Annotated in this window: 59 protein-coding genes (2 of these 59 only partly in view); 22 read left to right on the top strand and 37 right to left on the bottom strand. The window is 63.9% G+C overall.

The annotated features are described in order from the left end of the window. The 5 genes from J2X35_RS13370 to J2X35_RS13350 form a co-directional block, all read right to left on the bottom strand. On the bottom strand, positions 1 to 109 hold the 5' portion of the coding sequence (locus J2X35_RS13370) for an exodeoxyribonuclease III (protein WP_056112846.1). 698 nt of this gene lie to the left of the window's left edge; 109 of the gene's 807 nt are visible here — the first part of the coding sequence; it begins with the start codon at positions 107 to 109; its stop codon lies off the left edge, out of view. Between the two features lie 168 nt (positions 110 to 277). Beyond that, positions 278 to 967 carry an outer membrane lipoprotein carrier protein LolA gene (locus J2X35_RS13365; RefSeq protein WP_310186020.1) on the bottom strand — a complete coding sequence of 230 codons (690 nt, stop codon included), beginning with the start codon at positions 965 to 967 and terminating at the stop codon, positions 278 to 280. A gap of 137 nt (positions 968 to 1,104) precedes the next feature. Next, complete coding sequence (locus tag J2X35_RS13360; RefSeq protein ID WP_310186165.1) at positions 1,105 to 3,768, bottom strand: DNA translocase FtsK; 2,664 nt, start codon at positions 3,766 to 3,768, stop codon at positions 1,105 to 1,107. Positions 3,769 to 3,930: 162 nt separating this feature from the next. After that, positions 3,931 to 4,782, bottom strand: a complete 852-nt coding sequence (gene purU / locus J2X35_RS13355; protein ID WP_056112857.1) for a formyltetrahydrofolate deformylase — start codon at positions 4,780 to 4,782, stop codon at positions 3,931 to 3,933. A gap of 110 nt (positions 4,783 to 4,892) precedes the next feature. Further along, a complete protein-coding gene (locus J2X35_RS13350; protein ID WP_310186018.1) occupies positions 4,893 to 5,417 on the bottom strand; it encodes an acyltransferase in 525 nt (174 codons plus the stop codon). Between the two features lie 137 nt (positions 5,418 to 5,554). Here J2X35_RS13350 and J2X35_RS13345 point away from each other — a divergent pair, with 137 nt between their 5' ends. Both J2X35_RS13345 and J2X35_RS13340 read left to right on the top strand, forming a co-directional pair. Next, on the top strand, positions 5,555 to 5,899 hold the full coding sequence (locus J2X35_RS13345) for a YciI family protein (protein ID WP_056112860.1): 345 nt from the start codon (positions 5,555 to 5,557) through the stop codon (positions 5,897 to 5,899). Further along, positions 5,899 to 6,516 (top strand): NIPSNAP family protein, encoded by a 618-nt coding sequence (locus J2X35_RS13340; protein WP_310186017.1) that lies wholly within the window; start codon positions 5,899 to 5,901, stop codon positions 6,514 to 6,516. The genes J2X35_RS13345 and J2X35_RS13340 overlap by 1 nt, the downstream gene beginning before the upstream one ends. A 10-nt stretch (positions 6,517 to 6,526) precedes the next feature. Here the strand turns inward: J2X35_RS13340 and J2X35_RS13335 are convergent, their stop codons facing one another. The 4 genes from J2X35_RS13335 to tesB all read right to left on the bottom strand — a co-directional run bounded on the left by J2X35_RS13335 (position 6,527) and on the right by tesB (position 9,718). Then, positions 6,527 to 6,721: a hypothetical protein gene (locus tag J2X35_RS13335; RefSeq protein WP_056206821.1), complete on the bottom strand. Its 195-nt coding sequence runs from the start codon at positions 6,719 to 6,721 to the stop codon at positions 6,527 to 6,529. A gap of 171 nt (positions 6,722 to 6,892) precedes the next feature. Next, a complete protein-coding gene (locus J2X35_RS13330) occupies positions 6,893 to 8,254 on the bottom strand; it encodes an ammonium transporter (protein WP_310186015.1) in 1,362 nt (453 codons plus the stop codon). Positions 8,255 to 8,284: 30 nt separating this feature from the next. Then, positions 8,285 to 8,623, bottom strand: coding sequence for a P-II family nitrogen regulator (locus J2X35_RS13325; RefSeq protein WP_056112863.1), 339 nt, complete (start codon positions 8,621 to 8,623; stop codon positions 8,285 to 8,287). A 222-nt stretch (positions 8,624 to 8,845) separates the two neighbouring features. Then, a complete protein-coding gene (gene tesB, locus J2X35_RS13320) occupies positions 8,846 to 9,718 on the bottom strand; it encodes an acyl-CoA thioesterase II (protein ID WP_056112866.1) in 873 nt (290 codons plus the stop codon). A 113-nt stretch (positions 9,719 to 9,831) separates the two neighbouring features. On the opposite strand from tesB, the gene J2X35_RS13315 reads away from it, so the two are divergent. After that, positions 9,832 to 11,082 (top strand): ubiquinone biosynthesis hydroxylase, encoded by a 1,251-nt coding sequence (locus J2X35_RS13315; protein WP_310186014.1) that lies wholly within the window; start codon positions 9,832 to 9,834, stop codon positions 11,080 to 11,082. Between the two features lie 26 nt (positions 11,083 to 11,108). On the opposite strand, the gene J2X35_RS13310 is transcribed toward J2X35_RS13315, so the two are convergent. Continuing rightward, a complete protein-coding gene (locus J2X35_RS13310) occupies positions 11,109 to 11,462 on the bottom strand; it encodes a YciI family protein (protein WP_310186012.1) in 354 nt (117 codons plus the stop codon). A gap of 374 nt (positions 11,463 to 11,836) precedes the next feature. On the opposite strand from J2X35_RS13310, the gene J2X35_RS13305 reads away from it, so the two are divergent. Beyond that, positions 11,837 to 12,262: an OsmC family protein gene (locus J2X35_RS13305; protein WP_310186011.1), complete on the top strand. Its 426-nt coding sequence runs from the start codon at positions 11,837 to 11,839 to the stop codon at positions 12,260 to 12,262. A 91-nt stretch (positions 12,263 to 12,353) separates the two neighbouring features. On the opposite strand, the gene J2X35_RS13300 is transcribed toward J2X35_RS13305, so the two are convergent. Beyond that, positions 12,354 to 12,959: a DUF1236 domain-containing protein gene (locus J2X35_RS13300; RefSeq protein ID WP_310186009.1), complete on the bottom strand. Its 606-nt coding sequence runs from the start codon at positions 12,957 to 12,959 to the stop codon at positions 12,354 to 12,356. A gap of 96 nt (positions 12,960 to 13,055) precedes the next feature. After that, on the bottom strand, positions 13,056 to 14,132 hold the full coding sequence (locus J2X35_RS13295) for a putative zinc-binding metallopeptidase (RefSeq protein ID WP_310186007.1): 1,077 nt from the start codon (positions 14,130 to 14,132) through the stop codon (positions 13,056 to 13,058). A 261-nt stretch (positions 14,133 to 14,393) separates the two neighbouring features. On the opposite strand from J2X35_RS13295, the gene J2X35_RS13290 reads away from it, so the two are divergent. Beyond that, positions 14,394 to 15,191, top strand: a complete 798-nt coding sequence (locus J2X35_RS13290; protein WP_056112887.1) for a lytic transglycosylase domain-containing protein — start codon at positions 14,394 to 14,396, stop codon at positions 15,189 to 15,191. Positions 15,192 to 15,239: 48 nt separating this feature from the next. Here the strand turns inward: J2X35_RS13290 and J2X35_RS13285 are convergent, their stop codons facing one another. Both J2X35_RS13285 and J2X35_RS13280 read right to left on the bottom strand, forming a co-directional pair. After that, positions 15,240 to 15,722 (bottom strand): hypothetical protein, encoded by a 483-nt coding sequence (locus J2X35_RS13285; protein ID WP_310186005.1) that lies wholly within the window; start codon positions 15,720 to 15,722, stop codon positions 15,240 to 15,242. Positions 15,723 to 15,771: 49 nt separating this feature from the next. Next, positions 15,772 to 16,995: an argininosuccinate synthase gene (locus J2X35_RS13280; protein ID WP_310186004.1), complete on the bottom strand. Its 1,224-nt coding sequence runs from the start codon at positions 16,993 to 16,995 to the stop codon at positions 15,772 to 15,774. 172 nt (positions 16,996 to 17,167) lie between these two features. On the opposite strand from J2X35_RS13280, the gene J2X35_RS13275 reads away from it, so the two are divergent. After that, complete coding sequence (locus J2X35_RS13275) at positions 17,168 to 17,809, top strand: LysE family translocator (RefSeq protein WP_056116180.1); 642 nt, start codon at positions 17,168 to 17,170, stop codon at positions 17,807 to 17,809. On the opposite strand, the gene J2X35_RS13270 is transcribed toward J2X35_RS13275, so the two are convergent. After that, a complete protein-coding gene (locus J2X35_RS13270) occupies positions 17,781 to 18,269 on the bottom strand; it encodes a hypothetical protein (protein WP_310186002.1) in 489 nt (162 codons plus the stop codon). The two genes, J2X35_RS13275 and J2X35_RS13270, sit on opposite strands and share 29 nt — an antisense overlap. 79 nt (positions 18,270 to 18,348) lie before the next feature. Next, a complete protein-coding gene (rlmN, locus tag J2X35_RS13265) occupies positions 18,349 to 19,581 on the bottom strand; it encodes a 23S rRNA (adenine(2503)-C(2))-methyltransferase RlmN (protein WP_310186162.1) in 1,233 nt (410 codons plus the stop codon). Between the two features lie 198 nt (positions 19,582 to 19,779). Between rlmN and J2X35_RS13260 the strand changes: the two genes are divergently transcribed. Then, positions 19,780 to 21,120 carry a chloride channel protein gene (locus J2X35_RS13260; RefSeq protein ID WP_310186001.1) on the top strand — a complete coding sequence of 447 codons (1,341 nt, stop codon included), beginning with the start codon at positions 19,780 to 19,782 and terminating at the stop codon, positions 21,118 to 21,120. 48 nt (positions 21,121 to 21,168) lie between these two features. Here the strand turns inward: J2X35_RS13260 and J2X35_RS13255 are convergent, their stop codons facing one another. From J2X35_RS13255 to J2X35_RS13245, 3 genes are all read right to left on the bottom strand, one after another. Further along, positions 21,169 to 21,672: an invasion associated locus B family protein gene (locus tag J2X35_RS13255; RefSeq protein ID WP_310186000.1), complete on the bottom strand. Its 504-nt coding sequence runs from the start codon at positions 21,670 to 21,672 to the stop codon at positions 21,169 to 21,171. 268 nt (positions 21,673 to 21,940) lie between these two features. After that, entirely contained in the window at positions 21,941 to 22,318 is a 378-nt protein-coding gene (locus J2X35_RS13250; RefSeq protein WP_056112897.1) for a YkvA family protein, read from the bottom strand. An 85-nt stretch (positions 22,319 to 22,403) separates the two neighbouring features. Next, positions 22,404 to 22,700: a 4a-hydroxytetrahydrobiopterin dehydratase gene (locus J2X35_RS13245; protein WP_310185997.1), complete on the bottom strand. Its 297-nt coding sequence runs from the start codon at positions 22,698 to 22,700 to the stop codon at positions 22,404 to 22,406. 50 nt (positions 22,701 to 22,750) lie between these two features. On the opposite strand from J2X35_RS13245, the gene J2X35_RS13240 reads away from it, so the two are divergent. Then, complete coding sequence (locus tag J2X35_RS13240) at positions 22,751 to 23,287, top strand: low molecular weight protein-tyrosine-phosphatase (RefSeq protein WP_310185996.1); 537 nt, start codon at positions 22,751 to 22,753, stop codon at positions 23,285 to 23,287. Here J2X35_RS13240 and thpR read toward each other — a convergent pair. Next, positions 23,191 to 23,787, bottom strand: coding sequence for an RNA 2',3'-cyclic phosphodiesterase (gene thpR / locus J2X35_RS13235; RefSeq protein ID WP_310185994.1), 597 nt, complete (start codon positions 23,785 to 23,787; stop codon positions 23,191 to 23,193). The two genes, J2X35_RS13240 and thpR, sit on opposite strands and share 97 nt — an antisense overlap. Before the next feature lie 122 nt (positions 23,788 to 23,909). After that, the gene (locus tag J2X35_RS13230) at positions 23,910 to 24,563 is read right to left on the bottom strand and encodes an arylesterase (protein WP_310185992.1); all 654 of its coding nucleotides are present in this window, start codon (positions 24,561 to 24,563) and stop codon (positions 23,910 to 23,912) included. Positions 24,564 to 24,628: 65 nt separating this feature from the next. Between J2X35_RS13230 and J2X35_RS13225 the strand changes: the two genes are divergently transcribed. From J2X35_RS13225 to J2X35_RS13210, 4 genes are all read left to right on the top strand, one after another. Continuing rightward, complete coding sequence (locus J2X35_RS13225) at positions 24,629 to 25,327, top strand: ABC transporter ATP-binding protein (protein WP_056112914.1); 699 nt, start codon at positions 24,629 to 24,631, stop codon at positions 25,325 to 25,327. Between the two features lie 16 nt (positions 25,328 to 25,343). Next, positions 25,344 to 27,884, top strand: a complete 2,541-nt coding sequence (locus J2X35_RS13220; RefSeq protein WP_310185991.1) for an ABC transporter permease — start codon at positions 25,344 to 25,346, stop codon at positions 27,882 to 27,884. A gap of 236 nt (positions 27,885 to 28,120) precedes the next feature. Then, positions 28,121 to 28,900, top strand: a complete 780-nt coding sequence (locus J2X35_RS13215; protein ID WP_056112920.1) for a Bax inhibitor-1/YccA family protein — start codon at positions 28,121 to 28,123, stop codon at positions 28,898 to 28,900. Positions 28,901 to 29,043: 143 nt separating this feature from the next. After that, positions 29,044 to 29,616, top strand: a complete 573-nt coding sequence (locus J2X35_RS13210) for an N-acetyltransferase family protein (RefSeq protein WP_310185989.1) — start codon at positions 29,044 to 29,046, stop codon at positions 29,614 to 29,616. 104 nt (positions 29,617 to 29,720) lie between these two features. Here J2X35_RS13210 and J2X35_RS13205 read toward each other — a convergent pair whose 3' ends face one another. Together J2X35_RS13205 and J2X35_RS13200 are read right to left on the bottom strand one after the other, a co-directional pair. Beyond that, positions 29,721 to 30,104, bottom strand: coding sequence for a DUF2794 domain-containing protein (locus J2X35_RS13205; protein ID WP_056112925.1), 384 nt, complete (start codon positions 30,102 to 30,104; stop codon positions 29,721 to 29,723). Between the two features lie 391 nt (positions 30,105 to 30,495). Beyond that, entirely contained in the window at positions 30,496 to 31,299 is an 804-nt protein-coding gene (locus J2X35_RS13200; protein ID WP_056112929.1) for a thioredoxin family protein, read from the bottom strand. 172 nt (positions 31,300 to 31,471) lie between these two features. On the opposite strand from J2X35_RS13200, the gene J2X35_RS13195 reads away from it, so the two are divergent. Further along, positions 31,472 to 32,143: a ceramidase domain-containing protein gene (locus J2X35_RS13195; RefSeq protein ID WP_310185987.1), complete on the top strand. Its 672-nt coding sequence runs from the start codon at positions 31,472 to 31,474 to the stop codon at positions 32,141 to 32,143. Between the two features lie 167 nt (positions 32,144 to 32,310). Here the strand turns inward: J2X35_RS13195 and acnA are convergent, their stop codons facing one another. Next, the gene (acnA, locus tag J2X35_RS13190; RefSeq protein ID WP_310185986.1) at positions 32,311 to 35,001 is read right to left on the bottom strand and encodes an aconitate hydratase AcnA; all 2,691 of its coding nucleotides are present in this window, start codon (positions 34,999 to 35,001) and stop codon (positions 32,311 to 32,313) included. A 278-nt stretch (positions 35,002 to 35,279) separates the two neighbouring features. Here acnA and ccmA point away from each other — a divergent pair, with 278 nt between their 5' ends. From ccmA to J2X35_RS13165, 5 genes are all read left to right on the top strand, one after another. Continuing rightward, the gene (ccmA, locus tag J2X35_RS13185) at positions 35,280 to 35,936 is read left to right on the top strand and encodes a heme ABC exporter ATP-binding protein CcmA (RefSeq protein WP_310185985.1); all 657 of its coding nucleotides are present in this window, start codon (positions 35,280 to 35,282) and stop codon (positions 35,934 to 35,936) included. Then, positions 35,936 to 36,601, top strand: a complete 666-nt coding sequence (gene ccmB / locus J2X35_RS13180) for a heme exporter protein CcmB (protein WP_310185983.1) — start codon at positions 35,936 to 35,938, stop codon at positions 36,599 to 36,601. Before ccmA ends, ccmB begins: the two co-directional genes overlap by 1 nt. A gap of 103 nt (positions 36,602 to 36,704) precedes the next feature. Next, positions 36,705 to 36,884, top strand: coding sequence for a heme exporter protein CcmD (ccmD, locus tag J2X35_RS13175; RefSeq protein WP_310185982.1), 180 nt, complete (start codon positions 36,705 to 36,707; stop codon positions 36,882 to 36,884). A 38-nt stretch (positions 36,885 to 36,922) separates the two neighbouring features. After that, positions 36,923 to 37,492 carry a DsbE family thiol:disulfide interchange protein gene (locus tag J2X35_RS13170; RefSeq protein WP_056116189.1) on the top strand — a complete coding sequence of 190 codons (570 nt, stop codon included), beginning with the start codon at positions 36,923 to 36,925 and terminating at the stop codon, positions 37,490 to 37,492. Further along, positions 37,489 to 38,547 (top strand): DUF2332 family protein, encoded by a 1,059-nt coding sequence (locus J2X35_RS13165; RefSeq protein ID WP_310185981.1) that lies wholly within the window; start codon positions 37,489 to 37,491, stop codon positions 38,545 to 38,547. The genes J2X35_RS13170 and J2X35_RS13165 overlap by 4 nt, the downstream gene beginning before the upstream one ends. A gap of 6 nt (positions 38,548 to 38,553) precedes the next feature. Here the strand turns inward: J2X35_RS13165 and J2X35_RS13160 are convergent, their stop codons facing one another. The 7 genes from J2X35_RS13160 to J2X35_RS13130 all read right to left on the bottom strand — a co-directional run bounded on the left by J2X35_RS13160 (position 38,554) and on the right by J2X35_RS13130 (position 44,417). Next, complete coding sequence (locus J2X35_RS13160) at positions 38,554 to 38,718, bottom strand: DUF1127 domain-containing protein (RefSeq protein WP_156459851.1); 165 nt, start codon at positions 38,716 to 38,718, stop codon at positions 38,554 to 38,556. A 131-nt stretch (positions 38,719 to 38,849) separates the two neighbouring features. Then, on the bottom strand, positions 38,850 to 39,380 hold the full coding sequence (locus tag J2X35_RS13155) for an NADPH-dependent FMN reductase (RefSeq protein WP_310185979.1): 531 nt from the start codon (positions 39,378 to 39,380) through the stop codon (positions 38,850 to 38,852). A 67-nt stretch (positions 39,381 to 39,447) separates the two neighbouring features. Further along, complete coding sequence (locus tag J2X35_RS13150; protein WP_056112953.1) at positions 39,448 to 40,104, bottom strand: septation protein A; 657 nt, start codon at positions 40,102 to 40,104, stop codon at positions 39,448 to 39,450. A 58-nt stretch (positions 40,105 to 40,162) separates the two neighbouring features. Further along, a complete protein-coding gene (ftsY, locus tag J2X35_RS13145) occupies positions 40,163 to 41,971 on the bottom strand; it encodes a signal recognition particle-docking protein FtsY (RefSeq protein ID WP_310185976.1) in 1,809 nt (602 codons plus the stop codon). 13 nt (positions 41,972 to 41,984) lie between these two features. Continuing rightward, positions 41,985 to 43,283 (bottom strand): tRNA (N(6)-L-threonylcarbamoyladenosine(37)-C(2))-methylthiotransferase MtaB, encoded by a 1,299-nt coding sequence (mtaB, locus tag J2X35_RS13140; RefSeq protein WP_310185974.1) that lies wholly within the window; start codon positions 43,281 to 43,283, stop codon positions 41,985 to 41,987. After that, positions 43,283 to 44,164 (bottom strand): diaminopimelate epimerase, encoded by an 882-nt coding sequence (gene dapF, locus J2X35_RS13135; protein WP_310185973.1) that lies wholly within the window; start codon positions 44,162 to 44,164, stop codon positions 43,283 to 43,285. Before dapF ends, mtaB begins: the two co-directional genes overlap by 1 nt. A gap of 91 nt (positions 44,165 to 44,255) precedes the next feature. Further along, positions 44,256 to 44,417 carry a DUF1328 family protein gene (locus J2X35_RS13130; protein ID WP_082542571.1) on the bottom strand — a complete coding sequence of 54 codons (162 nt, stop codon included), beginning with the start codon at positions 44,415 to 44,417 and terminating at the stop codon, positions 44,256 to 44,258. Positions 44,418 to 44,691: 274 nt separating this feature from the next. On the opposite strand from J2X35_RS13130, the gene J2X35_RS13125 reads away from it, so the two are divergent. Together J2X35_RS13125 and zapE are read left to right on the top strand one after the other, a co-directional pair. Continuing rightward, positions 44,692 to 45,225 (top strand): protease inhibitor Inh/omp19 family protein, encoded by a 534-nt coding sequence (locus J2X35_RS13125; protein WP_056112968.1) that lies wholly within the window; start codon positions 44,692 to 44,694, stop codon positions 45,223 to 45,225. A 30-nt stretch (positions 45,226 to 45,255) separates the two neighbouring features. Next, entirely contained in the window at positions 45,256 to 46,473 is a 1,218-nt protein-coding gene (gene zapE, locus J2X35_RS13120; protein ID WP_310185971.1) for a cell division protein ZapE, read from the top strand. 88 nt (positions 46,474 to 46,561) lie between these two features. Here zapE and rpsP read toward each other — a convergent pair whose 3' ends face one another. The 5 genes from rpsP to J2X35_RS13095 all read right to left on the bottom strand — a co-directional run bounded on the left by rpsP (position 46,562) and on the right by J2X35_RS13095 (position 51,943). Next, positions 46,562 to 46,978, bottom strand: a complete 417-nt coding sequence (gene rpsP, locus J2X35_RS13115) for a 30S ribosomal protein S16 (RefSeq protein ID WP_310185970.1) — start codon at positions 46,976 to 46,978, stop codon at positions 46,562 to 46,564. 46 nt (positions 46,979 to 47,024) lie between these two features. Next, positions 47,025 to 47,381, bottom strand: coding sequence for a chorismate mutase (locus J2X35_RS13110; RefSeq protein WP_310185968.1), 357 nt, complete (start codon positions 47,379 to 47,381; stop codon positions 47,025 to 47,027). Between the two features lie 5 nt (positions 47,382 to 47,386). Continuing rightward, on the bottom strand, positions 47,387 to 48,982 hold the full coding sequence (gene ffh, locus J2X35_RS13105) for a signal recognition particle protein (protein WP_310185967.1): 1,596 nt from the start codon (positions 48,980 to 48,982) through the stop codon (positions 47,387 to 47,389). An 868-nt stretch (positions 48,983 to 49,850) separates the two neighbouring features. Continuing rightward, complete coding sequence (locus tag J2X35_RS13100; RefSeq protein ID WP_310185965.1) at positions 49,851 to 50,918, bottom strand: TraB/GumN family protein; 1,068 nt, start codon at positions 50,916 to 50,918, stop codon at positions 49,851 to 49,853. A gap of 86 nt (positions 50,919 to 51,004) precedes the next feature. Then, a complete protein-coding gene (locus tag J2X35_RS13095) occupies positions 51,005 to 51,943 on the bottom strand; it encodes a tyrosine recombinase XerC (RefSeq protein ID WP_310185963.1) in 939 nt (312 codons plus the stop codon). Between the two features lie 117 nt (positions 51,944 to 52,060). On the opposite strand from J2X35_RS13095, the gene rimM reads away from it, so the two are divergent. Together rimM and trmD are read left to right on the top strand one after the other, a co-directional pair. Continuing rightward, positions 52,061 to 52,672 (top strand): ribosome maturation factor RimM, encoded by a 612-nt coding sequence (rimM, locus tag J2X35_RS13090; protein ID WP_310185961.1) that lies wholly within the window; start codon positions 52,061 to 52,063, stop codon positions 52,670 to 52,672. Then, entirely contained in the window at positions 52,669 to 53,361 is a 693-nt protein-coding gene (gene trmD / locus J2X35_RS13085) for a tRNA (guanosine(37)-N1)-methyltransferase TrmD (protein ID WP_056112987.1), read from the top strand. Before rimM ends, trmD begins: the two co-directional genes overlap by 4 nt. On the opposite strand, the gene J2X35_RS13080 is transcribed toward trmD, so the two are convergent. Then, positions 53,351 to 53,906: the 3' portion of a sulfite exporter TauE/SafE family protein gene (locus tag J2X35_RS13080; protein ID WP_056112991.1), read on the bottom strand. 197 nt of this gene lie beyond the right edge of the window; only the last 556 of its 753 coding nucleotides appear in the window; its start codon lies off the right edge, out of view; it ends in the stop codon at positions 53,351 to 53,353. The genes trmD and J2X35_RS13080 overlap by 11 nt on opposite strands.

The raw sequence follows: 53,906 nt of genomic DNA, 5'->3' as shown, positions 1-53,906 counted from the left end.
TTTCCTGCAGGCACAAAATATCCGGCGCCTTCTCCCGCAGCAGCCTTTCGACGATCGGCATGCGCAGGCGGACGGAGTTTATGTTCCAGGTGGCGACGGTGAGGGGCATGGGTGTCGGTCGGTCCTGGTCCGGTTGGGCGATACAATCGCCGGCCGGAAGATATCTGACGATGGAAGCGGCTGATTGCGTAACTGAACCTTGCCAGCCGCGGAGGCTTTAAACAAGTAAGGCCGCGCATGAAGCGCGGCCTCAAATGATTTCCGCAGCTCTGGCGGTTTAGCGCTGGCTGGGCTTGAAGGTCTGGCGTCGGGTTTTTTCGTAGTCGATCTTGAACGTGTCGGCGGCGAAATTGACGCCCTGCTTGACGTTGAAGATCATCACCGTGGTGTCCTTGCCCTGAGCGTCGGTGATGGTCCACTGGCGCAGTTCGTAGGACGACGGATCGAACATCAGGGTGATCTTGGAACTGCCGAACACGCTCTTGTCGGCGAGCTGGATCGTCGTCAGGTCGTTCTCCTGCTTGATACCCGTCACTCGTCCGCCGGACAGATCGATGTTGTTGTCGAGCAGCAGTTTCAGTGGCGTCTTGGAAAGCGGATAAAGGTCGGTCGTCTTCAGCCGCTGGTTCAGCACCGCGACCGACTGGCCGTCCGAAACGACGCGGAAATTGGAGGCGCCCTCGTAGTTGAAGCGGATTTTGCCCGGCCGTTCGAGGAAGAACTTGCCGCCCGTCTGTTCGCCCTTCGGGCCGAACTGAACGAATTCGCCGCTCATCGACTTCACCGCCGAGAAATGGTCGGCGATCTTCTGTGCCGCCTCAGGAACAGCTGCCTGCGCGCTCGCCATCAGGCGGAAGCCGGGCACGAGATTGAGCGCCGCGGCGCCGGCGAAGGCCAAGCCGAAACCAAGCATCTGGCGACGGGTCGGCGCAAAGCCTGCGGTCGATTTTGCGGAAATGTCTTTCATGCCTGTCACTTTCGTTCGATGGTCGGTCCCGACAACCTGTCCCACCAGTGGGGCTTAAATTTGACGCATCCTAAACACTTGAGGACGCCACGAAGTTCCTCGCTCCCCCTCGAAGCAGCAGACCCGATAGGCCAGGCCTAGAATTTGTCATCCTCGGTCGGCACCAGGATTTCGCGCTTGCCGGCATGGTTGGCGGCGCCGACGATGCCTTCCTTCTCCATCTTCTCGATGATGGAGGCGGCGCGGTTGTAGCCGATGCCGAGGCGGCGCTGGATGTAGCTGGTCGACGCCTTGCCGTCGCGCAGCACCACGGCCACCGCCTGATCGTAGGGATCGTCGGAATCCTCGAAATTGCTGTTGCCCGAACCGCCGCCGCCCCGTCCGGAAGGCTCGTCGCCATCCTCGTCGTCGTCTTCTGTAATGGCGTCGAGATATTCCGGCACGCCCTGCAGCTTCAGATGCGCGACAATCTTTTCCACCTCGTCATCGGCCACGAAGGGACCATGCACGCGCTGGATGCGGCCGCCGCCGGCCATGTAGAGCATGTCGCCCATGCCAAGCAGCTGTTCGGCGCCCTGTTCGCCCAGAATTGTGCGACTGTCGATCTTCGACGTGACCTGGAAGGAAATGCGGGTCGGGAAATTGGCCTTGATCGTGCCGGTGATGACATCGACCGACGGCCGCTGCGTTGCCATGATGACGTGGATGCCGGCCGCGCGCGCCATCTGCGCCAAGCGCTGAACCGCGCCTTCGATGTCCTTGCCGGCGACCATCATCAGGTCGGCCATCTCGTCGATGATGACGACGATGTAGGGCATAGGCTCGAGATCGAGATTTTCGGTCTCGTAGATCGCCTCGCCGGTCTGGCGGTCGAAACCTGTCTGCACCGTGCGCGAGATCTTCTCGCCCTTCTTCTCGGCTTGGCTGACGCGGGCGTTGAAGCCGTCGATATTGCGCACGCCGACCTTGGACATCTTGCGGTAGCGGTCTTCCATCTCCCGCACCGTCCATTTGAGCGCCACGACAGCCTTCTTCGGATCGGTGACGACGGGCGTCAGCAGATGCGGGATGCCGTCATAGACCGACAGTTCCAGCATTTTCGGGTCGATCATGATCAGCCGGCATTCCTCCGGCTTCAGCCGGTAGAGCAGCGACAGGATCATGGTGTTGATAGCGACCGATTTGCCGGAGCCGGTGGTGCCGGCGACGAGAACGTGCGGCATCTTGGCGATATCGACGATCACCGCCTCGCCATTGATCGTCTTGCCGAGCGCCAGCGCCAGCTTGGCCTTGGTCTGCTCGAAATCGCGGCTGGCGAGGATCTCGCGCAGATAGACCGTTTCGCGCCGCGCATTCGGCAACTCGATGCCGATGGCGTTGCGGCCGGGAACGACTGCGACGCGACAGGCGATGGCGCTCATCGAACGGGCGATGTCGTCGGCCAGACCGATGACGCGCGAGGACTTGATGCCCGGAGCCGGCTCCAATTCGTAGAGAGTGACGACCGGGCCGGGACGGACGGCAATGATCTCGCCCTTGACGCCGAAATCTTCCAGCACGCCTTCCAGAAGACGCGCGTTCTGCTCCAGCGCGTCCTTGGACAGGCTGGCGTCGCGCACGACATTCTTAGGTTCGGCCAGAAAATGCAGCGACGGCATTTCGAACTTGTTCGAGGCGATGAGCGATGTCTGTGCTTCCCGCTGGACGCGCGCGCCGGGCGCCGGGCGTGGCGCGGGAGCCTCGACGCGGGTTGCGGCGTCGGAGCGGAAGTTGCGGACTTGCGCCGTAGAACCGGCATAAGCCTGTCCATCGGTGGCTGGCTCAAAGTCGATTTCGTCTTCGTCCTCTTCTTCCGGATAGAATTCGGCGTCCTCCGCATGGACGGCCGTCCCCCGGTCGTTGACCAGCGAGGCAAAGAATTCCGGTTCGACACGGGCACGTCCGTTCGAGCTGAAGCGCGCCTCGGCCAGTTCGGCCGATTCGACCCGTTCGGCCGCCCGGCGCCAGCCGCTGGAGCGAGGCTCCATCGGCGGTTCGAAGTCCTCATGCGCCTGCCGGCGCGCCGCGCGCCTGCGCAGATAGGCGCGGAACGACAGCCACCAGTGGGTGATCGCCCCAAGCGCCAGAATGCCTTCGCCGTCGTCGTCCTCCTCGGCCTCGAACAGAACCGAATCATTGTCGACAGGTTCCGGCCTCGCTTCCGGCTCCATCGGAGCGAAGCCGTTGCGGCGCGAGATCAGCGCCGAGCCATAGACGAACAGCCAGAGCGCCGGAGCGGCGAAGATCACCGCCAGCACAGTGGCCAGCAGGCCGGTCGGGTAGCCGCCGGCAAATGCGCCGGGAACGTTGAGGACCATGTCGCCGAAAACGCCGCCCAGCCCAGTGGGCAGCGGCCAAGTCTTGGGCGGAACGACGCAGCCGGCGATGGCCGCCGCGAGCATCGCATAGCCGAACCATGCCAGCCCCCGTTTCGGCAGCTTATCGACGCCGCGAGCCGTGAACAGCAAAATGCCCCAGATAACCGCGGGCACCAGCGCCGCTACGGCCGAAAGTCCGAAGAACTGCATGGCGATGTCGGAGAAGACCGCGCCAGCGTAGCCCATGGCATTGGTCACGACATTGTCGGTGGCGTGGCTGAAGCTAGGATCGGCAACGTTCCAGGTAGCGAGGCTGGCAACTGCGAAAATCACGCCCAGAAGCATGCCGACGCCGGCGAGACGCCCCGCCTGGCGGCGCGCGAATGCCTGCAGGCCATGGCCGGTATCGGCCAGGGCTAGCGGTGCGGTACCCCCTGAACGCATAATCTTCCCCATTGACTGTGCCTGAGCGGATGGCGCGCATCGCTGCGGCCAGCCGGCGGATTCGGTCACCAGACTAGCCACCCGAAGGTTAAGGCTGCATTAACCATGGAGAATTTGGCCGTCATCGGCGCCGGTTTTGAACCGCCGGCTACCCGTATTCGTTCAGGTAAAGACGATGGTCTTGTTGCCGCTCAGCATGACGCGGTTTTCCAGATGCAGCTTGACGGCACGGGCAAGCACTCGCGATTCGATATCGCGGCCGGCGGCGACATAGTCTTCGGCGCTCATGGCGTGATTCACCCGCTCCGTTTCCTGCTCGATGATCGGGCCCTCGTCGAGATCCGGCGTCACGTAATGCGCGGTCGCGCCGATCAGTTTGACGCCGCGATTATAGGCTTGGTGGTAGGGCTTGGCGCCCTTGAAGCTCGGCAGAAAAGAGTGATGGATGTTGATGATCCGCCCGTAGAGCCGGCGGGAAAAATCGTCCGACAGCACCTGCATGTAGCGGGCGAGGATAACGAGTTCAGGATTCGTATCGTGAACGAGTTGCCATAGACGCGCCTCCTGTTCGATCTTGTTTTCCTTCGTCACCGCCCAGTGATGGTAGGGAACGCCAGCGTCCTCGGCCTCCTTCCGGCTGTCCGGGTGATTGGAAACGATCGCCACGACGTTGGCGTGAAGCCAGCCGACGCGGATTTGATAAAGCAGGTGGAGCATGGCGTGGTCGAACCTGGACACCATGATGATGATCCTGGGGCTTACCGCGGTATCGGTGACATGGGCGTCGATGTCGAAGCGCTGAATGACCGGGCGGAGCGTGAGTTCGATTTCCCTTTGTGGCTTTCCGCGGGAATCGAGCGCGATCCTCATGAAGAACCGGTTGGTCTGCTGATCCCAGAACTGGCTGCTCTCGACGATATTGATGCCGATCCCGGCGAGCGCCGTGGCAACGGCCGCGACGATGCCTGGCTGATCGTCGCAGGACAGGTTCAGAATATGGGAAGGACTGATCATGAGGAAAGCCGCCGGGAAAAGAGTGGGGGTATGTAGCGGCGATCGTCGACGGGGCGCAACCGTCTTCGAAGGTTCTTTTGACGCATGATCCCAGACAGTGGGCGGTTGCCCTAACCGCGTCTCTTGATCATGCGCGCCGGCACGCCGGCATAGACTCCATGGGGCTCGGTCCTGTCCCTGACGACTGCGCCGGCGGCGATGACGCAACCCTTCGCTATATGCGCGCCGTCAAGGACGGTGACATGAGCGCCGATCCAGACATCGTCTTCGATGGTGACCCCGACCTGATCCAGCCCCTGTTTGGCGATAGGACGCGACAGATCGCCAAAACGGTGATTGGACGGCACGATGACGACATGCGCGGCAATGCGAACCCAGTTGCCGATGGTAAGGCCGCCATGGCCGTAGAGGACAGAATAGGGATTGATGGTGCAATCGTCGCCGATGACGATGGGGCCGCCTTCGGCCAGCAGCATGGCGCGGCGACCGACAGTGGTGCGGCTGCCGATGCGGATCGAGCCGCCCTTTCTGGCGCTCAGCAGCGCCTGGCTCTCGACTTTCGACCCCGCACCGAACGAAATGTCGCCTCCGAGAATGGAATAATACAGCGCCCTGAGCCTGGTTCTGGAAATCACTGTCTCATCTCGAACATCAGGACCCGAAATCCGGACATAAAGGTCTCCACGGTCATTACAGCTAGAACCGAATAGCACCTTATCAACTCCCCTCAACGCCGAGTAGCTTGACCGCAAACCCTGGACGGGAGGTTCCGATGGCTTTTTACGTGGTCACCATGTCCCACCCTGATGGGCCGGAATGGAATCGGCATGTGCTGGAGCATGTCGAATACCTGCTCGACCTGATTGATGATGGAAGGTTGAAAGCCTCCGGCCCGCTCAAGGGAACGAAACTGCGGTCGGGCTTCCTGATCTTCAAAGCCGATAGTCGCGCCGAGGTCGAAGAGATGGTCGCGGGCGATCCGTTTTCGCGCGAGGGACTGATCGAGGAACTTTCCATCGAGGAATGGGACCCCTACTTCGGCGCTTTCTCCGCCGAATCCAGCCGGAAGCTGCTGCCCGATCTGGCAGTGCTCGGCAAACGCCTCGGCTTCGACTGATGATGCTGTACGAACTCGCCACTCTGTCCGGTCCGCTGCTGCGGCTCGATGAGCTTTCCGGCGCGGCACGAAGCTGGGTCGACGACGCCGATGCGGCGGGCCGGTTAATGGGAATGTGGCGATCCGACATCGGCACACTCGGACAGGTGTTTGTGCTGCGGGGGTTCGAAATCGAAGAAGATCAGCGCCGGGAACGCCAGCGCGCCTTGTTCAGCACCAATCCGTTCAACGCCAACGCGGTCTGCACCGCGCTCAGCATGGAGACCTATGCGCCGTTTCCATTCCTGCCGCCGGTGCGGCCGCGCAGTTACGGCGGCCTGTTCGAGTTCAGGACCTATCATTTGAAGCCTGGCGGCCTGCCCGCCACGCTGGCCGGATGGAAAGACGTGATCGAGCCGGCGAAGCGCTACACCGACCATCTGGTGGTCAACATGTATGCCTTGGATGGCCCTCCCAGGATCACGCACATATGGGGCTTTTCGAGCCTCGACGAACGTCGAACGCTGCGGGCCGAGCACTATGCCGCCAGGCTATGGCCACCAAAGGGCGGGCCCGAGCAGATCGCCAGCGCAAGCTCGACCATCGCCATTGCAGAGCGCGATTCCCCGCTCGGGTGATTTCACCCGGCTAGGATGCCTGACGGAAGACGCGCAGCGCCCGCCATTGGGCGTTGAGCAGCGCGGTCAGGGACTTCGCCTCACGCGCGCTCAGGCCATCCAGCGTGATTTGCGAGAAAATCGCCGGTGCGTCGAGCTGCTTGTCCCAGACCATCCAGCCGCCTGCCAGATCGGGCAACACTTCAAATCGCTCACGCGCAACCAAATCAAGCCTCCGTTCTCCCGGCGGCGATGGCTAGCTTCGCATGGTTAAGGATTGGTGAACCGGAACCGCCAAAAAAGAGGCCCGGAAAGCCCGGGCCTCAATGCGCGGCCTCTCCTTGGAGAGCCACGACGGGAAACGAAAGACCGGCGGCTTGCTCCGCCGGTCCAATGCTCAGGAGTGGTAGGCCACTTCGCCATGCGAGGTCAGGTCGAGGCCCTCGCGTTCGGCTTCCACAGTCGGACGCAGACCCACGATCAGGTCCACCACCTTGTAGAGGATGGCCGACACTACGCCGCACCACACGATGGTGATGATGACGGCATAGAGCTGAATCATGAACTGCGAGCCGATGGAGAAGTCTGCCGCACCGGTGCCGCCGAGCGACGGCGAGGTGAAGATGCCGGTGCCGAGAGCGCCGATGATGCCGCCCACGCCATGCACGCCGAACACGTCGAGCGAATCGTCGTAGCCCATTCTGATTTTCACCACCGAGACGAAGAAGTAGCAGACCGCGCTGGCGATGGCGCCGAGCGCGATGGCGCCGACCGGACCGACGGTGCCGCAAGCGGGCGTGATCGCGACCAGACCGGCGACGAGGCCGGAAGCCGCGCCCAGCATTGAGGCCTTGCCGCGGGCAAAGGTTTCGATGATGGACCAGGCGATGATGGCGCCGGCGGTTGCGGTGAAGGTGTTGATCATCGCCAGAGCCGCGCCACCATTGGCTTCGAGGTTGGAGCCGGCATTGAAGCCGAACCAGCCTACCCACAGGATCGAGGCGCCGACCATGGTCAGCGTCATCGAGTGCGGCGCCATGTTGTCCTTGCCATAGCCCGTGCGCTTGCCGACGAAGATCGCACCGACCAGCGCCGCGATGCCGGCATTGATGTGGACAACCGTGCCGCCGGCGAAATCAAGCGCGCCGAGGTTGAAGATGTAGCCAGCCGAATCCCAAACCATGTGGGCAATGGGGAAATAGACCAGCGTCACCCAGAGTACGGTGAAAAGCACCACCGCCGAGAACTTGATGCGTTCAGCGAAGGCGCCGACGATCAGCGCCGGCGTGATGACGGCGAAGGTCATCTGGAAGCAGATGAAGACATATTCCGGCAGCACGACGCCATCGGTGAATGTCGCCGCCGTCGTCGTCGGGCTGACGCCGGCGAGGAAGACCTTGCCCAAGCCGCCCCAGAAGGGGCTGGTGCCGCCGCCGAAGGCGAAGGAATAGCCCCACAGGACCCACACGACCATGACGACGGCTGTGATCATGGTGCACTGCATGAGCACCGAAAGCATGTTCTTGGCGCGCACGAGGCCGCCATAGAAAAGGGCAAGGCCCGGCAGCGTCATGAACAGGACGAGCACGGTCGAAACCATCATCCAGGCGACGTCGCCCTTGTCAGTCACCGGTGCCGGGGCGGCTGCGGCCGGTGCGGCGTCCTGCGCGAAGGCCGCAACCGTGCCCAGTGCTGCAACGGCCAGCGAGCCCAGCAAGGCGGTGCGCCCCACCTTCTTCAGCGTTGTTGGAAGTGTCATTGATCTCTCCATTGGAATCTCTTGAGCCGCTTAGAGCGCGTCGCTGTCTGTTTCGCCGGTGCGGATGCGCACCGCCTGGTCGATGCCGTAGACGAAGATCTTGCCGTCGCCGATCTGGCCGGTCTTGGCCGCCACGCTGATGGCTTCGACGGCCTTGTCGACCATGTCGATGGCGACGGCGACCTCGATCTTGATCTTCGGCAGGAAAGAGACTGCGTACTCAGCCCCGCGATAGATTTCCGTGTGCCCCTTCTGACGCCCGTAGCCTTTGACTTCGGTGACGGTCAGGCCCTGTATGCCGACGGCGGTAAGTGCTTCACGCACCTCGTCGAGCTTGAACGGCTTGATGATTGCCATCACGATTTTCATAAGGTTTCACCCTTTGCTTGTTGCGGGTTCCCCCGCGTTACACGTCACTTCGCGGTTCTCACCGTGAACCGGAGAGTGCCCAAGGTGATTCAAGCTCCGTGCCAGTTGCGAGCGCCGTCGTTAACTCGTTGTAAATAAAAGGGTTCGTTCAGACACGGCGATGCAGCCCGCAAGGATGCAGGCGACCTTCTGATCAAAAAATGGGCAATTTTGTATAAATGCCTATTTGGCGGGCGGGTGTCTCAAACGGATCAGGCCTTCCTGGGCGACGGAAGCGATCAGGGTCCCGTCTCGCGCAAACAGCGAGCCGCGGGTGAAGCCACGCGAACCCTGCGTCGATGGGCTGTCCTGCGTGTAGAGAATCCAGTCGTCCATCGGATGCATGCGGTGAAACCACATGGCGTGGTCCAGGCTGGCGGCCTGGATATCGCGGTCGAATATGCCGCGCCCATGCGCGAAGGTGGAGGTGTCGAGGAGCGTCATGTCGGACAGGTAGGCCAGGACCGCCGCCTGGATGCCGCGATCCGCGGGCACCGGCCCGGTCGTCCGTATCCAGATATTCTGCTTTGGCTCCAGTTTCTGCCGGCTTGTATAGTGCTCCAGGATGACCGGCTTCATCTCGATCGGCCGGTCGCGTTCCCAGTAGCGCTTGATGCCTTCCGGAACTGCGTCGCCCATTTTGGCCATCAGTTCGCGCTGGGACATCAGGGTGTCGGGGTCAGGCACATCGCGCGGCATAGGCACCTGGTGCTCCAGCCCCTCCTCATCCTGCTGGAAGGACGCCTCCAGCGAAAAGATCGCCTGGCCGTGCTGGATCGCCACCACGCGCCGCGTGGTGAAGGACGAGCCGTCGCGGATGCGGTCGACCTCGTAGATGATCGGCACCTGTGTATCGCCCGGCAACATGAAATAGCCGTGCAGCGAATGGATATGCCGGTCCGGATCGACGGTGCGCTGCGCCGCCACCAGCGCCTGCGCGATCGTCTGGCCGCCGAACACGCGCTGCCAGTCGAGCTTGGGGCTGCGACCACGATACAGGTTGTGTTCCAGCTTCTCGAGGTCGAGAATGCTGAGAAGCTCGCTCATCGCCGCCATATGTCGCGCCCTCCCGCAGTTTTGCCGGTATGGGTTTCGGACAGGAGCGCAGAGCAGTCAAGCCATATGGGCCGTCAGGCAGGAAGGGCATATCGTTGAAAGGAGCGGCAACCATGCAGCGCGGCACGAATAAGGAAAGCCTCGACATTCTGATTGCCGGCGCCGGCTATGTCGGCCTGGCGGCGGCAGTGGCGCTGAAGCAGGCGCGCGCCAGCCTGCGTGTCGCAGTCGTTGACGCCGCGCCGGCCGGCGCATGGCAGCGCGACGGCCGCGCTTCGGCCATTGCCGCGGCGGCGAGCCGCATGCTCGACCGGCTCGGGGTCTGGAAAGAGATCGCACCGAATGCCCAGCCCATCACCGAGATGATCGTCACCGATTCCCGCACCGCCGACCCGGTGCGTCCGGTGTTCCTGACCTTCGACGGCGACGTCGCCCCCGGCGAGCCCTTCGCCCACATGGTCGCCAATCGCGACCTCAACGGCATCCTCCGAAAGCAGGCCAGCCAGCTCGGCATCGACATCATCGAGGGCGTCGCGGTGCGGGCCTTCGACACCGACGGTGGCGGCGTGACGGTGCATCTGGCCGATGGCGCGGCGCTGAAGGCGCGCCTGCTCGTCGCCGCGGACGGCGTCAACTCGAAACTGCGCGACATGGCCGGGATAAAGACGGTGAAATGGGACTATGGCCAGTCCGGCATCGTCTGCACCGTGGCGCATGAACGGCCGCACGAGGGACGCGCCGAGGAGCATTTCCTGCCCGCAGGCCCATTCGCCACCCTGCCGCTCAAGCCGGACGACAAGGGCGTCAACCGCTCGTCAATCGTCTGGGTCGAGCGCACGGAAGACGCCGAGCGACTCGTCGCCGGCGACGAACTGGTCTTCGAAACCGAGCTGGAACGCCGCTTCGGGTTGCAGCTCGGCGAAATCCGCGCCATGGACAAGCCGCGCGCCTGGCCGCTCGGGCTCACGCTGGTCCGTTCCTTCGTCGCGCCCCGCCTGGCGCTTGCCGGCGACGCGGCCCACGGTATTCATCCGATCGCCGGGCAGGGCCTCAATCTCGGCTTCAAGGATGTTGCCGCCTTGGCTGAGGTCGTCATCGAGGCGGATCGGCTCGGCCAGGACATCGGCGCCCTCGACGTGCTGGAGCGTTACCAGCAATGGCGTCGCTTCGATACGCTGCAGATGGGCGTCACCACCGATGTGCTGAACCGTCTGTTCTCCAACGACATCGGCCCACTTCGCGCCGTCCGCGACATCGGCCTCGGCATGGTCGAACGGATGCCGCGCCTGAAGGATTTCTTCATCCGCCAGGCGTCCGGCCTGTCCGGGGCTACACCGAGATTGCTGAAGGGCGAGGCTATCTAGAGCGTTTCAGTCCAACCACGAACGCTCTAGGCGAACGGATCGAAGGCAGGCCGCACCTCGACCGTGCCGGTCTTCGCCAGCGGAATCTCCTTGGCGAGCTGCATGGCTTCGTCCGCGTCCTGCGCCTCGATCAGGATGAAGCCGATGAGCTGCTCCTTGCTTTCGGCGAAGGGGCCGTCGGTGATCATGGTTTTCTTCCCACGCATCCTGACGGTCCGCGCTGTGCGTGCTGGCCGCAGCGCATGGGCGAAGATCATGTGGCCAGCCTTTTCCAGCGTCCGGTCATAAGCTTCCGAATCGTGATCCAGCACCTTCATCTGCGCCGCCGTGAACGCGGCCAGCTCGGCTTCGTCATGATAGATCAGGCAGAGGAATTTCATTGGATGATCCTTCCATTGGTGCTGATATCGGCGCGTTGGACAGTGGAATGGGTCCGGTCAGCGGAATGGTCTAGCAGAACGACCATAGCGGCAATCAGCATCAAAGCCGCGATCACCTTTTTCAATCCGGCCGGCCCGCTGACGTATACGGGCTGCCTTTGCCGCGCATCCAGGTATTGCACATACCGGTCGAAGGACGCGCGCGCCGGCCGACAGCCGACATTTTTTGCAGCGAAAATTTAGCAGCACTTCGGATGGTCAGATCGCGCGACCCGGCCATGCCGATTTCCCGCCCCTGCCCATGGCGCGCCTGCTGCGCCGCGCTATATTCGCTCCACCGCAGCTTAACCCACCCAACCACGGAGAAACACCTCATGGATCGTACTGCAACCGCCGTCTGGAAAGGCAACCTGAAGGAAGGCACCGGCACACTTGACAGCCAGAGCGGTGCCCTGAAGGCCGCGCCCTATTCGTTCAAGATGCGATTCGAGGACGAGAGCGGAAAATCCGGCACCAACCCGGAGGAACTGATCGCCGCCGCCCATGCCGGCTGTTACGCCATGCAGCTTTCGCACTTCCTGGCAGAGAACGGCACACCGGCTGAAAAGCTCGAGGCCAAGGCTGCAGTCAAGCTCATCCCCGGCACCGGCATCACCGAAAGCAATCTGACGCTGGTGGGCACCGTCCCCGGCATCGACGCCGCGAAGTTCAAGGAACTGGCGGAAAAGGCAAAGGCCGAATGCCCGGTTTCCAAGGCGCTCGGCGCCATCAAGGTCTCCCTCGACGCACGGCTCGCCTGAGGATTACGAGCGCCACGAATGAAAAAGGCCGCCGGAGTGACCGGCGGCCTTGTCATTTGATGCCTAGGCCGAACCCAGCTTATTTGTGTGGCTACTGCCTCACCACATAGACGACGCGGCGGGTTTCCGGATCGATGAGAGCCGGCTGGCCGTTTACATAAACGTAGCGGTAATTGTAGTCCGGGATTTCCCGCAGCTCGACGCTTTCGGGCAGAACCGCGCCCGATACGACCTCGCCGTCCAGATAAACAGGCTCCGGCTGGTTCGACCTGATATAGGTACGCACTTCAGTCGAGGGCTGCTCGAAGCCGGTTACCGGTTCGCCGGGAAGAAGCTCGCCGCTCGAGGCGCCTGAAAAATTGCCGACATCGGCCGGCGGATCGACGACAGCGATGCCGGCATCAACCGGACGTTGCGTCAGAACGACCCTGTTGCCGCTGAAATCGGCCATCACATAGTCGGAATAGACCCAGCCCTGGCCGCCGGCTTCATCGATGGCGCACCATTTGGAGTTCGGCAGGCAGCCTTTCAGCATGGCCTGCTCGCCAGTGTTGAGAACGCCGACGACAGGAAATTGTGGCCCCGGGCCAGCGCGGACGTTAAGATCGGTTACAGCCGAGATCGAGGTGTCTGCAAAGGCTGCGCCGGACAGAGCGACAAATGCTCCCGTCACGACGGGCAACAAAAATTTTCTCATCGTACTCTCCGTTTTCGTGGCCCCCAATTAAGTGGCCTCCCGACGCCGAAAACGGGTTTCGGGCTGTTGCGTTCCGCTTTGCCGGCCCGGCAGCGGTCACGATTTATTCCAGGCCTGTCGCTGTTCGCACAGCAGATCATGCACGAAGGCGAGCTTTTCGGCCGCTGTTTCGGAGATGACGAAGGGATAGAGATCGGGCAGGCCCATACATCGGTTTATCGAATTCGAGGCGTCCGAGAGCACCAGCCAGCGGGCCAGCACCTTGCCGAACGGCTCGGCTCGCGGAGCAATGTCGATAGGCGCCGGCTGCAGGTCGCCACCGGTGTCGCCCTGCTTCAGCGCGTTGTCTTCCACCGTCGCCAGCCGGCCGAGCGAAAAATTCAGCGCATGCACCATCTCCAGCGTGTCGGTGATGTGCAGATGGTGCGCGAACGTCTCGGCCCAGTCCTCCCAGGGATGGCTGGCGGCATAGGCCGAAATATGCCCCTGCTGCCAGCCGGGCGGCGCTCCACTGACGTAATAGGTAGCGAGCGCCTGCTCGTAGTCCGGCCTCTCGTCGCCGAAAAGCGCGCGGAATGCGTCCAGCCTGTGCGGGTCGTCGCGGATCAGCCGGTCCCAGTAATAATGGCCAAGCTCGTGGCGGAAATGACCGAGCAGCGTGCGATAATTCTCGCCCATCTCAACACGACGACGTTCCCGCTCGGCTGAATCGGCTTCCGCGACGTTGAGCGTGATCAACCCGTTGTCGTGCCCGGTCAAGATATGCTCGCCCCCTGGTCCGGCGCCGATCGGGTCCGCCAGGAAATCGAAGGCGAGGCCGATCTCGTCGCCGGGGGCTTGCTTCGGCGCCATCGGCAGGCCGAAGCCCAACAGCGAATAGATCGCGCGTTTCTTCGCCGCCTCCACCCTGATCCAGCGCTCGCGGTTTCCGTCGATGGCAAGGTCGGGAATCGTCTTGTTAAGCCCACACGCGCGGCAAAAGGCCTGGCCGGGTTCCGCCACCCAGTTGCAGGTGCATTCCGTCCCGTTCAGGCACTGGAATACGCCCTCGGCCTCAGCTTTGACGAAATCAGCCTGCTGGGGATCGTAAAGCACGCGTCCGGAACAGTTCAGGCACTGGACGTTCTCGAAATAGAGGCGGTGGCGGCAATGCGGGCAATCGAAGAGTTTCATAATCAACCGTAGCGATCTTGAATATATCCGGGAAATGCGATGCCAACGCCCCTGTCAAAGGGCAGTTCCGTTCCGTATCGTGCAATTTTTGGCTGAACCAGGCCGTTTTCCCGGGCAGTGAGCTTCTTGGCCGCGTCTTTGCCATAATAAAACGGCATTCGGCGACGGGACGACGCAGGATCTGTCAGGTACGGTGACAAACCCCCGTTTCGCTGGCAAGTTCAATGTCCGGGACAGGAATCAGGCAACCAGGAGAGAAGCATGGCAGTTTTTGCCAAGGGAAAGATTTTCGCGGCGGCGGCCCTAGCGGCGCTCGGTCTGCTGACAGGCGCCGCGCAGGCGGCGTCTTGCGGCAAGACCGCTGCCGGGTTCGAGGAGTGGAAGGCGGACTTCGCCAACGAGGCAAAGGCCGCCGGCGTCAAGAGCGCGGGCCTTTCAGCACTAGCCGGCGCGACTTACGCGACGGGGACCATCAGGGTCGACCGCGCCGTCAAAAAGGCCTTCAGCGGCTCGGTGGACTCCTTCATGAAGCGCCGTGGCGCCGCTACGATCATTTCCAGGGGCCGCTCGCTGAAGAAGTCGAACGCTGCGCTGTTCAACAAGATCGAAAGCAACTACGGCGTTTCGCCCGGCGTCTTGCTGGCCATCTGGGGCATGGAAACCGGCTTTGGCGCCGCCATGGGCAAGCAGAACACCGTCTCCGCCATCGTCACGCTCGCCTATGATTGCCGCCGTCCGGAGTTCTTCACGCCCCATGCCATCGCGGCGCTCAAGCTTGTCGATCGTGGCGCGCTCAGCGCCAGTTCGGTCGGCGCCGCGCATGGCGAGATTGGCCACACCCAGTTCCTGCCCGGAAATGTCCTGAAATATGGCGTCGGGGGCGGAAACCTGCGCGACAAGAACACCGCTCTCATGTCCACCGCCAATTACCTGAAGGGCCATGGCTGGCGCGCAGGCGTCGGCGCCGAAGGCAATATGGGCGCGATCGCCGGCTGGAATTCCGCCAGCGTCTATCAGCAGGCCATCGCCCGCATCGCAACAGCGATCGACGGCGGCTGAACGACAATTCCATCTCAAAAAGAAAAAGCCCGGCCATGAGCCGGGCTTTTATTTCACCTCGATGGCGTAGGAGCAGCCCGCCAGCACCTTGCCCGGATGCGAATCGACGGTGGATATGTTGAGACCGATACGGGTCGCGTAGGTGATGCCGTCGACGATCTCGCTGTCATCGACCAACACCTTCTCGCCCAGGAATTTATCCCGGGTGGCGATCAGTGGCACGATGCCGAGCTCTGTCGCCAGTTCCGGCGCGGACACGCCGTCAAGGACCGCCATCAGTCCCGTTGAGGTGAAGGCAACCGTCTCCGTCGTGTGACCGAAGACATTTACCGGAGCGGACATCTCATACTGCTGGAGAAGAAAGTTCCCGGCATCGACCGGCCGCCAGCCGAGCTTGTCGGCCGCGTCCGGCTCACCGGAAAACCACAGGGCGAAGCCATTATAGGCCGGTGCGTTTGCGCGGCACTCGATCAGCGTAGCAAGATCGAGCGCGGTCGGATCGAAGTCCTGAGCGGCAGCGGGCGCAGCCATTGCGACCGCCAGGGCCGGCAGCACGCGCCATGCGCCGCCGTATGTCACATCAGCCTCTGCGGTTGCGCGCCGCCAGCGTGCGCAGCCGCAACGCATTCAGCCGGATGAAGCCTTCGGCGTCCTTCTGGTCGTAAGCGCCGCGGTCGTCCTCGAAGGTCACCAGCGCGTCCGAATAGAGCGTCTTCTTCGACTTGCGGCCGGTGACGATGACATTGCCCTTGTAGAGCTTGAGCCGCACCGTGCCTTCCACGTCCTCCTGGCTCTTGTCGATCATCGCCTGCAACATGATGCGCTCCGGCGAGAACCAGAAACCGTTGTAGATCAGCTCGGCATAGCGCGGCATGAACTCGTCCTTGAGATGCGCAGCACCCCGGTCGAGCGTGATCGATTCGATGGCGCGGTGCGCCGCCAGCAGGATGGTGCCGCCCGGCGTCTCATAGACGCCCCGGCTTTTCATGCCGACGAAGCGGTTCTCGACCAGGTCGAGCCGGCCGATGCCGTTATCACGGCCCAGATCGTTCAGCGCCGCCAGCAGCGTCGCCGGCGACAATGTCTTGCCGTCGAGCGCGATCGGATCGCCCTTCAGGAACTCGATCTCGATTTCGGTCACCTCGTCGGGCGCATCCATCGGCGAAACGCTGCGCTGGTGCACGAATTCCGGCGGCTCGCTCCACGGATCCTCCAGCACCTTGCCCTCCGAGGACGAGTGCAGGAGATTGGCGTCAACCGAGAATGGCGCCTCGCCCTGCTTGTCCTTCGGCACCGGGATCTGGTGGTCACGGGCGAAATTCAAAAGGTCCGTGCGCGACTTGAACGACCAGTCGCGCCACGGCGCGATGACCTTGATGTCGGGGTTCAGCGCATAGGCGGACAGCTCGAAACGAACCTGATCGTTGCCCTTGCCGGTGGCGCCATGGGCAATCGCGTCGGCTCCGGTCTCTTTGGCGATCTCGACGAGATGCTTGGAGATGAGCGGCCGGGCGATCGAGGTGCCGAGCAGATAGACGCCTTCATACTGCGCGTTGGCGCGGAACATCGGAAAAACGAAGTCGGAGACAAACTCCTCGCGCACATCCATGACGCGGATATCCTTGATCCCCATCAGCTCGGCTTTCTGCCGCGCCGGCTCCAGCTCGCCGCCCTGCCCGAGATCGGCGGTGAAGGTCACCACTTCGGCGCCGAGTTCTGTCTGCAGCCATTTGAGGATGATGGAGGTGTCGAGACCGCCCGAATAGGCCAGCACGACTTTCTTGACGTCTTTTATCTTGGACATATCAACGATCCCGGTTTCGCGGGCGAGGTATCACGCCGCTTCCGCAAAGCGCAAGACCGGGCGGCAAGAACCGCCACGCCGGGCCGGGCGCTGGCATCAGTGATCCGCTTTGCTGTGGCTAGCGCGGATTGGCGGCATTCGCTAAGGAAAGCGATCTTCGCGGGAAATGCCCATGCCCTTCATTCCGGACGCCAGCACCCTACTCCAGTTCGCCATCGCCACCTTCATCATCGCCATCACTCCGGGGCCGGACATGACATTGTTCGTCGGCAGGGCGCTGTCGGAGGGCCGCACCGCCGGTTTCGCCTGCATGGCCGGCGCCATGAGCGGCATTGTCGTCCACACCACGCTGGTCGCCGTCGGCCTGTCGGCGTTGATCGTCGCCTCGCCGCAGGCGTTCCTGGCGCTCAAGATTGGCGGCGCCGGCTATCTCGTCTGGCTGGCCTGGCAGGCGATCTGGAAGGGATCCGCCTTTTCGCCCGACACGACCAAGCGCGCGCCGCGTTCGCTGTTCAAGAACTGGGCGACCGGGCTCGGCATCAATCTGATGAACCCTAAGATCATCCTGTTCTTCATGACCTTCCTGCCGCAGTTCGTCTCCGCCCACGACCCGAACGCGCCCGGCAAGCTGTTCTTCCTCGGCCTGTCCTTTATCGTTTTGTCGCTGCCGGTCACCGCGCCGATGGTCATCGCGGCCGACAAGTTCGCCGGCCTGTTGCGCAAGAGCCCACGCATCACGCGGATCGTGGACTACGTGTTTGCCGGGGTTTTCTCGGCTTTCGCGGTCAAGATCCTGACGGCCCAGGCGCGCTAGGCGCCCCTGCCGGGCGTCGCCGCTTCCAGCTGCCGGCCCATTGCCCGGCGGCGAGCCAGTAGAAAATGCCGCCGATCATGCCCGCCCCGACAAGGGACAACATCATATTCGTATCGGTGATCGCGAAATCCGGATCGCCCTCGCGATAGAGATAGCCGATGAAGACCGCTGCGACGGCGCCGCCGGCAAGCGCGTAATAGAGCCAGTCGCGCCGGCTGAGTAGCTCAGCCAGCAGGATCGCCAGCGCCGATGGCATGAAGCCGAAATACGCGACGAACAGCGCCACGAAAGGAACCGAGAACACGAACGAGCCATTGGCTACCCACGGAGCATCCTGCGGCTGTACGCCGGCCCAGGCGAAGAAGATGACGTGGATGAAGGCGCTGGCCGCAAGCGAACCGACGGCATAGCCGAAAAAGATCACCGCGAAACGGACGAAATAGGCGACGAACCGGTTCATCGGACCGGTCGCCATGCGCGGCAATGACCTAACTCCGGGCCGGATCGGGCCGGCTTGGTTTTCAACCGGGCTGGAAAGGTCACGCTTCGCCGTGCCCGGCGATCATCATCGCCTCCAGCGCCAGCCGGTCCACCCGGCGCATACGCTCCGAGTCCGACTTGAGCTGGCCGCAGGCCGCCAATATATCGCGGCCGCGCGGCGTGCGGATCGGCGACGCGTAGCCGGCATTGTTGATGAAATCGGCGAATTTCTCGATCGTGTCCCAATCCGAGCACTGGTAGTTGGTGCCCGGCCAGGGGTTGAACGGGATCAGGTTGATCTTGGCCGGTACGCCCTTCAAGAGCTTGATCAGCCCCTTGGCGTCCTCGATCGAATCGTTGACGTCCTTCAGCATCACATACTCAAAGGTGATCCGTTTGGCGTTGGAAAGCCCAGGATAGGCGCGGCACGCTTCGATCAGATCCTTCAGCGGATACTTCTTGTTGATTGGCACCAGCAGGTCGCGCAGATCGTCGTTGGTGGCGTGCAGCGAGATCGCCAGCATGACGCCAATCTCTTCGCCGGTGCGATAGATTTCCGGCACCACGCCCGATGTCGATAGCGTGATCCGGCGCTTCGACAGCGCCAGCCCGTCGCCGTCCGAGGCGATAAGCAACGCCGTTTTCACCGCTTCGAAATTGTAGAGCGGCTCGCCCATGCCCATCATGACGATGTTGGAGATCTTGCGGCCTTCGGCGGGCACGATGGCGCCGGCCGGCGTGTCGCGGTCGGGGAAATCACCCAGCCGGTCGCGCGCCGTCAGAAGCTGGGCAAGGATTTCCTCTGCCGTCAGATTGCGCACCAGCTTCTGCGTGCCGGTGTGGCAGAATGAGCAGGTTAGCGTGCAGCCGACCTGGCTGGAGATACACAGCGTGCCGCGGCCTTCCTCGGGAATATAGACTGTTTCAATCTCGACGGGACGCCCTGCTCCGCGCGGCGGAAACCGGAACAGCCATTTGCGCGTGCCGTCGGTGGAGATCTGCTCTTCGACGATCTCGGGGCGCGCAATAGCGAAATGCTCAGCCAGCGCCGCCCTCAGATCCTTCGAGATGTTGAACATCTGGCTGAATTCGGAAACGCCGCGCACATAGAGCCAGTGCCACAGCTGCTGCACGCGCATCTTCGCCTGCCGCTCGGGCACGACGCCGGCGGCGACCAGCGCCTCGGCCATCTCGGCACGAGACAGACCGATCAGCGAAGGCTTTTCCTCCGCGGCAAGGCTGCGCGGCATGGCGCGCGCGCCTTCGGCAGTGAGATCGAGCGATAAGGTCATGACCGGCACAATATAGAGGGGTTTGAGGCCGATTTCAGCCCCGGCCTGCACAAGGCAGGCGCAATAACACAGCTTCCTGCGCAAGTCATGTCCCTGTCCGGCAACCTGCCATCCCCGCAGGCCGTCATGGAAATTGGTATAAGTTCGGTTTCGACAGCAACCATCCTGTGTTAGGTCGCCCGCAAAACCGGACTCGATATGGCAACGTCACGAAAATACCCGATGCTGCGTCGCTCGCAAGCGCTGTGGGGCACGCGCCGGATGTGGAAGACAAGGCTCGTCTTCTGGGCGGGTGCCATCGCCATTGGCCTGATCAGCGTGCTGTTCGCCGTCCTTTCGGACAAGGCGCAGGCCCTGTTCCAGGCATTGACCGCCGGGGGCTGGGGTTTCCTGCCGCTCATCATTACGCCCGTCGGCTTCGTCATCTGTGCCTGGCTGTCGACATCGCTCTTCCCCGGCGCCCAGGGCAGCGGCATCCCGCAGGCCATCGCCGCGCGCCATCTGCGCGACGACGAGGACCGCGGCCATATCCTTTCGCTGAAGCTTGTCGTTGGGAAAATCCTGCTGACGGTTATCGGACTGTTCAGCGGCGCCTCCATCGGCCGTGAAGGCCCGACTGTACAGGTCGGCGCATCGGTAATGCTCCAGGTCGCTAAATGGGGCGGCATGGCCCAGACGCGCGGACTGATCCTCGCCGGCTCGGCGGCCGGCATCGCCGCCGCCTTCAACACGCCTCTCGCCGGCATCGTCTTCGCCATCGAAGAGATGGGCCGCACCTATGAGGCCCGTACCAACGGCCTTGTCCTGACCGCCGTTATCCTCGCCGGTCTGGCGTCCCTCGGCCTGCTTGGCAACTACACCTATTTTGGCGTCGCCAAGGACACGATCTCGTTCCTGTCCGACTGGCCGCTGGTGCTTTCCTGTGGCGTCATCGGCGGCGGCATCGGCGCAGCATTTTCGGCTTTGGCGCTGAAGGCGACCCGCCGCATCCGTCGCTGGAACGCCCTGCAGCCGCTGCATCGCACCCTGTTCGTCGCCGCTGTCTGCGGCCTTTTCGTAGCGGTGATCGGCATCGCCTCGGGTGGCCTCACCTTCGGCACCGGCTATGAACAGGCGCGCAGCGCCATTGAAGGCCAGCCATTGCCGTGGTTCTTCTTCGCGGAGAAATTCCTCGCCGGCCTGCTTTCGATGATCTCCGGCATTCCCGGCGGCATCTTCGCGCCGTCACTGGCCGTCGGTGCCGGGATCGGCTCTTCGCTTGGCCTTGTTCTGGGCTCAAGCGCCGGCGTGGCGGCGCTGCTCGGCATGGCGGGCTATTTTGCCGGCGTCGTGCAGGCGCCGATGACGGCCTTTGTCATCATTCTGGAGATGACGGGCAATCACGATAACGTCATTGCGCTGATGTGCGCATCGATGCTCGGCTATGGCACCGCCCGTATGATTTCGCACGAACCGCTTTATCACGCGCTGTCGCGCCTGTTCATCGCCGAAGCGATCCGGCGGCGGCGCGCAGATGTCCTGACCGGTTCGAAACGCTGAATTCCGGGATCGTTGACTGAAGCTGGACTGCCGGCTCGGCCGGCCGCCTTACTTGCAGTTGGCGATGGACGACAGCGCCGCCGAAATGCCCTTTAGCGAAAAGACGTAGCTGGTGTCGTTGCCGCGGCCGGACTTGGCCTTCACCTTCATCTCGGTGCCGCCTTTCATGGCGGCGATCAGCACCGGTTCTTCCGCCGCGTTCTCCACCCAGGCCGACCGGCCGCGCGTGAACAGGAAGAAGCTCTTGGAATCGACCGTAACGGTGACCTTGGAATTCGCCTGGAAATCGTATCCGGAGATGAACTGCGGTTCATAGGAAACCTGCTGGCCCGGGCGCTGGCTGACGAAGAAGAACATGTCGCCATGGTCGAGGGTTGGCGGCTGCTTGTCCGTCGGCACCGTCAGCACATAGCACACCTTGCCGTTCGCCGCCTGGTAGCTGTAGGTGCCCCAGGCGTTGTGCTGGCCGATCTTGGTCGCCTGCTGGGCGAGCGCCGGACCCGCCACGGCAACCAGAGCCAGGCTCGAAACAAGTGCTATCAATCCGCGCATCGCTTTTCCCGTATTCCCAAATGGTGCGGAGGCAGGCCGGCTCGCGTCCTGCCTGTTCGCTTCATTTTGATTTAATCTGGGTTACCAAAGGGTGAACCTCTGCGAGAAAAGAAGCACACCAAGGGAACCCGCCGCCATTTCGCGCCGCAACCCTGAGCAGGCAGCACCGCGATGTCCCTTGGCGGCGACTTGGAAAGCAGGAAAAAGGCGAGAATTTGACTGCGGCCTGAACTCGATGGTCAGGACGGCCGGTCGGCGCTTGCGGACGTCAGGCGTCGTCGGCCATCGCTTCCCGGGCCGCCAGCCGGTGCGCGGGTCTTATATGCGCACGGACGGTCGTGATCGCTGCGGTCAGCACCGCGATGTCGTCGGTGAAGCCGAGGCCAAGGATGATGTCGGGAATGGCGTCCGTCGGCAGCACGAAGTAGCCGAGGGCGCCGAGCAGGATGGCCTTGGCCTTCAGCGGCGTCTTCTTGTCGAGCGCGCAGTAATATGCGGCCACGACATCTTCCATGAAGGGAACCTGCCGCGCGGCCTTCTTGGCAGTGCGCCAGAACTTCGCCCGCACTTCCTTCTCGTCGCCCGGCTTGCCCTGAAAATCCTTGCCGCCGAAGCCGAAGAAGTCGAACCCGGTCTTGTCAGCCATGCTGTTCCTCCTGGGACGACGCCTCATGGCGCCAGCCTCGATCAAAATGTGGTGAAAGCAACACCCCGCTGCAAGATGGGCGCCGTCAGCTTTTGGAAAAACGGTCCATCTTGCCCGCCAGTTCGAAATCGAGCCCGGTCAGGCCACCCGCGTCATGCGTGTTCAGTGTCACGTTGACGGTCTTGTAGACGTTCGACCAGTCTGGATGATGGTCCATTGTCTCCGCCGCCAGCGCCACCCGCGTCATGAAAGCGAAAGCCTCGGAAAAATCCTTGAAGGTGAAGGTCCGGGAAATCGACCCGTTGTCGGCGGCAAGGCGCCAACCCTCGAGTTTGGCAAGCGCCTCGCGGATCGCTGCGTCATCCAGTTTTTCTCGCGCCATGTGCCGGCTCCATGCTATTCAACCACTGAAAGCAACATAGCGCGGTATCGATGGACGCGAAGCCCATAGGATCGATCCTTTTCGTCTGCCTTGGCAATATCTGCCGGTCGCCGCTGGCCGAAGGCGTGTTCCGCGACGTGCTGACCGAACGGGGTCTGGCCCACCGCTTTCTGGTCGATTCCGCCGGCACCGGCGGTTGGCACTCGGGATCGGCGCCCGACCCGCGCTCGGTCGCCATCGCCGCCAGCCATGGCGTCGATATTTCCGACCGTCAGGCGCGCAAGGTGGTGCCGGATGATTTCGCCCGCTTCGACCTTATCCTCGGCATGGACCGCTCCAACGTCGAGTCGCTGCGTGCAGTTGCTCCGGAAGACGCACACGACAGGATACGGCTGTTCACCGATTTCGCCGCCCCGGACGAAACGGTGCGGTTGCCCGCAAACGACGTTCCCGATCCGTATTATGGAGGCGCGGACGGCTTTGCCGTCGTCTACCGCATGATTCGCGAAGCGTCGGAGAGGCTGGTGGAGAAACTCGCCGCACGGGCATCGTTGCCCGAAAGCGGCCAGGTCTCTTCGACGATGTAGGGTCCGCCGCCCACAGAATCGCGCGACGACATCAGCACGAAACGGCCGACCCGGAACGGCGGGACAGCGAAATTACCACGCGCCGAAAGATACGCCGCGACATCGAGCGGGGTCGAACTGCGCAGCCGCGCCAGCGTCACATGCGGCGTGAAGCGGCGCGGATCGGCCGCGATGCCCAACCGCTGGCAGATGCGTTCGATTTCGGCCTGCAGCGCATTGAGGTCCGGTGAAGGCGAAACCCCGGCCCAGACAGCATGCGGTTTCTTCTGGCCGAAGGCGCCAACCCCTGAAAGCGTCAGCGCAAATGAGGATCGCCGCACCCGGTCCAGCGCGTTGGCGATCTCGTCGGCGACATGGCCTTCGACGTCGCCGATGAAGCGGAGGGTGATGTGATAATTTTCGACGTCGATCCAGCGGGCTCCCGGCAATCCGCCCCGAAGCAGAGACAACGACATTGCGGCATCACGCGGAATTTCGAGGGCGGTGAAAAGACGCGGCATGCAGAAGCCTCCTGTCCTCGAATCGAACTCACATTTGCAGCGAATCACCGATGCCTGTGCTGGGCAAGGGATTTATTCGCCCCATATGACAATTAGGCTGCGGTTTAAAAACGCCACCTTCCCTATGGTTTCTCCTGCCTTGGCGGCAGCTTCGCGATCGTGTCCTGCACCGTCGGCAGAATTCGCTCGACGATGCGGTCGACGCCGCCGGCGCTGGGATGCATGCCATCTTCCAGCAGCAACGCCTTGTCGGCCGCTACCCCGTCGAGGAAGAACGGATAGAGCGTCGCGCCGTATTTCTCCGCCAGCTTGGGATAAATCGAGCCGAACGCCTCGCCATAGGCATGGCCGAGATTGGGCGCTGCGAGCATGCCGGCAAGCAGCACCGGGATGTTGCGCGCCTTCAGCCGCGCCAGCATCTTGTCGAGATTCTGCTCGACCAGTTCCGGGTCGATGCCGCGCAGCATGTCGTTGGCGCCGATCTCGAGAATGACCAACTGAGTGCCGTCGGGGACTGACCAGTCGAGGCGCGACAGCGCGCCGCTCGACGTGTCGCCGGAAACCCCGGCGTTCGCGATCACCACATCGTGACCTTTCGCCCGTAGCGCCGCCTGCAGTTTTTCGGGAAAAGCTTCGCCGGGGTTCAGCTCGTAGCCGGCCATCAGGCTGTCGCCGAAGCCGACGATTTGCAGGGACTCGGCCCGGGCATCGACCGCCGGCCCAAACGCAAGGGCGGCAAAGACAAAAGCGGCGGCGGCGAAACGTTTGAAAGCCATGCGGCAGGCCCCATATGTGCGGGGCCAGTCCCCGCCAATCCCATTGCATATAGGATTCCCACCCCGTGACGGAAACCGTGATCGAGCTGAAAGACGTTTCGCTGACGCTCGGCGAAGGCCCGTCATCCGTGCATGTGCTGAAGGGCGTCGACCTCAAGGTCGCTTCCGGCGAGGCGACCGGCATTGTCGGCCCTTCCGGCTCCGGCAAGTCGACGCTGCTGATGGTGCTGGCCGGCCTCGAACGGGTGGATGGCGGCACAGTCCGCATCGCAGGCGAACTTCTCAACGGCAAAAGCGAGGACCGCATTGCCTCATTTCGGGGCCGGAACGTTGGCATCGTCTTCCAGTCCTTCCATCTGATCCCCAATATGACGGCGCTGGAAAACGTCGCCGTGCCGCTGGAGCTCGCCGGCCACCCGGACCCCTTCGGGGTCGCCGAACGCGAGCTCGTAGCGGTCGGTCTTGGCGATCGCCTTACCCATCATCCGGGCGAACTTTCGGGCGGCGAACAGCAGCGCGTCGCCATCGCCCGCGCCCTGGCGCCGTCGCCACGCATCCTCATCGCCGACGAACCGACCGGCAATCTCGACCAGGCGACCGGCCGGCAGGTCGCCGACCTTCTGTTTTCCAAGGCCGCCGAACGCGGCATGACCTTGGTGCTGGTGACGCATGATCCGGCGCTCGCCGCCCGCTGCGACCGCCAGGTTTCGATGCGCTCGGGCCGCATCGAAACGGCGCCGGCCGCAGTGAAAGCATCGGCATGAGCGGTCGGGCACGGCCATGATCCGTATGCTTTCCCTCGCTTTGCGGTTCTCGTTGCGGGAAATGCGCGGCGGCCTCTCGGGCTTCGTCATCTTCATCGCCTGCATTGCCATCGGCGTCGCAGCCATCGGCGGCGTCAATTCGGTGGCGCGCTCGATCTCCGCCGGCGTGTCCAATCAGGGGCAGACGCTTTTGGGCGGCGACATCCGCTTTGAACTCAACCAGCGCGAGGCGACCGCCGCCGAACGCGATTTCTTCACCGGTCTTGGCGCGGTTGCCGAAAGCGACAACATGCGCTCCATGGCCCGCCGTGAAGATGGTTCGGACCAGGCGCTGGTGGAAGCCAAGGCCGTCGATGCCGCCTATCCGCTCTATGGCGCGCTGAACACCGAACCCGCCGAACCGCTGCCTGACCTGCTTGGAGAACGCGACGGCGTCTTCGGCGCCGCCGCGCCCGACATCCTGTTCGAGCGACTCGGCCTCAAGCTCGGCGATCGCCTCAAGCTCGGCGATTCCAGCTTCGAGTTGCGCGCTCGTATCCTGGAAGAGCCCGACGCGGTTTCCGATGGTTTTGGTTTCGCGCCGCGACTTCTCTTGTCTGACGAAGGCCTGGCGGCGTCTGGTCTCGTGCGGCCGGGCAGCCTGGTCGAGCACGTTTATAAAATCCGCATTCCCGGCGCGACCGAAGCCGACATCGCGGCCATCCAGAGCCGGGCGACCGCTGACTTTCCGCAGGCTGGCTGGTCGGTGCGGACCCGGGACAACGCCGCTCCGTCGCTATCGTCCAACATCGAACGCTTCTCGCAATTTCTCACCCTTGTCGGCCTGACAGCGCTGGTCGTCGGCGGCGTTGGCGTCGCCAATGCGGTGCGCGCCTATCTCGACAGCAAGCGCGGCGTCATCGCCACCTTCAAGAGCCTCGGCGCTTCGGGCGGGTTCGTCTTCACCGTCTATCTGGTGCAGATCCTGATGATCGCCGCCATGGGCATCGTCGCTGGCCTGGTGCTCGGAGCGCTGATGCCGTTTGCCGCGGCTTGGGCGTTGCAATCGCTCATCCCGGTGCCGGCCGAGGGCGGCTTCTATCCCGGCGCGCTGGCGATGGCGGCGCTTTTCGGCTTGCTGGTGACACTGGTGTTTGCCCTGCTGCCACTCGGGCGCGCCCGCGACGTGCCGGCGACCGCGCTGTTCCGCGAAATGGGCTTCGAAAGCCGCGGCGCGCCGCGCTGGCCCTACGTCGCCGCCGCGATCGCCATCGCACTGGCGCTGGCGGCCCTGGCCATCCTGTTCTCCGACGACCGCCGTATCGCCGCGATCTTTACCGGCGCGACGCTGTTTTCTTTCCTGGTGCTGCGCCTCGTCGCAAGCCTGGTACAATGGCTTGCCCGCAAGGCGCCTCGCGTGCGCTCCACCGCGCTACGCCTCGCCATCGGCAACATCCACCGTCCCGGCGCGCTGACGCCCTCGGTGGTGCTGTCGCTGGGGCTCGGCCTGACGCTTTTGGTAACGCTGGCGCTGATCGACGGCAATCTGCGGCAGCAGATCGGCGGCAGCCTGCCCGAACGGGCGCCGAACTTCTTCTTCGTCGATATCCAGAGCACCGAAATCGAGCCGTTCTCGGCGCTGCTGGCGAAGGAATCCCCCCGGGGCGAACTGGCCCGCGTGCCGATGCTGCGCGGCCGCGTCATGGCGCTGAACGGCGTGCCCGTCGATAAGGTCGAAGTTCCGCCGGAAGGCGCCTGGGTGCTGCGCGGCGACCGGGGCCTGACCTATGAGGCGGAAAAGCCGGGCAACGCCACCCTGACGCAAGGCCGCTGGTGGCCGAAAGACTATGCCGGCGAACCGCTGGTCTCGTTCGCCGCCGAGGAAGCCGCCCAGATCGGCCTCAAGCTCGGCGACACGGTCACCGTCAATGTGCTCGGCCGCAACGTGACGGCGAAGATCGCCAATCTGCGCAAGGTCGAGTGGCAGAACATGGGGATCAATTTCGTCATGGTATTCTCGCCCAACACCTTCGCCGGCGCGCCGCATTCCTGGCTGGCGACGTTAACGGACAAACAGGCCGACGCCGCCAGCGACGCGAAACTGCTCAACGCCGTGACCCGCGCCTTCCCGACCGTGACGGCCGTCCGCGTCAAGGATGCGCTCGACATAGTCAACCGCCTGATCGGCCAGATCGGCACCGCGATCCGCGCCGCGGCGGGCGTTGCTTTGATCGCCTCCGTTCTGGTGCTGGCCGGCGCGCTCGCCGCCGGCAACAGGGCGCGCGTCCATGATGCGGTCGTGCTGAAGACGCTCGGCGCCACACGCCGCACGCTGATCGCGGCGTTCTCCTTGGAATACGTGCTGATTGGACTGGCCACCGCCATCTTCGCGCTTGCCGCAGGCGGCGCGGCGGCATGGTTCGTCGTCGCCCGCATCATGTCGCTGCCGTCGCATTTCATGCCGGAGGTCGCGGTGGGAACCATCATCTTCGCGCTGGTGGTGACGGTCGGCATAGGCCTTGCCGGCACTTGGCGCGTGCTGGGCCATAAGGCCGCACCCGTGCTGCGCGAGCTGTGATTCTACGTGAAAACCCGGCCGTTAAGCGGCGGATTCGATGAAATTTTCGTAATCTGGTCGCACGGGGATCGCGCAAATGGAGCCTTTCGGCCCCTCACGCCCTGTTTCGCCTGGTTACGGGCCTTGTTCTTGACGAAAAGAATCATCATATTTCGCCACAGGCATGCTGGAGCCCCGCCAGCGGCGCCTGGGTTCTCGAACCCGACACCGGACGGGGCAGAGCAAAGAGGAATCCCATGTCTGAATTCCGCAATTACCAAACGCGCGCCGCGCCTGTCGGCACCCAGGCCGATGCTGCCATCGACCAGGGCCTGCGCGCCTACATGATCCGTGTCTACAACCTGATGGGCATGGGCCTGGTCATCACCGGCCTCGCCGCGCTCGGCACAGTTATGCTGGCAACCACCAATGATCCGGCGTCCGCCGTCGCCACCATGGCCAATGGCCAGATGCTGACCTCCTTCGGTTACGCCATCTTCGCCTCGCCGCTGAAGTGGCTGGTGATCCTGGCCCCGCTCGGCGCGGTCATGTTCCTGTCGTTCCGCGTCCAGTCCATGAGCGTCTCGGCCGCGCAGACCACCTTCTGGATCTATGCCGGTCTGGTCGGCCTGTCGCTGTCGTCGATCTTCCTGATCTACACGACCGCGTCGATCGCGCAGACCTTCTTCGCCACCGCTGCCGGTTTCGGTGCGCTGTCGCTGTATGGCTACACCACCAAGCGTGACCTGACCGGCGTTGGCTCGTTCCTGATCATGGGCGTGTTCGGCCTGATCATCGCCATGATCATCAACATCTTCCTGCAGTCTTCGGCGCTGGGTTTCGCCATCTCGGCGATCGGCGTGCTGATCTTCGCCGGCCTCACCGCCTACGACACGCAGAAGATCAAGGAGATGTATTTCGAAGGCGACGACCAGTTGGTCGCAGGCCGCAAGTCGATCATGGGCGCGCTGACGCTCTACCTCGACTTCATCAACCTGTTCATGTTCATGCTGCAGTTCATGGGCGATCGCCGCTGATCTGCACGCTTCGCGAGCAATCATTGAACAGGAAGGGCGGCGCGAGCCGCCCTTTCTTTTGACCATGTCCGTATGGAGATGGCCCTTTTCTTTTGGGCCGGCCTTTGCTTCATAGGCAACGCAGACCAACCAAGTCCCATGCCATGAACCTCGGTACCATCCGGGCGGCCACCGCCGCCGACCTCGACCGCATCACCGAAATCTACGCCGACGCCGTGCTGAACGGCACCGCCACCTATGAACTGGAACCGCCGAGCCGCACCGAAATGGCAGCGCGCTTCGAAGCGCTGGCGGATGGCGGCTTTCCCTATCTCGTCGCCCAAGACGGCGAAGGCGGCGCGTTGCTCGGCTACGCCTATGCCGGACCGTTCCGGCCGCGCCCGGCCTACCGCTTCATCGTCGAGGATTCCGTCTATGTCGCTCCGGAGGCCAAGGGCCAAGGCATCGGCCGGCTGCTGATGGAGCGGTTGATAGAGGCTTCGCGGACGCTCGGCTTCCGCCAGATCGTCGCCGTCATCGGCGACGGCCACGCCGCCAGCGCCTCGGTGAGACTGCATGAGAAGCTCGGCTTCGTCCATTCGGGCAGACTGACCGGTTCCGGCTACAAGCACGGCCGCTGGCTGGACACCGTCTTCATGCAGTTGGAGATGAATGGCGGGGCGTCAGTGCCGCCGGATCCCGACTCGCTGCCGGAGCGGAATTTCAGGGGAGGCTAGCTTCCTTTTTCCCGTTCACGGAGGGCTATGGGATATGGCACGGCCTACCCCCACTCCGCCGCATGGCATATGCGATTGCCCGTATCTAACAGGAGAACAGGAGCTCAGGCTTCGACCAGCTTCAGCCTGCTGTCGAAGACGCCCAGCACCCGCGCCAGCTCGTGTCCGCGTTTGAGGATGCGCCCGCCGGCAGCGACAACGGAAAACGCCCCCTGACGCCTGGCGAGCTTCGGATCCTTGACGATCTGGAACAGCGGAACCTCGCTGGTGCGGCGGAAAACCGAGAATACCGCCCTGTCGGTCAGATGATCGATGGCGTAGTCACGCCATTCGTTTGCGGCGACCATGCGACCATAGAGCCTCAGGATCAGGTCCAGTTCGCGCCGCTCGAACGCGACAGGCATGTCGAGGCGTTCGCGTCTGGCCTCATGCAACGGGATCAGTATTGCGGATCCTTCCCCATCCTCCATCCCGCCGCCTTCCGTCATGCGCTGATCCCTCAGTGTTTCTGATCAAGGTTAGCTGACGTAAAAGTTGGCGCGTTCAGGGTACAATTGCAAGGCCGGAAGCGCACGGCCGGACAATTCTCCCCTTCCCGAAAGGTCCACTCACATTTGTGAAACATCTGTTGGAATTGGTGATGGCTCGCCACATTCCCGCCATTTTTTATCCGCGCTCCCGCCCCAATGTCCGAAGAATTTACCCCCGTTGCCTGAGACGGTTCGGTCCGGCACCGGCTCGTAAACCCCAAGCCCCCCGCCCACGGGTCAGAGTCGGATCGAACCAACCTCGGCTTTTCGTCTTGAAAAGTCAGGTGCGACGATCCCAAAATTAACCGGTGTCAGTTCATTTTGACGCCGGTTTTTTGTTGTCCGGATTTTATGGTTTCGCCACCGGATGTGTCGGCTCGCCAGGCTTGTAGGCTGCCGGCTTGCGGATAAAGGCGGCGCCGAGGATAGGCCCCGGCAAACCATCCTTGCCGACGGACTGCAAAAGCACGGCACAGCCCGCCTTCTTCGAGATTTCGCTGATCGGCAGTTCGTAGCGCTGCGCCTTGCCGTGCCACATGCCTGCGGTCTGGATACCGGTGACCGCGTTCCAGTAGGTCAGCTTTCTTCCGTCATTCTCGCCATGGGCGATGGTGACAGTCTGCGGTGGATCGAAAAACACGATGACGACATGGGCGCTGGCCGAAGACCCCGCCACCGCGTCGCCCGCGTCGATCATGACGCCGTCGCCGTCGCGACTGACCTTGATGCGGACCCGCATCCCTTCGCCCGCCTTCTCCAGCGCGGCAAGCGTCCCGCCAACGGCGCCGCGGTTGGCGCCGTTCACATGGGCGCGGCCGTTCACGACAGCCTGCGGCGTATAAACGGAGCGGCTGCGGAACGCGCGCATATACTCGTACTGCCGCTCGGTGTTCTCCTTGCGGCTCAGCGTGTCACGCCAGCCGAGATAGTCCCAGTAATCGACATGATAGGCCAGCGCGACGATGTCCTGCCGCGCCGCCAGTTCGCCGAACAGTTCGTCCGCAGGCGGACAGGAATTGCAGCCCTGGCTGGTGAACAGCTCGACCACGCCCAGCGGCTTGTCGCCTTCCTCGGCGCGGCTGCCGCCGGCAAGGGCAGCAATGGCGAACGCCAACGCCGCCGGCCGCAGGGACTTTCGAAGCGTCATAACCATTCCCGCTCGCCGGTGACGCCGGCTTCTTCCTTCTGATTGCCGAAATGTTTGGCAGAAGCCGGCCTCAACGGGAAGTCACGTTGCGGTGAAATTTTTTCCTCGCCCGACATGGACCGTACGATTGCAATCGGGCAGGCTGCATGCGGGGGCTGCAAGCTGGGCATTTCGCGCTATGTGGCAGATTTTCATGACGCCGGTCGATCTCTATTGCGAGCGGACCGGACCCGACCTTTGGTCGGAGCCGCTGAACGTGCTGACCAACCTCGCCTTCATCGCCGCCGGTCTGTGGGGCGTGCGCGAGGCGCGCAGGCGCGACACAGGCGCCTTCGCGGAAGTCCTGGCGTGGTGGGTGGTTGCGATCGGCATCGGCTCGGCGGTCTTCCATACCGTTGCCACCAACGGGACGGTCTGGGTCGATGTGCTGCCGATCGCCGGCTTCACTCTCGCCTACACGCTGTTCAACCTGCGCCGCTTTCTCGACATGAGCTGGCAGCAGTCGCTTGCCGTTTTCGTGCTGTTCTACGTGGCCGTTGGGCTTTTGACATGGGCCGTTCCGGACTGGCTTCGGCAGGCCTCGAACGGCACCACAGGTTATCTGCCGCCGTTCCTCGCGCTGGCCTTCTTCGGCGTCTGGGTGACGGCGACCGGAAATCGCGCCGGCTGGTACAATCTCGCCGGCTCCTGCATCTTCGTCGTCTCGGTCATCTGCCGCATGATCGATCCGCTGGTCTGCACCAGCTTTCCGTTGGGAACACACTTTCTCTGGCACATGCTGAACGGACTGATGCTCGGCGTGCTCCTGGCGGCAGCGGCGCGATACGGGGCGGCGCGAAAAGCCAGATAAGGGTGGCTCGAAATCGACGCTGCCTGCATCTCCCCGTCACTATACGGGGAGATGATGCCGGCACGCAGATGAGGGGCGGCGCAAAGCTTTGAAAGCTGGGTGCTATCCCTCATCCGGCCCGACGGGCCACCTTCTCCCCGTTCACGGGGAGAAGAAAAAGCGCAATGTCACGCCGCCAGATCACGCAGCACATATTGCAGGATGCCGCCATTCTTGAAGTAGTCGAGTTCGTCCAGCGTATCGATGCGGCACAGGATCGGAACCTGCTTCACCGTGCCGTCGCCATAGGTGATTTTGGCGGTCATCTTCTGCCGCGGCTTGATTGCCTCCAGACCATCGATCTCGACCAGTTCGTCGCCCTTGAGATTGAGCGTCGCCCAGGACGTGCCTTCCTCGAACACGAACGGGATGACGCCCATGCCGACCAGGTTGGAACGGTGGATGCGCTCGAACGACTGGGCGATGACCGCGCGGACGCCGAGCAGATTGGTGCCCTTGGCCGCCCAGTCGCGCGACGAGCCGTTGCCGTATTCGACGCCGGCGAAGATGACCAGCGGCACGCCTTCCTTGCGGTACTCCATCGCCGCATCGTAGATCGGCATCTCCTCCTTGGACGGATAGTGGATCGTGTAACCACCCTCCCTGCCGTTTTCCCCCAGCATGTGGTTGCGGATGCGGATGTTGGCGAAGGTGCCGCGCATCATCACCTCATGGTTGCCGCGGCGCGTGCCGTACTGGTTGAAGTCGGCGACGCCGACGCCATGGTCCATGAGATACTTGCCCGCCGGTGAAGCCGCCTTGATCGAGCCAGCCGGCGAGATGTGGTCGGTGGTGATCTTGTCGCCGAACAGGCCGAGCACGCGGGCGCCCCTGATGTCGCCGATCTTGCCGAAACCCTTGGTCATGCCGGCGAAATAGGGCGGGTTCTGCACATAGGTCGAATCGTCGTCCCAGGTGTAGGTCTGTCCGGTCGGCGCTTTCACCGTCTGCCAGTTCTCGTCGCCCTTGAAGACGTCGGCATATTTGCGGGCGAACAGCTCGCGCGTCACATTCTTTTCGATGAACTCCTGGATTTCCGCGCTGGTCGGCCAGATGTCCTTGAGCATCACCGGCTTGCCGTTGCGGTCCTCGCCGATCGGCTCGGTGGTCAGGTCCTTGGTGACCGTACCGGCAAGCGCGTGCGCCACCACCAACGGCGGCGAGGCGAGATAGTTCGCCTGCACGTCAGGCGAGACCCGGCCCTCGAAATTGCGGTTGCCCGAAAGCACGGCGGCGGCGATCAGGCCCTTCTCGTTGATGGTCCTCGAGATCGGTTCCGGCAGCGGGCCGGAATTGCCGATGCAGGTCGTGCAGCCGAAGCCGACCAGGTTGAAGCCGATCTGGTCGAGTTCCTTTTGCAGGCCTGACTTTTCAAGGTACTCGGCCACAACCTGCGAGCCGGGAGCGAGCGACGTCTTGACCCACGGCTTCTGTTTCAAGCCGAGCCGGTTGGCGTTGCGGGCCAAAAGACCGGCGCCGATCAGCACCGAGGGGTTGGACGTGTTGGTGCAGGAGGTGATGGCGGCGATGACGACATCGCCATGGCCGAGATCGTGGCCGGTGCCTTCCACCGCATAGCGCTTGTGGAGTTCGGCAGCCTTCTTGTACTCCGTCTCCATCGCCGCGGCGAAGCCAGCCGGAATGCCTTCCAGCGCGACGCGCCCTTCCGGACGCTTCGGGCCGGCCATCGACGGCACGACGCTGCCGAGATCCAGTTCCAGCATGTCGGTGAAGATAGGATCGGCAGAGGAATTGTCGCGCCACATCCCTTGCGCCTTGGAATAGGCTTCGACCAGCGCGATGCGGTTTTCCGAGCGGCCGGACATGTTGAGATAGCGGATTGTTTCGGCATCGACCGGGAAGAAGCCGCAGGTAGCGCCATATTCCGGCGCCATGTTGCCGATGGTGGCGCGGTCGGCCAGCGTCATGTTCGACAGGCCTGGGCCGAAGAACTCGACGAACTTGCCGACGACGCCCTTCTTGCGCAGCATCTGGGTGACGGTCAGCACCAGATCGGTGGCGGTGACGCCTTCCTTGAGCTTGCCGGTCAGGCGGAAGCCGATGACTTCGGGAAGGAGCATGGAGACGGGCTGGCCAAGCATGGCCGCTTCCGCCTCGATGCCGCCGACGCCCCAGCCGAGAACACCGAGGCCGTTGATCATCGTCGTGTGCGAATCGGTGCCGACGCAGGTGTCCGGATAGGCGGTCGTTTCGCCATCCTCATTGTTGGTCCACACCACCTGGCCGAGATATTCAAGGTTGACCTGGTGGCAGATTCCGGTGCCGGGCGGCACAACGCGGAAGTTGCGGAACGCCTGCTGGCCCCATTTGAGGAACTTGTAGCGCTCTTCGTTGCGCTCATATTCCAGCTCGACATTGCGGGCGAAGGCCATCGGCGTGCCGAACTCGTCGACGATGACGGAGTGGTCGATGACCAGATCGACCGGCACCAGCGGGTTGATCTTCTGCGGATCGCCGCCGAGCGACGCGAGGCCGTCGCGCATGGCGGCAAGATCGACCACCGCCGGAACGCCGGTGAAGTCCTGCATAAGCACCCGGGCCGGGCGATAGGCGATCTCGACGCCAGCGGTGCCCTTGTCAGTCAGCCAGCCAGCCACCGCCTGGATCGATTCCTTGGTGACGGAACGGCCATCTTCGTTGCGCAGGAGATTTTCCAGCAGAACCTTCATTGAATAAGGCAGCTGGGCGATGCCTGTGAGGCCGTTCTTCTCGGCCTCGGTCAGGTCGTAATAGACATAATCCGCCCCGCCCGCGGTCAGGGTACGGCGGCAATTGAAACTATCGAGAGATTTGGACACGGAATGACCCCATCTGGTCTGTTGCCTTCGAGGGAACGGACTCCGATGGGCATGCGATCACGCGCAAAGGTGCGGGTACGGCCATTTCCGCTGTCCGCTCCCGGACGCCCGGCCATTTCTGGTCGTGCGCCGGTCCGGCACAATAAAGGTTGCCTTCCCCGACCGCTGGGGTTGGTATGCCGCATATAGAGAAATTTCTGGAATAGTTCTAGACGGGTTTTGGCAAAATTGCTGTGTCGGGCAAATGCGGCGCCTGGACTTTCGGCGAAAGGGTGGAAATGCGGCTTGTCGCCGAAGATCTCAGCGGGGAACGCGGCGGCGAACCGGTCTTTTCCGAGATCGGGTTCGCGCTCGAAAGCGGCCAGGCCCTGGCCGTCACAGGCCCTAACGGATCCGGCAAGTCGACGTTGCTGCGCGTCCTGTGTGGCCTTCTGCCCGCATCAAACGGAAACGTCCGGCTGGAAGGCGGCGGCGATGCCTTTCCGACGCCGGCGGCCGCTTGCCACTATCTCGGCCATCATAACGCGATGAAGCCGGCCCTGACCGTACGGGAAAATCTGGACTTCTGGCAGCGATTCGCCAGAGAGAGTGACGGGGTTCTTTCCGGACAGGCCGCCGCGCTTTCAGTGATGGAGGCGCTGGCGGCTGTCGGCCTTGACGCGATCCCGCATCTGCCCTTCGGCTACCTCTCCACCGGCCAGCGCCGCCGCGTCGCCATCGCCAGGCTGCTGGTGTCGTTTCGCCCGATCTGGCTGCTCGACGAACCGACCGCCGGGCTCGACAAGGCATCCGAGGTGCGCTTCGCCGGCCTGATGAAAGCGCATTGCTCCGCCGGCGGCATCGTTGTCGCGGCGACGCATTCGCCGCTGGGACTGGAAGAAGCGGGCCAGCTGAGGATGGGAGCGTCTTCACCTTCCCCCCAAGAGGCAGGGTAATGCTAGCCCTCTTCCGCCGCGACCTTCGGCTGGGTTTCCGCGCTGGCGGCGGGGCGCTCACCGGCGTCATCTTCTTCCTCGCCGTCATCGTCACCATTCCGTTCGGCGTCGGCCCGGACCTCAATCTGCTCGCCCGCATCGGCCCGGCGATCCTGTGGATCGGCGCACTGCTCGCCTCGCTGCTCGGCCTCGACCGGCTGTTCCAGGCCGACCGCGAGGACGGCTCGCTCGATCTTCTGGTGCTGGAAAGCGACCGCCACATGCTGGCGCTGACCGTGCTGGTGAAATGCCTGGCGCACTGGACGGCGACCGCCCTGCCGCTGGTGATCGCCGCCCCCCTGCTCGGCCTGTTCATGAACATGACGCCGGCCGGGATCGGCGCCACGGCCCTCACCCTGCTGGTCGGCACCCCGGCCATAGCCTTCATCGGCGCGGCGGGGGCGGCGGTCGCGGTGGCGCTGCCGCGCGGCGGCCTGCTGATCTCGGTGCTGGTGCTGCCGCTGACCATCCCGGTGCTGATCTTCGGCGTCTTGGCCAGCTATGGCGCAGTAAACGATCCGGACCCCTTCCTGCAGCCTTTCCTCATTCTTGCCGCGCTGACGCTGTTTCTTGCGGTCATCGGCCCGGTCGCAGCCGCGGTCGCGCTCAAACATGGAACGGATTGATTGATCACGATCGGTTCAGACCGCAGCCATGCGCGCCCATGCCCGATTGCACGGTTTCTGAGGCGCCGCTAAGGAAAAGCATGTTTCTGGAGAAGAACCGGCCATGAGCACGCACGCGCTCTACGTCACCGCCGCTTATGCTATCACCGCCGTGGTGCTGGCAGGGCTGATCGGCTGGATTCTGCTCGACCAACGGGCACGCAAGCGCGAGCTGGCGGAGTTGGAAGCGGCCGGCATCCGACGCCGTTCGGACAAGCCGTCGAAGCAGCCGGCAAAGTCATGACCGGCCAACCAGCCGAAGGCCGGGAAGCGCCGGCAACCATGGAAACCGGCGCGTCGCATCGGCCGCGCTTGATCCTGCTGCTGCCGCTGGCGATTTTCCTGGGGTTGGCCGGCCTGTTCCTGGCGCAGCTCCTGTCCGGGCGCGACATCGCCGAAGTGCCCTCGGCGCTCATCGGCCAGTCAGCGCCTGAGACCAGCCTGCCGGCGTTGGCGGGAACCGATCTGCCGGGCCTCGACTCCAAGGCCTTTGCCGGCAAGGTGACGCTGGTGAATGTTTTCGGCTCGTGGTGCGTGCCGTGCCGCGACGAGCATCCCGTCCTGCTCGCCCTTTCACGGGACAAGCGCTACGTCATGGCCGCGCTGAACTACAAGGACAGGCCGGAAAACGCCCGCCGCTTCCTCGGCGAGCTCGGCAATCCTTTTGCAATGATCGGGGTGGATGAGGCCGGACGGGCGGCGATCGACTGGGGTGTCTATGGCGTGCCGGAAACCTTCGTCATCGGCAAGGATGGAAAGATCGCCTACAAACATGTCGGGCCGCTGACGCCCGAATCGGCGCGGACCCTGCTGCTGCCCGAGGTGGAAAAGGCTCTGGCCGGGTCGCAATGACACCACAAGCCATCCGCGCGCAGCAGATTCGCAACCATTTTGTCCGCCAGGCGCAAGGGTGCGACGCGCTGGGTTCTCCTTTCACGGCCACGCTTTGCCGCGCCTTCGCCGCTACGCTCGATCTGACGACGCGGACGGGCACGGCGGTGCTGTCCTGGCCAACTGACGCCGCCGCCGATGCATTGTCGCTCCGCCTGTGCGGGGCGCTTCATGCCTTGATGCTGAGCGAAACCGAGGACGCATTGGCCAGGCTCTATCCGCCACATCGGCTAGAGGAAGCAGAGATGATCACGCGGTTGCCGGCTATCGTCGAGCGCTTCGACGAAAGGCTCCTCGCTGGACTCGACCATGCGCCGCAGACGAACGAGGTGGCCCGCTCGGCCATGCTGCTGCCCGGCTTCACCGCCATTGCGCGCGAAACAGGATTGCCCATCGACCTGCATGAGATTGGCGCCAGCGCTGGCCTGAACCTTTTGTTCGACCGCTTTTGCTACCGTTATGCCGACACCGCGTGGGGCGAAGACAGTGCGACAGTACGGCTGGCGCCGGAGGTCAGAGGCTTGGCGCCGCCGTTGGATGGGGAAATCCGGATCGTCGGCCGGCAGGGCTGCGACATCGCACCGATCGACATCGCCGATCCCGCCGCCCGGTTGCGGCTGCGGTCCTATATCTGGGCCGATCAGGCGCAGCGACTCGCACGGCTCGATGCCGCGCTGGCGATCGCCGATGCCTCGCCACCGCGCGTGGCGCGGCAGGATGCTGCATTGTTTTTGGAGAAAGGCGTGGCCGGCGCACGATCAAGTTCGGTCTTCGCGCTCTATCACTCGATCATGTGGCAGTATCTGCCTGGAGCCACGAAAACTGCTGTGGAAAAGATTATCGAAGCATTTGGCCGTACGGCAACGCCGCAAAGGCCCGTCGCCTGGCTCCGCATGGAACCGCTGACAGTCAGCGATCCTTTCGCGACCTTGTCTATGACGCTATGGCCCGGGGGCCGCACCCGCCATCTGGCGCGGTGCGACTACCACGGACGCTGGATCGAATGGCTGGCCTGAACAGGCTCAGCCGTAGATCTGACGGCGGATCTGGTAGATCATCTCGGAACGGCTGGCGCGCATGTCGGCCAGGTCGCGGTCGGTCAGGCCGGAAATCTCGTTGATGAGCTGGTTGTAGCGACGGCGCTTGGCGATTGAATCGCGGGCGCGGGACACGATGGTGTCGAACATTGTGGAACTCCTTCAGTATGCCGCACGAGGCAGCGAATTTGTTCCTCCCTCTCGGCTTCCACCATGACATAGGAATTGTGCAGCGCAATAAAAGATGCCGCAACGCAGCATTGCGCTATGCGCATGGCCGGTTAACGCGTCGTTACGAAGTCCGCGAACCGTGTCAGCGCCGACCGTATCGCCTGCCTGTGCTCCAACTCGGCCAACACCGCTTCCATCTCCGGTGGTTTCTTGCCGAGCAGCGGCACCTCAAGTTCCAGGCCGTCATAAAGATCAAACGACATGGTGCGCATGATCTCCGCCAGCGCCGCACGGGCAAAGTGCGAACGCTGCGAGGCGTGCACCAGCATTGCGGGCTTCCCGACCGCGGCTTCATGGGAGACCAGCCAGTCCAGCGCATTCTTCAGGCCACCCGGCACGCCGTGGGCATATTCCGGACAGGAGACGATGACGCCGTCGGCGCGCGCCACTGCTTCAACCAGCGCTGCCACCACGTTGGGAAGCCGCTGCTCCTCGTCTGGATTGAAGATCGGCAAAAGGCCGAGATCGCCGTAAATCGTCACCCCGAGGCCGTTCGGCGCATCGCGCGCCAGGGCACGGACAAGCGCCGAATTGGTCGAGACGGCCCTGAGGCTTCCCGAAATGGCAAGAAAATCCGGCATGGTGCGGCTCGCGGCGAATCCTTGCCCGCGAACCTAACATGGAGCGCATCGCCCCTTGGCCCAAATGCTACGTCTTCTTCTGGTCCTCGACGGAATGGCGCATGATCAGCGGCATCTGGCTCAGCGTGAAAAGCACCGTCATCGGAATGGTCGCCCAGACCTTGAAGGCGACCCAGAAATCGGTGGAGAAGGAACGCCACACCACCTCGTTGATGACGGCCAGGACCAGGAAGAACACGCCCCAGCGCAACGTCAGCTTGCGCCAGCCCTCCGCGTCGAGATGGAAGGCCTCGTCGAAGACGTAGCCGAGCAGCGACTTGCCGAAGAAAAGCCCGCCGAGCAGCGTCGCGCCGAACAGCGTGTTGACGATGGTCGGCTTCATCTTGATGAAGATGTCGTCCTGCAGGTAGAGCGTCAGTGCACCGAAGATCAGCACGACGATGCCCGAAACCAACGGCATGATCGGCAGCCGCCGCATCAGCGCCCAGGAAACTGCCAGCGCAATCGCTGTCGCCGCCATGAACAGGCCGGTGGCGATGAAGATCGGGCCGCCGAAATCGGTCAGCACCGGGAATTTCTCGGCCAGCCACGCGCCGCGCGTGTTGGCGAAGAAGAAGACCATCAGCGGTCCCAGCTCCAGCACCATCTTCAGCACCGGGTTGACGGTCTCCTTCCGCGCTTTCTGCGGGTCGGAGGGGTCGCGTTCGAGGATGGGAGCGTTCATGATTTCCCTCTGGTGGAGAACCGCCACATTCCTTCGACGTCGGGCGAATGCATCGTCATCACGCCACCCCCGCGATCGCCCTGGCGAACTCGCCGGCTGAAAACGGCTCCAGATCGTCGACCTGTTCGCCGACGCCGATGAAATACACCGGCAGCTTATGCTTGGCGGCGATGGCGACAAGAATGCCGCCGCGGGCCGTGCCGTCCAGCTTGGTCATCACCAGTCCGTTGACCCCGGCGACGTTGCGGAAAATCTCGACCTGGTTGAGCGCGTTCTGGCCTGTCGTTGCATCGACCGTTTGCAGCACCGTGTGAGGCGCTTCCGGATCGAGCTTGCCGAGCACGCGCACGATCTTTTCCAGCTCGGCCATCAGTTCGGTCTTGTTCTGCAGCCGCCCTGCCGTGTCGATGATCAGCACGTCGGAGCCGGCCTCTTTTGCCTTCTCGAACGCATCATAGGCAAGCCCGGCCGCGTCGGCCCCGAGCTTGCTCGCAATCACCGGAGAATTGGTCCGCTCGCCCCAGATCTTCAGCTGTTCGATCGCCGCGGCGCGGAACGTGTCGCCCGCCGCCAGCATCACCGAAAGCCCGCCATCGGTCAGTTTCGCCGCCAGCTTGCCGATCGTGGTGGTCTTGCCGGTGCCATTGACGCCGACGACAAGGATGACATGCGGTTTGTGGCTGAGATCGAGTTCCAGCGGCAATGCCACCGGCGCCAGCACCTTCTCCACCTCCGCCGCCATCACCGCGCGCACCTCGGCGTCCGAAACATCCTTGCCGTAGCGGCTGACGGCGAGCGAATCCGTCACCCGCAGCGCTGTCTCGACGCCGAGGTCGGCGCGGATCAGTACGTCCTCCAGATCCTGCAGCGTCTCTTCATCAAGCTTGCGCTTGGTGAAGACGCCGGCGATGTTGCCGGTCAGTTCCCGCGACGACCGCGCCAGCCCCTCGCGCATGCGCTGGAACCATGACGGGCGCGGCACGGATGTTGGCGCCGCCGCCAGGGGCTCGGCCTTCTGCTCGACCTTTTTGGCGACCGTGACCTTGCCGGGCGCCGGCTTCTCAACAAGGGTCCTGGCGACAGTCGGGGACGGTTCAGCCGCCAGCTCTGGCGCTATGTCGGAAAGAACCGGCTGCGCCTCCACAGGCGGCGGCTCGCGCCAGGGCGGCGGGATTTCAGCCGAAGGTGGAGCGGCCTCTGCGGCTTCGCGCTGATCCTCGTCGCGCAAGGACGGCGTCTTCGCGTCGGCCTCCGGCGCGATCTCATCCAGCATCGGCTGGCTCGCGACCAATGATGGCCGGGGCGGGATGTCCGCAGGTGCCGGCTGCGACTCGACCGGAATTTCAACCGGCCTCGCCGGAGGCTTTTCCTCGGGTAAGACCGGAGGAATTTCGACCGGCTGCTCCGGTATTATCGGCAGGGCCGGTACTTTCTGAGGAGATGTAGGGACCGCGGGCCTTTCGGGTGCCGGTTCCGGCGCTGGCGGCGGCGGAACCTCTGGCGGTGGCTCTGGCACTTCCGGCCTGGACGGTTTGACTTCGGGCGTTGCGGGTTCGGCAAGAGCCTCTTGCGGCGCCGGAACGGGCGTTTCGCGTACTGGCCCAACCGGTGGTGCGGCCTCTGGCTGCGGCGCGGGAGCCGGTGGGGCTTCTGTGGGCGGCTGGACCGGTTCTTCCACAGGCTCGGACGGCACGTCTGGCGTCTGCTCGTCGCGTTTCAGGAATTCCGGAACCGCTTGTTCGGCTGCCGGCTTCAGCGCCTGCAGCGCATCGAAATTGATCGGCGGCAGAGGCGCATCCTCGGCCGGCCTTTCCTCGACGACCTCCTTCTTGCCGAAGGAGAAGATTTTCTTGAAGAATCCTGCCATGCGCTCCGCTCTGTCAGGCCGCGCGCGCGGCAAGCGGCGCAGCAGTCAGGCGCGCGCCATCATGGCCGGTGACCATGGCCGCGACGATGTCGCCCGGCCCGCCGGTACGAATCGCCGCCAGCGTGAAGCCCTCGGTGCGGCCCAGCCCGTCGCGCTCGATCAGGATGGATTGCGATGTACCGGCCATCGAATCGAGATGTCGGCGATAGGCGGCCTCGCCGGCCTCGCGCAGCCGGGCCGCGCGGCGCTTGACCGTCTCGCGCCGCACCTGCGGCATCCGCGCCGCCGGCGTCCCCTCGCGCGGTGAAAAAGGGAAGACATGCAGATGCGTCAGCCCGCATTCCTCGACGATGCCAAGCGAGTTCTCGAACATCGCCTCGGTTTCGGTCGGGAAGCCGGCAATGATATCGGCCCCGAACACGATGCCGGGACGCAACTTGCGCACATCCTCGCAGAAACGGATCGACTGATCGCGCAGATGCCGCCGCTTCATCCGCTTCAGGATCATGTCGTCGCCCGACTGCAGCGACAGGTGCAGATGCGGCATCAGCCGCTTTTCCGTTGCGATGGCGTCAAGCAGATCGTCGTCAGCCTCGATTGAATCGATGGAGGACAGCCGTAGCCGCTTCACGTCCGCCACCTCGCGCAGGATCGTCTTGACTAGACGCCCAAGTTTCGGCGCGCCGGGCAGGTCGGCGCCGTAGCTGGTCATGTCGACGCCTGACAGTACGATTTCGGCGTAGCCGGTGCCGGCCAGCCGCTTGATCTGCTCCACCACCGCGCCCATCGGCACAGAGCGCGAATTGCCGCGCCCGTAGGGGATGATGCAGAAGGTGCAGCGGTGGTCGCAACCATTCTGGACCTGGACGAAGGCGCGCGCGCGGCCCTCGATGGCGTCGACCATGTGGCCCGCCGTCTCGCGCACCGAGAAAATATCGTTGACCCGCGCCTTTTCGGCATCGTTGACGCCGAAATCGGGCAGCGCCCGGTAGGAATGCGCCTTCAGCTTCTCCTCATTGCCCAGTACGAGGTCGACCTCGTCCATGGCGGTGAAGCTGCCGGGCTCGGTCTGCGCCGCGCAGCCGGTGACGATGATGCGCGCCTGCGGATTCTCGCGCCGCGCCTTGCGGATAGCCTGCCTGGCCTGCCGTACCGCCTCGCCGGTGACGGCGCAGGTGTTGAAGATGACCGCGCCGCCCTTCAGCGCGCCGAGGCCCGCCGTTTCAGCCTCGCGCCGCATCACCTCCGACTCGTAGGTGTTGAGCCGGCAGCCGAAGGTGACGATGTCGATTCCCTTGGCAATATCTGACATCAGGCCGCGCTCTCGGTGTCGCGCTGCCAGTTCCCGGTCGTCGGATCGAACGTGCCGGAAAATTCCCATTCCGCCGCGCCGGTCAGAACGACATGGTCGTCTTCGCGCCACTCGACCTGCAATTGCCCGCCCGGCGCCTGCAGGGTGACGCTGCGGCCCGTCCGCCTGGTGCGCGCGGCGGCAACCGCGGCCGCGCAGGCGGCGGAGCCGCAGGCCTTGGTGAGACCGGCGCCCCGCTCCCAGGTGCGGATGATCATCGTTTCGGGCGAAGTGACCTGCGCGATGGTGATGTTGGCGCGCTCGGGAAAGATCGGATGGTTTTCGAGCAGCGGTCCGAACCGGTCGAGATCGTAGGACCAGACGTCGCGGTCGACCCAGAATATGGCGTGCGGATTGCCCATCGAAACCGCCGACGGCGAATGCAGCACCGGCGCATCGATCGGGCCGATCTGCAGTTCGATCATGCGCGTGTCGCGAAATTCCTCGGCCAGCGGGATTTCCTGCCAGCCGAAGCGCGGCGTACCCATATCGACCGAGATGAGGCCTCCTTTATGCTGTGTCGCATTGAGGATGCCGGCTATCGTTTCGAAGGTGAACACGCTCTGCCCGGTTTCAGCCGCCAGCGCCTGCACGACGCAGCGCATGCCGTTGCCGCAGGCCTGCGCGCCGGAGCCGTCGGAATTCAATATATCGACGAAATAGGCGGTTCCGGGCGTCCGCGCGTCATGGATAGCCATGATCTGGTCGAAGCGCGTGGCGGGGTCGGCGTTCAGCGCGATGGCGGCGGCCGGCGTGACGCGGTCCGCGCGGCCACGCATATCGGCAACGATGATCTCGTTGCCGATGCCGTTCATCTTGGCGAAGGGGGCCGTGGCTGCCATTGCTGCGGTCGCCATTTGCAAGTCATTCAGGTCCGTTTGGCGCTATATGGCGGAAACGGCCCGCAATTACCAGTGCGACGGCAGCCCGGCCTCAGGTGATCGCGAATACGCCAAGCACGATGAGCAGGAACACGACCAGCGCGATGCCGATCAGGATGCGCGCTCCGGTGGCGGCGGCGCCGGCAAGCGCCGGCATGCCGAGCAGGCTGGCAGCGGCGGCGACGATGAGAAGAATGATGATCCATTTGATCATGGCTATGCCCTCGATAATCGAAGCTTTCGGAAACGTGTCCATAACGCGCCGAGCGTTTCCGGGTTCCGGCAGACGATGCACGATTCCGGCGGACCGGCGCGGGCCAAAGCAGCCGCTTTCCTGCATCGGCCCGCAGCGGCTGCGGCAAAACTGCAACATTTCCGGGCGCACACCCTATTTTAACCATATGCGGTTGAAATTCTGCCATCTTCGCCAATTTGGTGGAGATGCATTTTTCAGACGGCGCCCCTTTTTCGGGGCAGCGGAGGTTGCCATGACATTTTCAAGATTCGGACTGCTGGCCTTGTCCGTGGCCGCGCTTGCCGCGAGCGGTTGCTCGAGCACGCGGTTCTCGTCGATGGATTCGGCCCAGCCCGCACCGCTGGAAGCGGCCCCTGCCGGCACCGTATCGAGCAACCAGTTGCCGCCGCCTGCTGCGCCCAATCCGTCGCAGTTCCCCACGGCACCCGCCAACACCCAGGTAGCATCCCTGCCGCCGGACGGCGGCGCAGCCGGAGCCAACGCGCCCGACATCACCGCCTCGAACGTCGCCGGCGTATGGAACGCCAGCGTTTCAGGCCAGACCTGCCGTGTGGCGACGCCGCAGACCAAGTTCGGCGCCGGCTACCGCGCCGGTCCGCTCCACTGCCCGGCGCCCATCGACGGCATAAAATCGTGGAACGTCGCCGGCAAGCAGCTCACCCTCTACGATCAGAATGGCGGCACGCTGGCCCGCCTCTATTCTTCGGGTCCGGAAAAATTCGACGGGCAGACTTCCAGCGGACAGCCGATCTCGCTTACAAGATAGGCAGCCTCGAACCATCCCGTGAAGTGACGAATGCATCTGCGTGACGGCCTTGAAACCCATGCGACCGTCAGGCAGCGCTACGACCATCTCGTCCAGGCAGGACAGATAGAGCGCGACGCCGCGCAGGAACGCGTCGCCGCCCGCCTCGACAGGCTGATCAACGAGATTTGCGAGAAGCGGCTGGCGCACAAATCCAGCGCGCTCGGCTGGCTGTTCGCCAGGAAGCGGCCGGTGCGTGAGCCCGTCAAGGGACTCTATATTCATGGCGGCGTCGGCCGCGGCAAGACCATGCTGATGGATATGTTTCATGAGCTGGTGCCGGTTCGGCGCAAGCGCCGGGTGCATTTCAACGACTTCATGGCCGATGCCCACGACCGCATCCAGAAGCACCGGCAGGCGCGCAAGGATGGAACCGTCAAGGAGGACGATCCGATACCTCCCGTAGCACGAGCGCTGGCCGAAGAGGCGTGGGTGCTGTGCTTCGACGAATTCAGCGTCACCGATATCGCCGACGCGATGATCCTGTCACGTCTGTTCTCGGCGCTTTTCGCCGCTGGCGTGGTGCTGGTCGCCACCTCGAACGTAGCGCCGGAGAACCTCTACCGCGATGGCCTCAACCGCCAGCTCTTCCTGCCGTTCATCAAGCTGCTGGAGCGCAACGCGGAGGTCCTGACGCTGGAGTCCGACAAGGACTACCGAATGGAAAAGCTGAACCGCATGCCAGTCTATGTCGTGCCGGCCGACGCGGACGCCGACGAGGCGCTGGATCGCGCCTGGGAAGCCGCCACGGACGGCGCGCCGGTGCAAGAAGCGGTGTTGATGGTGAAGGGCCGGCAGGTCGTCGTGCCCCGCGCCGCCGGTGAGTCCGCCCGCTTCAGCTTCGCCGATCTGTGCGAAAAGCCGCTCGGCGCGCGCGATTACCTCGCCATCGCCCAGCGTTTCTCGACCATCTTCATCGACCATGTGCCGGTGCTCGACCCGACGCTGCGCAACCCGACCAAGCGCTTCATCCTGCTGATCGATACGCTCTACGACACCCGTAAGCGCCTTGTGGTCAGCGCCGATGCGCCGCCTGCCGGACTCTATGCCGGGCGGCCGGGCATCACCGAGGCCTTCGAATTCGACCGCACCGCCTCGCGGCTGATCGAGATGCAGAGCAGGGAATGGCTCGAGGAATGGACGCGCCGGCACCAGCCGTCCGCCGAACCGGCTCCTGCGCAGGCACAGCTTCCGCAAGCCGCAAAATAAAAGGCGCCCCGAAAGAGGCGCCTCAATGAATCGCGGAAGGACAGGATTGAAGCGGAGAAAATCCCCGCTTCCGTCCCATATCCTGCTCTTACTCGGCGGTGGCTGCGGCCGGCTCTTCAGCCGGTGCTTCCGCCGGGGCGGCTGCTGCGGCGGCGGCAGCGGCTGCGGCATCGTCCTGTGCCTTCTTGAGCAGCGCAGCGCGCTCCTGCGCCTTCTTGCCCGGCTCGGCCTTGTTCGGGTTCGAGCGAGCTTCGCGCTTGGAAATGCCGGCTTCGTCGAGGAAGCGGAGCACGCGGTCGGTCGGCAGCGCGCCGTGGCTCAGCCAATGCTTGACGCGGTCGGCGTCGATCTTGACGCGTTCGCCGTCCTTGGGCAGCAGCGGGTTCCAGGCGCCGATCGCTTCGACAAAGCGGCCGTCGCGCGGCGAGCGCACGTCGGCGACGACGATGTGGTAGTAGGGACGCTTCTTCGAGCCCGCACGGGCCAGTCTGATCTTCAGTGCCATTTTTTCTCCTAAAGCTCTGATCGGTTGATTGCGTTGCGGCTGAAACTCAGCCGGTGTGGGTGGCGCCGTTTTCCGCGGCGTCATCGTTCGCGCCGTTGCTGGAAGCGGCGATCTGTTCGTGATGGCGGATGACTTCGCGGACGACGAAGTTCAGGAACTTCTCGGCGAAATCCGGATCGAGTTGCGCATCCTTGGCAAGCCGGCGCAGGCGTTCGATCTGTTGCGCCTCCCGGCTGGGATCGGCCGGCGGCAGGCCGTGCTCGGCCTTGAGCACGCCGACCGCCTTGGTGCAGCGGAACCGCTCGGCCAGCATATGGATCAGCGCCGCATCGATATTGTCGATCGAGGCGCGATAGTTGGCCAGTATCTTGCGCGCCTGTGCGGTATCGTCTTCTTCGTTCATGACGCTCACTTCTTCTTGCCCAGCCCCGGCAGCCCGCCCGGCCCGCCCAAGCCAGGAAGTCCACCCGGAAGCTTCATGCCGCCCGGCAGGCCCGGCAATCCGCCGCCGCCCATTCCGGGCAGGCCTTTCGGCAAGCCGCCGCCGAGACCGGCGGCTTGCGCCTGCTTCTGCAAGGCTTCGATCTGCTTGGGGTCCATCTTCGACAGATCGGGCATTCCGCCCATTCCGGGCATCATGCCGCCCAGCCCCATTTTCGAGGCCAGTCCGCCCATCATGCCGCGCATGAGGCCGCCGCCTTTGCCTTTGCCGCCCATCGCCTTCATCATGTCGGCCATGCCGCGATGCATCTTGAGCAGCTTGTTGATCTCGGCCGCATCTGTGCCGGAGCCGGCGGCGATGCGCTTCTTACGGCTGTGCTTGAGGAGGTCGGGGTTGGCCCGTTCCTTCTTGGTCATCGACGAGATGATGGCGAGCTGACGGCCGAACATCTTGTCGTCGAGACCGGCTGCCGCCATCTGGTCCTTCATCTTGCCCATGCCGGGCATCATGCCCATGATGCCGCCCATGCCGCCCATCTTCGACATCTGCTGAAGCTGCGCAGCAAGGTCGTTCAGATCGAACTTGCCCGACTGCATCTTCTTGGCCATCGCCGCCGCTTGCTCGGCGTCGATGTTTTCTGCGGCCTTCTCGACCAGCGAGACGATGTCGCCCATGCCGAGGATGCGATCGGCGATGCGCTTGGGGTGGAACTCCTCCAGCGCATCCATCTTTTCGCCGGTGCCGATCAGCTTGATCGGCTTGCCGGTGACGGCGCGCATCGACAGCGCCGCGCCGCCGCGGCCGTCGCCGTCCATGCGGGTCAGCACCAGACCGGTGATGCCGACGCGGTCGTCGAAGCTCTTGGCGAGGTTCACGGCGTCCTGACCGGTCAGCGAATCCGCGACCAGCAGGATCTCGTGCGGCGCGGAGACCTTGCGGATATCCGCCATCTCCGCCATCAGCGGCTCGTCGATATGGGTGCGGCCGGCGGTATCAAGGATGACGACGTCGTGGCCGCCGAGCTTCGCCGCCTGCACCGCGCGCCGGGCGATATCGACCGGCGTCTGGCCGGTGACGATCGGCAGCGTCGCGACCTTCACCTGTTCGCCGAGCTGGCGCAGCTGCTCCTGCGCGGCGGGACGCCGCGTGTCGAGCGAGGCCATCAGCACCTTCTTGCCCTGGCGCTCTGTCAGCCGCCTGGCGATCTTGGCCGTCGTCGTCGTCTTGCCGGAGCCCTGCAAGCCGACCATCATCACGACGACCGGCGCCGGTGCGTTCAAATCGATGGCGACGCCCTCGGCGCCGAGCATGTCGATCAGCTCGTCATGGACGATCTTGACGACCATCTGGCCGGGCTTGATCGATTTCAGCACCGCCGCGCCGACGGCCTTCTCGCGCACCTTGTCGGTGAACGAGCGCACCACTTCCAGCGCCACGTCGGCTTCCAGCAGAGCGCGCCGAACTTCGCGCAGAGCTGCCGAGACATCCGCCTCGTTGAGCGCACCGCGGCCGGTCAGGCCGTTCAGGATGGAGCCAAGGCGCTCCTGAAGCGATTCAAACATTCTTTTCCCTTTTCTCGAGCATCCGCATGATGCCGAGAGGTAGTGCATGCGCGCTGCTCGTCCAAGCCAAGCCGCCGGGCAATAGCCCAAAACCAGAAAGCACCCGGGGGCGCACAGCGCTGCCGGGTGTTGGCCTCCGGGATCGATCTGCAGCCGCTTCTCAGGGAAGGGCCGTTCGTCCCGGTCGGTTTCGCGAAAGATCGTCGTCGCGGAATTCGCGCGTGTAGACAGGAAAAGCGCCCGAGAGTCAAGGCGCGGGCTCGATGCCTGACCGACCCTGTCACCCTTCCAAGCTTCCTTGCAAATGAAAAGGCCCGCCGAAGCGGGCCTTTCCGATTGCCGTGTAGCGCTTTTTTACTGCGCGGGTGCCGGCTGGGCAGGCGGCGTCTGCGGCTGCATTGCCGGAGGCTCCGCCGGAGCGGGCGCCGGGGCTGGTTCAGCAGGTGCCGGCGCGGGAGCCGGGGCCGGTTCAGCAGGTGCCGGAGCAGGCGTTGCCGGAGCGGCAGGTGCGGGAGCCGGAGTGGACTCGCTTGCTGCCGGCGGTTCAGCCGGAGGCGCCTCGGGTCCGGTGCGGCCGAACACGTAATACGCAATGATGGCAAGAACGATCACGACCAGTGCGATCAGCCATCCACTACCGCCGCCGCGCGGCGCGGGTGGATCGATACGGGGATCGGTCGATCCCGGTGTCGGATTCAGCGGATCGGTGGGGGGGATGTTGGCCATGTGCAGTCCTCCTTGGATGAAAAAGGCATCAATCAACAGCGATCAACGCACGAAGCGCGATCAGGTTTCAATTTGGGTACGGAAAACGCCTAAACAACGACAAATGCGACATCAAAGGCTGCCGAATCACATCAGGTGCAGCCTATTGCACGGAAATAACGCTAAACCCGGCCTTCCGGAAGTCTTCTACCAGACCTTCCGGCCCAGGCAAATGTAGCGCGCCGACCGCCATGAAGACATTCCCCTTGGCCAGTATCGGTTCCGCCCGCTCGGCCATGACCTTGTTGCGGCTGGTGACCATTGTCTCCTCGAAGGCGGCATAACCGGCCGAGTCCTTCGCCTCGTCGGGCAGTACGGCGCGGAACAGCGGCCATATCATGCCGATCTCGCCGCGCTGGTAGAGCGCGATCATGGTTTCCGAGAGATCGTCGGCCTTGTCGCCCAGCTTGAGCGTATCGACCAGGCCCTTCATGTGCAGATCCATCGGCAGCGACGTCATCGCCCGCAGCTGGTCGGCCACGGTTTCCAGCCCTTCGAGGTCCTTGCCGGCGGCCTTGGCGTCATTGGCCAGCTTGATGTCCAGCACCGGCGCGCCGCCGGACTTGCGCGCCATTTCGCAGGCCGGCAGTGCCACCATGGCCGTGAGCATCCACGGCTTCATCTTGGCGACGCTCGCTGGCGGAATGCCGCGCGCATCCAGCGCCTTGTTCATCGCTTCGGCGTCCTGCGGCGACAAAAGCGAGGCAAGCGTCGTCGAATCCGTGAACATCATCAGGCCCGGCTCCTTGGTGATGGCAGCCATCATCTTGCTCTGGTCGAGCACGTCCGTCGTCTCGATCACCACCGTATCGGCGGCATCAAAGGCCTGCTTCGCCGCCGGGGTCAGGGTGACGACGCGCGGATCGGTCATATGCATGGTGCCGAACAGCCAGGACGGTTTCTGGCCGGGCTTCTCCAGCTTCCACAGCAGGCCCGTGCCGTTCGGCGTCTTCGCCGCCTCGGCTTCGATTCGCGCATAGGCGGCCGGATCATCCTTTCGCAGGGCCACGGTCATGTCCTTGCCGCTGCAGGTGACGCCCTCGGCCCGCGCCTTGCCGGCGACAAGCAACATCACCGCCAGGAACGACAGGAAGAACAGCAGATTGAGAGCGGCGAGCAGCTTTAACCCCAGCGGGGCGAGACGGTCGGCGGTGGTGAAAACGCGGGTCATCCGCCGGTTCTAGGCGCAAAAAACGGCGAAACGGTTAATCGGTCCGGCAAAATTGTCGCCACCCGCGAGGACCGCCATCCGGGCCTTCAGGCGCGCGGATGCGCCGCCTCGTAGACTTCCAGCAGTCGGGCGGTGTCGACGCCGGTATAAATCTGGGTCGTCGACAGGCTGGCGTGGCCGAGCAGTTCCTGGATGGTGCGCAGATCGCCGCCGCGCCCGAGCAGATGCGTGGCGAAAGAGTGGCGCAAAGCATGCGGAGTCGCCGTTTTCGGCAGGTTCAGCGCCGAGCGCAGCCGTACCATTTCCCGCTGCACGATGGCCGGATTGAGCGGGCCGCCCCGCGCACCGCGAAACAGAAGCCCCTGCGGGTCGAGATGATACGGGCAAAGCCGGCGATACTCCGCCACCGCCTGCATGGCGACCGGCAGCACCGGCACCAGTCGTGTCTTCCCACCTTTGCCGGTGATCCGCAGCACCCTGTCATCCGCCGAAGCCAGTTCGCCGCCGGTCAGGCCGAGCGCCTCGGAGATGCGCAGGCCTGAGCCGTAGAGCAGCATCAGCACTGCCGAGTTGCGGGCGGCGATCCATGGCTCCTCGGCCAGTTGTTCGCCCGCCGACACGACACGCTTCGCGTCGGCGGCGGTCAGCGGCTTGGGCAGCGATTTCGGCTGCTTCGGAGCCCTGAGCGCTGCCGCGCCGGCGGCGTTGGCCAGTCCGCGCCGTTCAAGGAAGCGCAGCAGCGAGCGCACCCCGGCCAGTCCACGCCCCAGCGTCCGCGCGCCGGCGCCGCCACTACGGCGTGCCGCCAGATAGGCGCGCAAATCCGCCGGCCGCAGATTGGCGATGTCGGCGAGGCCCGGCGAGCCGCCGCAATGGCCGGTCAGGAACTGCAGGAACTGACGCGTGTCACGCTCGTAGGCCTCGACGGTGAGCGCCGACAGGCGACGCTCGCGCGCCAGCATCTTCAGCCAGCTTTCGCGCGCAGCCTGGAGGTCCGGCCTCGCTGGGATGAGAAATTCCTGCATCGCCTCGTTCCGCTTGTCGCGCGCATGGTGCCGTGCCGAGGTTAGGAACCCGTGAAGAGGCGCGATTGAAATGCCGGCGCTCAAAGTCTAGGACACGGACGGACAGAGGAACGCTCGATGCCCAAGCTGCAAAATCCAATCCAGATGGCCGTGATCGGCGCTGCCCACGGCATCAAGGGCGAGCTCCGCGTGAAGACCTTCACCGCCGATCCGCTGGCGCTGGGCGATTACGGCCCGCTTTATACCAGGGATGGCCGGGCTTTCGAGATCGCCGCGATCCGGCCCGCCAAGGATGTCGTCGTCGTGCGCTTCAGGAATGTTGCGGACCGCAACGCCGCCGAGGCGCTGACCGGCACCGAACTGTTCGTCGACCGTTCCGTGCTGCCGGCGGCGGATGACGACGAGTTCTACCATGCCGACCTGGCCGGCCTCGCGGTGAAAGACGGCGACGGTGCCGTGCTCGGCAAAATCGTCGCGGTGCAGAATTTCGGCGGCGGCGACATTCTCGAAGTGACCCTTGGCGGCCGCAAGGGCGTGCTGATCCCCTTTTCGAAGGCGGCCGTGCCTGACGTCTCGATTTCCGGTGGTTTCGTCACCATTGATCCGATCGCGGCAGGGCTGGTGGAGGATGGCGACGATGAGCCGGACGGAAACGGCGGACCGGATGGCGAAGACTTCAGCCCCAACCACCGACCCCGCGGCCCGCGCGACGCCGGAGGCAACCGGTGAGCTTTTCCGCCTCGGTGCTGACCCTCTATCCGGAGATGTTTCCCGGCGCGCTTGGCCTGTCGCTTGCCGGGCGGGCGCTGGAGGCTGGCACCTGGCGTCTTGAGGCGATCCAGATTCGCGACTTCGCCCATGACCGTCATCGCACCGTCGACGACACGCCGGCCGGCGGCGGCGCCGGTATGGTGATGCGCGCCGACGTCCTGGCCGAGGCCCTCGACCACACCGCGCCGGACGGCGACCCCCGCCCTCGCCTGCTGATGAGCCCGCGCGGCAGGCCGCTGACGCAGGCAAGGGTGAGAGCGCTTGCCGCCGGTCCAGGCGTCGTCATCCTGTGCGGACGCTTCGAAGGCGTCGACCAGCGCGTCATCGACGCGCGCAATCTGGAGGAAGTCTCTGTCGGCGACTACATCCTGTCCGGCGGCGAACCGGCGGCGCTTGCGCTGCTCGACGCGGTGGTGAGGCTTTTACCCGGCGTCATGGGCAATGAGAAATCCGGCGACGAGGAGAGTTTCGAGAACGGCTTGCTCGAACACCCGCACTATACGCGGCCGCAGGAATTCGAAGGCCGGCCGATCCCGGACGTGCTGACATCCGGCAACCATGGAAAAATCGCCAAATGGCGCCGCGCCGAGGCGGAGAAACTGACCGCCGAGCGGCGGCCGGATTTGCTGGCGAAGCTCAGCCGGTGACGAAATAATAAACCGCCAGCAGTAGCCCTACGGCGATGACCACGGCCCGCATGGCGCTCTGCGGAACCCGCTTGGCCACCCAAACGCCGCTCCAGCCGCCGATGGCGACGGCGGGGATCATGACGATGGCCTCCGGCCAGGCAACGACGCCACCCAGGACGAAAATGACGATGGCGACCGCGGCGATCACCATCGCCAGCATGTTCTTGAGCGCATTCAGCCGATGATAGTCGCCGCTCTGCGACAGGCCGAGCGTCGCCAGCATCATCACCCCCATGCCGGCGCCGAAAAAGCCGCCATAGATGGCCGTGAAGAACTGCATGATCCAGCCGAAAAAAGAACCGACCGGTGCTTCCTGTCCGGGTTTCGGCTTCGGCTTGAGATATGGCCCGGCGGCGAACAGCGCAGTCGCGGCGATCAGCAGCCACGGCACCAGCGCCCGGAAGGAGGGGTTGTCGAGCGCCAGAAGGATGCGCGCGCCGACGAAGGCGCCCACCATGGAGACTGCGCACAGGGCGAGCGCGCCGCGCCAGAAACGCTTGATG

This window comes from Mesorhizobium sp. BE184, assembly GCF_031457045.1.
GTDB lineage: Bacteria > Pseudomonadota > Alphaproteobacteria > Rhizobiales > Rhizobiaceae > Mesorhizobium.
This window is presented reverse-complemented; position numbering and strand designations above follow the sequence as displayed.

What these genes read in the sequence shown, in the direction of transcription:
- J2X35_RS13315 (WP_310186014.1), top strand. Translation starts at nt 9,832, where the DNA reads ATGCAGCGCGGCACGAATAAGGAAAGCCTCGACATTCTGATTGCCGGC.
- thpR (WP_310185994.1), bottom strand. Translation starts at nt 23,787, where the DNA reads ATGCCGCGTCTTTTCACCGCCCTCGAAATTCCGCGTGATGCCGCAATG.
- J2X35_RS13290 (WP_056112887.1), top strand. Translation starts at nt 14,394, where the DNA reads ATGGCAGTTTTTGCCAAGGGAAAGATTTTCGCGGCGGCGGCCCTAGCG.
- J2X35_RS13300 (WP_310186009.1), bottom strand. Translation starts at nt 12,959, where the DNA reads ATGAGAAAATTTTTGTTGCCCGTCGTGACGGGAGCATTTGTCGCTCTG.
- J2X35_RS13170 (WP_056116189.1), top strand. Translation starts at nt 36,923, where the DNA reads ATGGAAACCGGCGCGTCGCATCGGCCGCGCTTGATCCTGCTGCTGCCG.
- J2X35_RS13250 (WP_056112897.1), bottom strand. Translation starts at nt 22,318, where the DNA reads ATGGCTGACAAGACCGGGTTCGACTTCTTCGGCTTCGGCGGCAAGGAT.
- J2X35_RS13165 (WP_310185981.1), top strand. Translation starts at nt 37,489, where the DNA reads ATGACACCACAAGCCATCCGCGCGCAGCAGATTCGCAACCATTTTGTC.
- dapF (WP_310185973.1), bottom strand. Translation starts at nt 44,164, where the DNA reads ATGGCAGCCACGGCCCCCTTCGCCAAGATGAACGGCATCGGCAACGAG.
- J2X35_RS13365 (WP_310186020.1), bottom strand. Translation starts at nt 967, where the DNA reads ATGAAAGACATTTCCGCAAAATCGACCGCAGGCTTTGCGCCGACCCGT.
- J2X35_RS13255 (WP_310186000.1), bottom strand. Translation starts at nt 21,672, where the DNA reads ATGCGCGGATTGATAGCACTTGTTTCGAGCCTGGCTCTGGTTGCCGTG.
- J2X35_RS13270 (WP_310186002.1), bottom strand. Translation starts at nt 18,269, where the DNA reads ATGAACCGGTTCGTCGCCTATTTCGTCCGTTTCGCGGTGATCTTTTTC.
- J2X35_RS13340 (WP_310186017.1), top strand. Translation starts at nt 5,899, where the DNA reads ATGATGCTGTACGAACTCGCCACTCTGTCCGGTCCGCTGCTGCGGCTC.
- J2X35_RS13240 (WP_310185996.1), top strand. Translation starts at nt 22,751, where the DNA reads ATGGACGCGAAGCCCATAGGATCGATCCTTTTCGTCTGCCTTGGCAAT.
- J2X35_RS13130 (WP_082542571.1), bottom strand. Translation starts at nt 44,417, where the DNA reads ATGATCAAATGGATCATCATTCTTCTCATCGTCGCCGCCGCTGCCAGC.
- J2X35_RS13220 (WP_310185991.1), top strand. Translation starts at nt 25,344, where the DNA reads ATGATCCGTATGCTTTCCCTCGCTTTGCGGTTCTCGTTGCGGGAAATG.
- J2X35_RS13280 (WP_310186004.1), bottom strand. Translation starts at nt 16,995, where the DNA reads ATGTCCAAGATAAAAGACGTCAAGAAAGTCGTGCTGGCCTATTCGGGC.
- J2X35_RS13195 (WP_310185987.1), top strand. Translation starts at nt 31,472, where the DNA reads ATGTGGCAGATTTTCATGACGCCGGTCGATCTCTATTGCGAGCGGACC.
- purU (WP_056112857.1), bottom strand. Translation starts at nt 4,782, where the DNA reads ATGATCAGTCCTTCCCATATTCTGAACCTGTCCTGCGACGATCAGCCA.
- J2X35_RS13275 (WP_056116180.1), top strand. Translation starts at nt 17,168, where the DNA reads ATGCCCTTCATTCCGGACGCCAGCACCCTACTCCAGTTCGCCATCGCC.
- J2X35_RS13160 (WP_156459851.1), bottom strand. Translation starts at nt 38,718, where the DNA reads ATGTTCGACACCATCGTGTCCCGCGCCCGCGATTCAATCGCCAAGCGC.
- J2X35_RS13125 (WP_056112968.1), top strand. Translation starts at nt 44,692, where the DNA reads ATGACATTTTCAAGATTCGGACTGCTGGCCTTGTCCGTGGCCGCGCTT.
- J2X35_RS13245 (WP_310185997.1), bottom strand. Translation starts at nt 22,700, where the DNA reads ATGGCGCGAGAAAAACTGGATGACGCAGCGATCCGCGAGGCGCTTGCC.
- J2X35_RS13200 (WP_056112929.1), bottom strand. Translation starts at nt 31,299, where the DNA reads ATGGTTATGACGCTTCGAAAGTCCCTGCGGCCGGCGGCGTTGGCGTTC.
- mtaB (WP_310185974.1), bottom strand. Translation starts at nt 43,283, where the DNA reads ATGTCAGATATTGCCAAGGGAATCGACATCGTCACCTTCGGCTGCCGG.
- J2X35_RS13295 (WP_310186007.1), bottom strand. Translation starts at nt 14,132, where the DNA reads ATGAAACTCTTCGATTGCCCGCATTGCCGCCACCGCCTCTATTTCGAG.
- rimM (WP_310185961.1), top strand. Translation starts at nt 52,061, where the DNA reads ATGCCCAAGCTGCAAAATCCAATCCAGATGGCCGTGATCGGCGCTGCC.
- tesB (WP_056112866.1), bottom strand. Translation starts at nt 9,718, where the DNA reads ATGGCGGCGATGAGCGAGCTTCTCAGCATTCTCGACCTCGAGAAGCTG.
- J2X35_RS13345 (WP_056112860.1), top strand. Translation starts at nt 5,555, where the DNA reads ATGGCTTTTTACGTGGTCACCATGTCCCACCCTGATGGGCCGGAATGG.
- J2X35_RS13205 (WP_056112925.1), bottom strand. Translation starts at nt 30,104, where the DNA reads ATGACGGAAGGCGGCGGGATGGAGGATGGGGAAGGATCCGCAATACTG.
- J2X35_RS13215 (WP_056112920.1), top strand. Translation starts at nt 28,121, where the DNA reads ATGTCTGAATTCCGCAATTACCAAACGCGCGCCGCGCCTGTCGGCACC.
- J2X35_RS13100 (WP_310185965.1), bottom strand. Translation starts at nt 50,918, where the DNA reads ATGACCCGCGTTTTCACCACCGCCGACCGTCTCGCCCCGCTGGGGTTA.
- zapE (WP_310185971.1), top strand. Translation starts at nt 45,256, where the DNA reads ATGCATCTGCGTGACGGCCTTGAAACCCATGCGACCGTCAGGCAGCGC.
- ccmB (WP_310185983.1), top strand. Translation starts at nt 35,936, where the DNA reads ATGCTAGCCCTCTTCCGCCGCGACCTTCGGCTGGGTTTCCGCGCTGGC.
- J2X35_RS13325 (WP_056112863.1), bottom strand. Translation starts at nt 8,623, where the DNA reads ATGAAAATCGTGATGGCAATCATCAAGCCGTTCAAGCTCGACGAGGTG.
- J2X35_RS13285 (WP_310186005.1), bottom strand. Translation starts at nt 15,722, where the DNA reads ATGGCTGCGCCCGCTGCCGCTCAGGACTTCGATCCGACCGCGCTCGAT.
- J2X35_RS13330 (WP_310186015.1), bottom strand. Translation starts at nt 8,254, where the DNA reads ATGACACTTCCAACAACGCTGAAGAAGGTGGGGCGCACCGCCTTGCTG.
- ccmA (WP_310185985.1), top strand. Translation starts at nt 35,280, where the DNA reads ATGCGGCTTGTCGCCGAAGATCTCAGCGGGGAACGCGGCGGCGAACCG.
- J2X35_RS13150 (WP_056112953.1), bottom strand. Translation starts at nt 40,104, where the DNA reads ATGAACGCTCCCATCCTCGAACGCGACCCCTCCGACCCGCAGAAAGCG.
- J2X35_RS13095 (WP_310185963.1), bottom strand. Translation starts at nt 51,943, where the DNA reads ATGCAGGAATTTCTCATCCCAGCGAGGCCGGACCTCCAGGCTGCGCGC.
- J2X35_RS13360 (WP_310186165.1), bottom strand. Translation starts at nt 3,768, where the DNA reads ATGCGTTCAGGGGGTACCGCACCGCTAGCCCTGGCCGATACCGGCCAT.
- J2X35_RS13110 (WP_310185968.1), bottom strand. Translation starts at nt 47,381, where the DNA reads ATGAACGAAGAAGACGATACCGCACAGGCGCGCAAGATACTGGCCAAC.
- J2X35_RS13210 (WP_310185989.1), top strand. Translation starts at nt 29,044, where the DNA reads ATGAACCTCGGTACCATCCGGGCGGCCACCGCCGCCGACCTCGACCGC.
- rlmN (WP_310186162.1), bottom strand. Translation starts at nt 19,581, where the DNA reads ATGACCTTATCGCTCGATCTCACTGCCGAAGGCGCGCGCGCCATGCCG.
- J2X35_RS13310 (WP_310186012.1), bottom strand. Translation starts at nt 11,462, where the DNA reads ATGAAATTCCTCTGCCTGATCTATCATGACGAAGCCGAGCTGGCCGCG.
- rpsP (WP_310185970.1), bottom strand. Translation starts at nt 46,978, where the DNA reads ATGGCACTGAAGATCAGACTGGCCCGTGCGGGCTCGAAGAAGCGTCCC.
- ftsY (WP_310185976.1), bottom strand. Translation starts at nt 41,971, where the DNA reads ATGGCAGGATTCTTCAAGAAAATCTTCTCCTTCGGCAAGAAGGAGGTC.
- ffh (WP_310185967.1), bottom strand. Translation starts at nt 48,982, where the DNA reads ATGTTTGAATCGCTTCAGGAGCGCCTTGGCTCCATCCTGAACGGCCTG.
- J2X35_RS13230 (WP_310185992.1), bottom strand. Translation starts at nt 24,563, where the DNA reads ATGGCTTTCAAACGTTTCGCCGCCGCCGCTTTTGTCTTTGCCGCCCTT.
- J2X35_RS13305 (WP_310186011.1), top strand. Translation starts at nt 11,837, where the DNA reads ATGGATCGTACTGCAACCGCCGTCTGGAAAGGCAACCTGAAGGAAGGC.
- J2X35_RS13260 (WP_310186001.1), top strand. Translation starts at nt 19,780, where the DNA reads ATGGCAACGTCACGAAAATACCCGATGCTGCGTCGCTCGCAAGCGCTG.
- J2X35_RS13155 (WP_310185979.1), bottom strand. Translation starts at nt 39,380, where the DNA reads ATGCCGGATTTTCTTGCCATTTCGGGAAGCCTCAGGGCCGTCTCGACC.
- ccmD (WP_310185982.1), top strand. Translation starts at nt 36,705, where the DNA reads ATGAGCACGCACGCGCTCTACGTCACCGCCGCTTATGCTATCACCGCC.